Annotated in this window: 49 protein-coding genes, 1 pseudogene and 1 riboswitch (1 of these 51 running past the window's edge); of the genes and pseudogenes, 4 read left to right on the top strand and 46 right to left on the bottom strand. The window is 41.7% G+C overall.

Annotation, left to right across the window (positions count from 1 at the left end; all coding sequences use genetic code 11):
* From argS to BUB77_RS18310, 44 genes and pseudogenes are all read right to left on the bottom strand, one after another.
* A protein-coding gene (gene argS, locus BUB77_RS18515; protein ID WP_073278334.1) for an arginine--tRNA ligase crosses the window boundary here: on the bottom strand, positions 1-1,426 show its 5' portion. The gene continues 335 nt to the left of window position 1, outside the view; the window shows 1,426 of its 1,761 coding nt (coding positions 1-1,426); it begins with the start codon at positions 1,424-1,426; the stop codon falls past the left edge of the window.
* 134 nt (positions 1,427-1,560) lie between these two features.
* On the bottom strand, positions 1,561-1,755 hold the full coding sequence (locus BUB77_RS18510; protein ID WP_073278333.1) for a PspC domain-containing protein: 195 nt from the start codon (positions 1,753-1,755) through the stop codon (positions 1,561-1,563).
* A 145-nt stretch (positions 1,756-1,900) separates the two neighbouring features.
* Positions 1,901-2,932, bottom strand: coding sequence for a DUF4097 family beta strand repeat-containing protein (locus tag BUB77_RS18505; protein ID WP_073278332.1), 1,032 nt, complete (start codon positions 2,930-2,932; stop codon positions 1,901-1,903).
* Positions 2,929-3,744, bottom strand: coding sequence for a DUF1700 domain-containing protein (locus BUB77_RS18500; RefSeq protein WP_073278331.1), 816 nt, complete (start codon positions 3,742-3,744; stop codon positions 2,929-2,931). The genes BUB77_RS18505 and BUB77_RS18500 overlap by 4 nt, the downstream gene beginning before the upstream one ends.
* Positions 3,741-4,064 carry a PadR family transcriptional regulator gene (locus BUB77_RS18495; RefSeq protein ID WP_073278330.1) on the bottom strand — a complete coding sequence of 108 codons (324 nt, stop codon included), beginning with the start codon at positions 4,062-4,064 and terminating at the stop codon, positions 3,741-3,743. Before BUB77_RS18495 ends, BUB77_RS18500 begins: the two co-directional genes overlap by 4 nt.
* A 413-nt stretch (positions 4,065-4,477) precedes the next feature.
* Positions 4,478-5,350 (bottom strand): L-serine ammonia-lyase, iron-sulfur-dependent, subunit alpha, encoded by an 873-nt coding sequence (sdaAA, locus tag BUB77_RS18490; protein ID WP_073278329.1) that lies wholly within the window; start codon positions 5,348-5,350, stop codon positions 4,478-4,480.
* Positions 5,351-5,403: 53 nt separating this feature from the next.
* A complete protein-coding gene (gene sdaAB / locus BUB77_RS18485) occupies positions 5,404-6,084 on the bottom strand; it encodes an L-serine ammonia-lyase, iron-sulfur-dependent subunit beta (protein WP_073278328.1) in 681 nt (226 codons plus the stop codon).
* A gap of 199 nt (positions 6,085-6,283) precedes the next feature.
* Positions 6,284-8,311: an ABC transporter permease gene (locus BUB77_RS18480; protein ID WP_139241237.1), complete on the bottom strand. Its 2,028-nt coding sequence runs from the start codon at positions 8,309-8,311 to the stop codon at positions 6,284-6,286.
* Positions 8,304-9,071 carry an ABC transporter ATP-binding protein gene (locus BUB77_RS18475; RefSeq protein WP_073278326.1) on the bottom strand — a complete coding sequence of 256 codons (768 nt, stop codon included), beginning with the start codon at positions 9,069-9,071 and terminating at the stop codon, positions 8,304-8,306. The genes BUB77_RS18480 and BUB77_RS18475 overlap by 8 nt, the downstream gene beginning before the upstream one ends.
* A 315-nt stretch (positions 9,072-9,386) precedes the next feature.
* Positions 9,387-10,370 carry a sensor histidine kinase gene (locus BUB77_RS18470; RefSeq protein WP_084124446.1) on the bottom strand — a complete coding sequence of 328 codons (984 nt, stop codon included), beginning with the start codon at positions 10,368-10,370 and terminating at the stop codon, positions 9,387-9,389.
* Complete coding sequence (locus BUB77_RS18465) at positions 10,351-11,037, bottom strand: response regulator transcription factor (RefSeq protein WP_073278325.1); 687 nt, start codon at positions 11,035-11,037, stop codon at positions 10,351-10,353. Before BUB77_RS18465 ends, BUB77_RS18470 begins: the two co-directional genes overlap by 20 nt.
* A gap of 11 nt (positions 11,038-11,048) precedes the next feature.
* Positions 11,049-11,909 carry a hypothetical protein gene (locus tag BUB77_RS18460; protein WP_073278324.1) on the bottom strand — a complete coding sequence of 287 codons (861 nt, stop codon included), beginning with the start codon at positions 11,907-11,909 and terminating at the stop codon, positions 11,049-11,051.
* 70 nt (positions 11,910-11,979) lie between these two features.
* The gene (locus tag BUB77_RS18455; RefSeq protein ID WP_073278401.1) at positions 11,980-12,960 is read right to left on the bottom strand and encodes a Gfo/Idh/MocA family protein; all 981 of its coding nucleotides are present in this window, start codon (positions 12,958-12,960) and stop codon (positions 11,980-11,982) included.
* A gap of 154 nt (positions 12,961-13,114) precedes the next feature.
* Positions 13,115-14,170 carry a radical SAM protein gene (locus tag BUB77_RS18450; RefSeq protein WP_330392626.1) on the bottom strand — a complete coding sequence of 352 codons (1,056 nt, stop codon included), beginning with the start codon at positions 14,168-14,170 and terminating at the stop codon, positions 13,115-13,117.
* Between the two features lie 678 nt (positions 14,171-14,848).
* Entirely contained in the window at positions 14,849-16,579 is a 1,731-nt protein-coding gene (locus tag BUB77_RS18445) for a UDP-glucose--hexose-1-phosphate uridylyltransferase (protein WP_073278322.1), read from the bottom strand.
* A gap of 49 nt (positions 16,580-16,628) precedes the next feature.
* Positions 16,629-17,624 carry a UDP-glucose 4-epimerase GalE gene (galE, locus tag BUB77_RS18440; RefSeq protein ID WP_073278321.1) on the bottom strand — a complete coding sequence of 332 codons (996 nt, stop codon included), beginning with the start codon at positions 17,622-17,624 and terminating at the stop codon, positions 16,629-16,631.
* Between the two features lie 144 nt (positions 17,625-17,768).
* Complete coding sequence (locus BUB77_RS18435) at positions 17,769-18,929, bottom strand: galactokinase (RefSeq protein WP_073278320.1); 1,161 nt, start codon at positions 18,927-18,929, stop codon at positions 17,769-17,771.
* A gap of 197 nt (positions 18,930-19,126) precedes the next feature.
* Positions 19,127-20,104, bottom strand: a complete 978-nt coding sequence (locus BUB77_RS18430; RefSeq protein WP_242962541.1) for an ArsR/SmtB family transcription factor — start codon at positions 20,102-20,104, stop codon at positions 19,127-19,129.
* A gap of 310 nt (positions 20,105-20,414) precedes the next feature.
* Positions 20,415-21,833, bottom strand: a complete 1,419-nt coding sequence (lpdA, locus tag BUB77_RS18425; protein ID WP_073278319.1) for a dihydrolipoyl dehydrogenase — start codon at positions 21,831-21,833, stop codon at positions 20,415-20,417.
* A gap of 18 nt (positions 21,834-21,851) precedes the next feature.
* The gene (locus tag BUB77_RS18420; RefSeq protein WP_073278318.1) at positions 21,852-22,850 is read right to left on the bottom strand and encodes a lipoate--protein ligase; all 999 of its coding nucleotides are present in this window, start codon (positions 22,848-22,850) and stop codon (positions 21,852-21,854) included.
* Between the two features lie 91 nt (positions 22,851-22,941).
* Positions 22,942-24,384 (bottom strand): aminomethyl-transferring glycine dehydrogenase subunit GcvPB, encoded by a 1,443-nt coding sequence (gene gcvPB, locus BUB77_RS18415; RefSeq protein ID WP_073278317.1) that lies wholly within the window; start codon positions 24,382-24,384, stop codon positions 22,942-22,944.
* The gene (gene gcvPA / locus BUB77_RS18410) at positions 24,368-25,711 is read right to left on the bottom strand and encodes an aminomethyl-transferring glycine dehydrogenase subunit GcvPA (protein WP_073278316.1); all 1,344 of its coding nucleotides are present in this window, start codon (positions 25,709-25,711) and stop codon (positions 24,368-24,370) included. The genes gcvPB and gcvPA overlap by 17 nt, the downstream gene beginning before the upstream one ends.
* Before the next feature lies 1 nt (position 25,712).
* Positions 25,713-26,084 (bottom strand): glycine cleavage system protein GcvH, encoded by a 372-nt coding sequence (gcvH, locus tag BUB77_RS18405; protein ID WP_073278315.1) that lies wholly within the window; start codon positions 26,082-26,084, stop codon positions 25,713-25,715.
* A 65-nt stretch (positions 26,085-26,149) separates the two neighbouring features.
* Entirely contained in the window at positions 26,150-27,238 is a 1,089-nt protein-coding gene (gcvT, locus tag BUB77_RS18400) for a glycine cleavage system aminomethyltransferase GcvT (RefSeq protein ID WP_073278314.1), read from the bottom strand.
* A gap of 221 nt (positions 27,239-27,459) precedes the next feature.
* Positions 27,460-27,544, bottom strand: a riboswitch (glycine riboswitch).
* Between the two features lie 107 nt (positions 27,545-27,651).
* Entirely contained in the window at positions 27,652-29,313 is a 1,662-nt protein-coding gene (locus tag BUB77_RS18395; protein WP_073278313.1) for a S8 family peptidase, read from the bottom strand.
* A gap of 190 nt (positions 29,314-29,503) precedes the next feature.
* Positions 29,504-30,421 (bottom strand): N-acetylmuramoyl-L-alanine amidase, encoded by a 918-nt coding sequence (locus BUB77_RS18390; protein ID WP_073278312.1) that lies wholly within the window; start codon positions 30,419-30,421, stop codon positions 29,504-29,506.
* A gap of 66 nt (positions 30,422-30,487) precedes the next feature.
* Positions 30,488-31,360 (bottom strand): GNAT family N-acetyltransferase, encoded by an 873-nt coding sequence (locus BUB77_RS18385; protein ID WP_073278311.1) that lies wholly within the window; start codon positions 31,358-31,360, stop codon positions 30,488-30,490.
* A gap of 37 nt (positions 31,361-31,397) precedes the next feature.
* Positions 31,398-32,813 (bottom strand): annotated as a pseudogene (pyk, locus tag BUB77_RS18380) (pyruvate kinase); the annotation flags it as partial.
* Between the two features lie 585 nt (positions 32,814-33,398).
* Positions 33,399-34,652, bottom strand: a complete 1,254-nt coding sequence (locus tag BUB77_RS18375) for a [Fe-Fe] hydrogenase large subunit C-terminal domain-containing protein (protein ID WP_073278309.1) — start codon at positions 34,650-34,652, stop codon at positions 33,399-33,401.
* A 145-nt stretch (positions 34,653-34,797) separates the two neighbouring features.
* A complete protein-coding gene (gene sufU / locus BUB77_RS18370) occupies positions 34,798-35,232 on the bottom strand; it encodes a Fe-S cluster assembly sulfur transfer protein SufU (RefSeq protein ID WP_073278308.1) in 435 nt (144 codons plus the stop codon).
* On the bottom strand, positions 35,222-36,451 hold the full coding sequence (locus BUB77_RS18365; RefSeq protein ID WP_073278307.1) for a cysteine desulfurase: 1,230 nt from the start codon (positions 36,449-36,451) through the stop codon (positions 35,222-35,224). Before BUB77_RS18365 ends, sufU begins: the two co-directional genes overlap by 11 nt.
* Positions 36,435-37,532 carry a SufD family Fe-S cluster assembly protein gene (locus tag BUB77_RS18360; protein WP_073278399.1) on the bottom strand — a complete coding sequence of 366 codons (1,098 nt, stop codon included), beginning with the start codon at positions 37,530-37,532 and terminating at the stop codon, positions 36,435-36,437. Before BUB77_RS18360 ends, BUB77_RS18365 begins: the two co-directional genes overlap by 17 nt.
* Before the next feature lie 40 nt (positions 37,533-37,572).
* Positions 37,573-38,985 (bottom strand): Fe-S cluster assembly protein SufB, encoded by a 1,413-nt coding sequence (gene sufB / locus BUB77_RS18355; RefSeq protein WP_073278306.1) that lies wholly within the window; start codon positions 38,983-38,985, stop codon positions 37,573-37,575.
* 15 nt (positions 38,986-39,000) lie between these two features.
* Positions 39,001-39,744 (bottom strand): Fe-S cluster assembly ATPase SufC, encoded by a 744-nt coding sequence (sufC, locus tag BUB77_RS18350; protein WP_073278305.1) that lies wholly within the window; start codon positions 39,742-39,744, stop codon positions 39,001-39,003.
* Positions 39,745-39,964: 220 nt separating this feature from the next.
* Positions 39,965-40,135, bottom strand: coding sequence for a hypothetical protein (locus tag BUB77_RS30000; protein WP_170866690.1), 171 nt, complete (start codon positions 40,133-40,135; stop codon positions 39,965-39,967).
* A 20-nt stretch (positions 40,136-40,155) separates the two neighbouring features.
* On the bottom strand, positions 40,156-40,290 hold the full coding sequence (locus tag BUB77_RS30710; RefSeq protein WP_278277737.1) for a hypothetical protein: 135 nt from the start codon (positions 40,288-40,290) through the stop codon (positions 40,156-40,158).
* 70 nt (positions 40,291-40,360) lie between these two features.
* A complete protein-coding gene (locus tag BUB77_RS29525) occupies positions 40,361-40,558 on the bottom strand; it encodes a hypothetical protein (protein WP_139241235.1) in 198 nt (65 codons plus the stop codon).
* A gap of 160 nt (positions 40,559-40,718) precedes the next feature.
* Complete coding sequence (locus BUB77_RS18340) at positions 40,719-42,596, bottom strand: DUF4914 family protein (protein ID WP_207650850.1); 1,878 nt, start codon at positions 42,594-42,596, stop codon at positions 40,719-40,721.
* Positions 42,597-43,158: 562 nt separating this feature from the next.
* The gene (locus tag BUB77_RS18335) at positions 43,159-45,006 is read right to left on the bottom strand and encodes an ABC transporter ATP-binding protein (RefSeq protein ID WP_084124442.1); all 1,848 of its coding nucleotides are present in this window, start codon (positions 45,004-45,006) and stop codon (positions 43,159-43,161) included.
* Entirely contained in the window at positions 45,003-46,730 is a 1,728-nt protein-coding gene (locus tag BUB77_RS18330; RefSeq protein ID WP_242962544.1) for an ABC transporter ATP-binding protein, read from the bottom strand. The genes BUB77_RS18335 and BUB77_RS18330 overlap by 4 nt, the downstream gene beginning before the upstream one ends.
* A gap of 305 nt (positions 46,731-47,035) precedes the next feature.
* On the bottom strand, positions 47,036-48,295 hold the full coding sequence (locus BUB77_RS18325; protein WP_242962540.1) for a sensor histidine kinase: 1,260 nt from the start codon (positions 48,293-48,295) through the stop codon (positions 47,036-47,038).
* On the bottom strand, positions 48,292-49,026 hold the full coding sequence (locus tag BUB77_RS18320) for a LytR/AlgR family response regulator transcription factor (RefSeq protein ID WP_073278302.1): 735 nt from the start codon (positions 49,024-49,026) through the stop codon (positions 48,292-48,294). Before BUB77_RS18320 ends, BUB77_RS18325 begins: the two co-directional genes overlap by 4 nt.
* Complete coding sequence (locus tag BUB77_RS18315) at positions 49,027-49,431, bottom strand: GntR family transcriptional regulator (protein ID WP_073278301.1); 405 nt, start codon at positions 49,429-49,431, stop codon at positions 49,027-49,029. It abuts the gene before it with no gap.
* The gene (locus BUB77_RS18310; protein WP_073278300.1) at positions 49,415-50,827 is read right to left on the bottom strand and encodes a PH domain-containing protein; all 1,413 of its coding nucleotides are present in this window, start codon (positions 50,825-50,827) and stop codon (positions 49,415-49,417) included. The genes BUB77_RS18315 and BUB77_RS18310 overlap by 17 nt, the downstream gene beginning before the upstream one ends.
* 243 nt (positions 50,828-51,070) lie before the next feature.
* Between BUB77_RS18310 and BUB77_RS18305 the strand changes: the two genes are divergently transcribed.
* On the top strand, positions 51,071-52,390 hold the full coding sequence (locus BUB77_RS18305; RefSeq protein WP_073278299.1) for a hemolysin family protein: 1,320 nt from the start codon (positions 51,071-51,073) through the stop codon (positions 52,388-52,390).
* 80 nt (positions 52,391-52,470) lie between these two features.
* On the opposite strand, the gene BUB77_RS18300 is transcribed toward BUB77_RS18305, so the two are convergent.
* Positions 52,471-53,322 carry a MurR/RpiR family transcriptional regulator gene (locus BUB77_RS18300; RefSeq protein WP_073278298.1) on the bottom strand — a complete coding sequence of 284 codons (852 nt, stop codon included), beginning with the start codon at positions 53,320-53,322 and terminating at the stop codon, positions 52,471-52,473.
* Positions 53,323-53,766: 444 nt separating this feature from the next.
* Between BUB77_RS18300 and nagB the strand changes: the two genes are divergently transcribed.
* The 3 genes from nagB (at position 53,767) to BUB77_RS18285 (ending at position 55,924) form a co-directional block, all read left to right on the top strand.
* Positions 53,767-54,477 carry a glucosamine-6-phosphate deaminase gene (nagB, locus tag BUB77_RS18295; protein ID WP_073278297.1) on the top strand — a complete coding sequence of 237 codons (711 nt, stop codon included), beginning with the start codon at positions 53,767-53,769 and terminating at the stop codon, positions 54,475-54,477.
* 11 nt (positions 54,478-54,488) lie between these two features.
* Positions 54,489-55,640 carry an N-acetylglucosamine-6-phosphate deacetylase gene (gene nagA, locus BUB77_RS18290; RefSeq protein WP_073278296.1) on the top strand — a complete coding sequence of 384 codons (1,152 nt, stop codon included), beginning with the start codon at positions 54,489-54,491 and terminating at the stop codon, positions 55,638-55,640.
* A 110-nt stretch (positions 55,641-55,750) separates the two neighbouring features.
* On the top strand, positions 55,751-55,924 hold the full coding sequence (locus BUB77_RS18285) for a DUF1540 domain-containing protein (RefSeq protein WP_073278295.1): 174 nt from the start codon (positions 55,751-55,753) through the stop codon (positions 55,922-55,924).
* A gap of 109 nt (positions 55,925-56,033) precedes the next feature.
* On the opposite strand, the gene BUB77_RS18280 is transcribed toward BUB77_RS18285, so the two are convergent.
* Positions 56,034-57,671 (bottom strand): glycoside hydrolase family 2 protein (locus BUB77_RS18280; protein ID WP_073278294.1); only part of this gene is annotated, 1,638 nt, incomplete at its 5' end.

The following is a 57,671-nucleotide window of genomic DNA, read 5'->3' as shown; positions in this document are numbered from 1 at the left end:
GGACAATGGTATAAAGCAGATAAGGTCCTGTATTTCCTTCAAAGGAAATAAAACGCTCCAAATCAAAGACATAATCCTTGGAGGCCTGGTTTGACAAATCACCGTATTTTAATGCGGCAAGTCCTACCTTCCTTGCTATCTCTTCTGCTTCTTTTCTTTCCATTTCCCGGTTTTCAAGCATCTTATCAAGAACAGCACTGCTGATATTCTGAATCAGGTTTTCAAGACGCATGACCCCGCCGTCTCTTGTTTTAAAGGGCTTGCCGTCCTTTCCGTTCATCGTGCCAAAGCCGAGAAAGGTAAGCTTGGTCTTTTCCGGAACTAATACGGTTTTCTTGGCGCAGCGGAATACTGTCTCAAAATAGAGTTCCTGTCTCTTATCTACCACATAGAGAATTTCGTCGGGGTTAAACAGCTCCATTCTTTCTACCATAGTAGCGAGGTCCGTGGTATTATAAAGGGTGCCGCCGTCAGACTTTAAAATCATGCAGGGAGGCATTTCCTTTGTATCGGTTTCTTCCTTCACATCCACAACGAGAGCACCTTCACTGATTCTCGCATAATTATGCTCTTTCAGGTATTCCACCATGCCGGGTATATAGCCCTGGGCATCGCTTTCCTTCTTCCAAAGGTCAAAATCCACCAACAGATTGTCGTAATTCTTCTTTAAATCTTCAATGGAAACGTTTAATATATGCTGCCATAAGGCACGGTAGCCGGGGTTTCCGTTCTGAAGCTCTACGGTCGCTGCCTTGGCTGCTTCCCTGAACTCCTCGTTCTCCTTGGAATATGCACTGGCAGCAGGATATATCTGCTCTAATTCGCTTATTGTAAAAGGAGCTTCACTGGGATACTCTCCTTTATAATCTTCCTTAAAATATACCAGGTCAGGCTGGTCCATTTTAAGCTTCATGAGAATTAAGCCAATCTGTAATCCCCAGTCACCCAAATGAACATCTCCGATAACATTATGACCTAGGAAACGGTCAATCCTTTTAATGCTTTCGCCGATAATTGCCGGCCTTAAGTGACCGACATGGAGGGGCTTTGCTACATTGGCACCGCCGTAATCTATTACAACGGTCTTAGGTTCTTTCGTTTTCTCACAACCAAATTGATTCTCTCTGGAAAGTTGTTTCACATAACCGGTTATAAATTCACTCTTTAATACGATATTAAGAAAGCCTGGTGCAACGGCTTCAATTTTCTCAAAGCTTTCGCTGCTGCTTAAAATCTGTGCAACCTCTCCCGCAATGACAAGGGGAGCTTTTTTATAAGCCTTTGCTGCTGCTAGGGCACCGTTACATTGATATTGACATAAATCAGGCCGGTTGGAGAGTGTGACAATGCCATATTTTTTCTCATAGCCCTTTGCCTCAAATGCCTCCATTACTTCCTTCCCAAGGATATCAATTATTTTTTGCATTTTTTGTCCTCCGTTAAAGCTTTACATATTTCTAGGCAAGCCTATAGCTTGCCTAGGGGTTTTAAACTACTTTATCATAATTGACCCTTTCTGTAAATAACCAAAACCAAAATGATATTCACAGATATATGACTTTAATACTCTTCATTCGGTATAATGATTGCAGCTATCAGATATATCCAGAAGCCTGCTGATGCACCAAAAAATGCAAGAAGTACAGTCACAAGTCTTACTATGGTCGGATCGATGTCAAAGTATTCCGCAACACCACCGCATACACCAGCTATCATTCTGTTTCTTCTTGAACGGTATAATTTTTTATTTTCCATATTATCTCCCTTTCCTGGATATCAAATCTTTGATTTGATTATTTTCTGCTGCTCTGTCATTATTCTGAAATATTACCGGACAGCAGCTCTCTTTTTATTTTAATTTTTATAAAGCTTTACTATGATGATATCATTTCTTAACCCTTTAATCAATATTCATTGAAATGCTTCCAATATCACAATTTAAGACCATATTATTCGGTGCGGAATTTTTCTGTACAATATGCTTGTTGATTCCGCTGTATTTTGTTCCGTTAAGTGTCAGGGAGCCAAGATTACAGTCAATTGTATAATTGTAATCCTTCTCTTTTCCATCAAGCCTCAGATTGATGGAACCAACAGAGGTCCTGATATCGCTGTCACCGGTGATGCTGCCCTTTATATCAATTGCTCCAGCCGTACAGCTTATTGTGCTATTGTGGATTGTTCCATCCTCTATGTCGATTTTTCCTGCTGCACAGGTCATGGTTCCATCATTTATAATAGCATTATTAATTTTTAACATTCCTGCATCTACCTGATAGGAAGAGCGGTCTTTTACATTAAGTTCCTCTATGCTGCAGGTTCCGGCTCCTACTGAAATACTGCCGGAATTAGCAGACAAGCTCTCTGCCGTGATTGTACCGGCACCAACTGAAAGTGATATCTTATCCGCTGTAAAATTCTTAGGTATCGTTATATATACTTCCGTTAAATCCTTTCTATGAGCTGTATTGTCCAAATTAATATCAACTCCAAATATAGTAATATTGTTTTCTCCGCCGGAATTTTTCTCCCTGATGGATTTCTCTTTTAACGTCCATACGCCATCCGTAACCTCACTGCTTATTCTTTTACCGCCTTCTTCGTTGACTTTGAGGGTGAATTCCTTTCCCTCTTCTATATGGAGCTTTCCTGCAAACATGCTGAAATCCAGACTTTTAATCTTCTCATAGGTGAGCACATAGGAGTCATCACTGACGGCACTGGCCTCGTCTGTATCCTCAGCATTTGCCGTATCTTCCCTGCCGCTTTCAACTCCATTCCACAGCCTCCAGCCATCTCCGATATCGTAGTCTACATTATGCCACTTTGTAAATACCCCGTTATCCATACTGAACGCAATCACAACTAATAGAATTCCTACTGCAATAGCACCGCCTGCTAAGCGGAGCAGATTTTTTAGAAATGCTCTCATGCATAAGCCCTCCTTCTTTGAAATATTTTCCCAAGGATTTGTTTTGACCAGCCAATAACTGCCGGCATTGCTTTACCTGCTATCCAAACAGCGGCTATTGTAAAGAGAATGCCCAATCCAAGTACTATAAAACCGCCGCCTATCACACTGAGTCCCAGGGCTGGTGTTACGGAAAGCTGAATAATTCCGATAACAGCAAGGGCTATGCCGGCAAACACCAGGGAAACTGCCACTGCCGCAAAGGAAATCCAAACCGCCGCTACTGTAACGACTGCTGCAAACAAAAGACTTAACACTGTAATGACTAAAGGCAGTACAACTGGCAGGGCAAATATGATTAACAGTATAAAGAGAAAGGTATTCATCGGTCTCTTTTTCGGTTTTCTCTCCTCCGGTGCATAACTGCTGTCCTTTCTCTCCTCCTCTTTATAGGTACTGTTATTTCTCTCAGCTTCCCTATTGTTATTATCATTTCTCTCCTGCCCGGAAAATGCATTCCTGCTGCTTCTATCCCGATTCTCTTCCCCTGTAAAATGCCTTTCAAAAGAAGGCAGGTTCGCCTTTTCCTTATAACCCTCATGGTATCCGTCTTCTGCAAAATACCCGGTGTCCGTACTGCCGTATTCCAGGGATTTTTTAATGCTTTCAGCGACCTCTTCCGGTGAGCCTAATTCCTTTATAACCTCATCTTCCTTGTCTTTTCCTGCTTCTTCAAAATAATTCTCATAAAATTCAATCGCCTCTTTTCTTTCTTCTTCCGATATGCTGAACAACAGGCGTTCAAGCTCCTGCATAAATTCCGTTCTTGTCATAAAACCTCCACCCCCACAAAAATGTTATTGATTTTCGCCGAATAACTCTTCCATTCTTTTAAATAAAGTCTCAGCTGGGCCTTTCCTTTATCCGTAATCTTATAATATCTTCTATTTCTGCCGTCAAAGGCCAGGTCATAGACCTCCAGGCAATCCTCCTTCTGGAGGCGCCTTAGCACCGGATACAGAGTTGATTCCGATATATCAATAACCTGCCGTATGTCCTGGGTTATTTTATAGCCATAAGTACCTTCCTTATCCTTGGATACAATACCAAGCACAATTGCATCCAGTAGTGCAGCTCCTGTATTAAATACCATGGTAACTTCTTCCTTTCCGCTCTATTTACACACTAACATTCATGCCTTCCCAGTACGCCGCAAGGCATTTGAAAAATACAATGCATTTTTCATGTTATCGCTTATAACTCCATCTTGGCTTTTATACTCTATATTGTAAAATATATTATATTATTAACCTATACAATATTATATGACGTATAATATTGTTTGATAAATAAAATATACGCATTTTCCTTTTGAAAGTCAAGTTAAAATTGTAATCCTAATCTTTTTTTAATCCGGTTCTTATTTTTCAATATTTTAAAATTCACTCAAAAAAAAGATACAAGTGAGCCTTCTCCTGGAAAAGTTATTTCTCTGCCAAGGGCCAAAAGCTTTCTTGTATCTTATAAATCTTATTTCAAATTATCTAAATATCATTGAGCTAAAACCTAATTACACAAACCGCACAAGGAGCAGGCACTGGGAGCGGCAGCCATTCCTCCGAGCGCCGTTTCTCTCAGCTCTCCCGGCAGTGCTTTGCCAACACGGTACATAACATCTACTGCTTCATCAAAGGGTACGACATTACGAATACCGCTTAAGGCTATCTCCGCACAAATCATTGCATTGGATACTCCAATTGCATTCCTTTGCTGACAGGGCGCCTCCACCAGTCCTCCAATGGGATCACACACCAGTCCCAGCAGATTGGAGATTGCACTGGTTGCCGCCTGAAGACAGGCTTCCTGGCTTCCGCCCAGCAATTCCGTCACCGCAGCGGCAGCCATGGCAGCGGCACTTCCTACTTCTGCCTGACAGCCGCCCTCTGCTCCCGCTATTGTTGCATTGAATGTTATAAGATAGCCAATAGCACCTGCCGTAAACAACGCCATTACCATCTGCTCATCTGTAAAGCCGTATTCCTCCTGAAGAGCTAAAAAAGTACCTGGTATAACCCCGGAAGAGCCTGCGGTGGGAGCTGCTACAATCAGACCCATGGAACTGTTGACCTCCAGGACCCCCATGGCATAGGAAATGGCCTTTGAAACTAATTGTCCGCAGGCAGAAGCTTCTCCCGACAGCCTTCTGCCGGTCAGCTTTACAGCTTCTCCTCCGATTAGGCCACCCATGGATTTTAAATTTCCCTTTAAGGCATCCCTTGCGGAATTCTTCATAATATTCCAGGAATGGCTCATTTTATTAAAGATCTCTTCCCGCCCCAGCTGGCTTATCTCCATTTCCCGGAGCAGCATGGCTTCCGATATGGGAAGGTCATTATCCTTACATAGCTGAAGCAGTGTCTTACCTGTTTTAAATTCCATCGTTTCTTCTGTCTCCTGTATTATGTTCACAGGCTGAAAGCCTGTTGGATTCTTTACATCTTCTCTATCAGAAAAGCCTGATAAACACTGGGAAGCTCCTCAATTTTTTCAATTACCGCGCCTTCTATGGTATCATCAGCTTCAATGATGGAATAGGCTACCGCACCCTTATTTTCACGGTATAATTTCATAAAAGCAATGTTGATGGAAAACTCACTTAAAATATGGGTTATGCCTGCCACCACGCCGGTTAAATCCCTGTGCTTTATCACAACCGTATGGTAATCCCCGGATAAATCAATGTCCACACCGTCAATTTTCTTAATCTCTGCTCTCCCGCCGCCTACGGAGATACCGGTGACTGTAGTCTCCTCACCGTCCTCATCGGTAATGAAGATATCTACCGTATTGGGATGGACACCTTTTTCTTCCCTGTTAATCCGGAACTCGTAGGAAAGCCCCTCTTCCCTTGCATACCGGAAGGATTCCTTAATTCTTTTGTCTTCCGTATCATATCCCATAATACCGGCAACCAATGCCCTGTCCGTGCCATGGCCCTGGTATGTCATGGCAAAGGAACCGTACAGAATAAAAGTCACATGCTTTATGGGCTTCTTTACCATGTTGGCAGCCAGTCTTGCAATACGCAAGGCCCCTGCTGTATGGGAGCTGGAGGGGCCTATCATATTCGGCCCTATAATATCAAAAACACTTATTTCCTTCGATGAATACATACTGAACCTTTCCTGCCTTTTGTAATCACTTATCTATGACTCCGGTAACAGAATGTGCCCCTGAATCATAGTTCTATCTTACAGATTTCAACTGCAAGATTACAGGATAAAGTATAACACAAAATACCAGAAAATAATACTGCCGTCCTATGTAAATAAGCCCTGAATTCTTAAAAAACGAAAGAATTCAGGGCTTTTTTTAATTAAATTTGATGATTTTATAATAAATCTTTGCAGTAAGCCGAAAAACAATTATATAAACTAATGTAAATACCAAACAGGAAATAAGAATACACCAGGTTGTAAGTGATACATTCGTTAATGAAAATGCTTCCAGCATTTTTAATATCATATGCTTAGCAGCCATGACATGGAGGATGGCCGCTGCAAGGGGTAAAAAGAATACCAGCAAAATCTGCCTGTTGATTGTCTTTTTAACCTCCGTATCCTCCATACCAACCTTTTGAAGAATAACATACCTGCCTCTGTCATCGTAGCCTTCCGATACCTGCTTAAAGTATATAATAAGTACGGTAGCTGCCGCAAACATGATGGTAAAGAATATGCCTAAAAACAGCAGGCCTCCATAAATGCTGTATCCATCCAGCCGGTTTATATAGATGGACTTGATGCTTGTTGAATAAGCATCTCCCTTGGAATTCCCGGCAGCAAACTGTGCTATTGCGGCTTTTGTAGTTTGGCAGAAATCCAAAAGCTTATCTTCATTCCCCTCCATGTTGACAATAAACCGGCTGGCATAGACATTATCCACTGGATTGGAAAACATTTGCCCGACCAGCTTTGTTCCGCTCTTTTCTTCTGCTGTTACAATGAATATATCATCGACCTTTGCATTTTTTCCCTGGAGAAATTTTGAATCAGTTATGATATCCTTGACAGTGAAATCATCACCAAGCTTATTTCCCTGAAGCTTTTTGGCCGTCTTATCATCCGCCAGTAAGATGACTTCATTTTCTTTCAGGGTCTTCTTATCGCCGGTAACTGCTGTATAATCTGATAAGGGCAGGATTTGAATATTCTGAGTAAAACCGTATATGTCAATACCTGAACCGCCTTTATCCAGTTCCTTGCTTCCATAGGTCAAAAGCTTTCCATTGATTAAAAATACCATGGAAGAAAAGGAATGATAGCTGTACATATCCTCAATTGCTACAGAATTCTTTTTAGCTTCTTCTTTTATTTGATCCGTTACTTTGTTGACCTGCTCCTGGCTCAGGAACTCCTGCAGTGCAATTTCTACATCATTTGGATTCATTGAACGGATAATGTCTTCCTGTCCGAGATAAAGAGCTCCGCAGGTGGATACCGTAACCAGCACCATGGTAGAGAGGATACAGATGGTTGCTAACCCTGCCGCATTCTGCTTCATACGTTGAAACATACCGGAAATCGCTATGAAATTATTTGCCTTATAGTAGAACTTTTTCCTTGCCTTGAGCCTTTTCAGTACAAACTGGCTTCCGGCTTGAAATAACAGATAGGTTGCCGCTATTACGAGCAGTACTGCCAGAAAAAATTTGGATATGGCAGCGACACCGCTTGTCACGGTATTGGCCATGTAATAGGCAGTAATAAGCAGTATAACACCTGCTATTGTCTTTATAAGGATAAAGCGGACTTTCTTCTCCCCCATATGCTCCCCCTTCAGAAGGTCTATGGGATTTGCAAGCCTTACCTGTATAAAGTTAAACGCAGTGTTGATTAGAAATACTACCGCAAACAGCACCGCTGTGAAGACAAATGCCTGCCAGGGTATGGAAAACCTGCTGTCCGGTGATACTCTTAAGGTGTGGAGCAATAAGAGGAAAATCAGATTTCCGAATACGCAGCCTGATAATAGACCAAAGACCAAAGACAGTATGCTCAAAATAAGGTTCTCATCAAAGATAATCCTGCCTACATGGCGTTTTTCCAGTCCCAGAATTCCATATAGTCCAAATTCCTTTTTTCTTCTTTTTATCAGAAAGCTGTTGATATAGACCAGAAAAATAACCGTCAAAAGGCTCATAACAATCATACCAAAGGTAAACAACGCCTGAAGGGTACCTCCTGACGGGACGTTTTTTAACCCGTCCGTAGTCATTAAGGTTATTACCATAAAGTAAATAGCTGCAAATATAATATAAGATATGGCATAGGGCACATACATCCGTATATCCCTTTTTAAATTGGTCGCTGCCATTCGTAAGTAAAAACTCTTAGCCAATGTCAGCACCTCCCTCGGATAATATGGAAAGTGTGGATACAATTTTATCAAAAAATTCTTTCTTGCTATCCTCTCCCTTGTACACCTGGCTGAATAAATCCCCGTCTTTTATAAAGAGTACCCTCTTCGCATAGCTGGCAGCCAGGGTACTGTGGGTAACCATGAGAATAGTCTGTCCGTTCTTATTAAGCTCTTCAAACATGGAAAGTACCAGGGAGGAAGCTTTGGAATCCAGGGCACCGGTAGGCTCATCTGCCAGTATCAGCTTCGGCTCTGTTATAACAGCCCTTGCCATGGCAGTCCTTTGCTTTTCACCGCCGGAAATCTCATAGGGAAACTTCTCCAGCAGTTTTTCAATCCCAAGACGTCTGGCAAGAGGCATGAGCTTCCCCTCCATGACATCAATGGATTCACCTGAAAGCACCAATGGAAGAAGGATATTGTCCTTTACAGAGAAATTATCAAGAAGGTTAAAATCCTGAAATACAAAGCCCAGGTTCGTTCTTCGGAAAGCCGACAGCTCCCTGTCCTTTATAACGGAAAGTCCTCTTCCCTCCAAAAAGACCTCTCCGGAGGACGCTTTATCCAAAGAAGCAATTATATTTAACAGTGTGGTCTTTCCGGAACCGGAGGCCCCCATAATCGCCACAAATTCGCCCTTTCCCACATCAAAGGAAACATTGTGGAGGGCTTGTACCTGCTGCCCGCCAAGTCTGGTATTATATACCTTTTTTAAATTCTGTACCTGTAATAATTCCATATTATACCTCCATGCATTTCGCAAGTCTACTTGCGAAACTGCCCAAATAGTAAGTGAATTGCTTTAAAATTTCACACTAGCTCCCATTGCATGCCGCATCTGCCTGCAGATGTGGCACTGCCACTAACAGGATGTGAAATGCCTTTTAATTCACACTATCGCATTTATGATTTTATTTCTTTTTGCTTTATCAAGCATACAGAAATTATAAATCAGGGCAATTTTCCGTGCCATCGATTCACATTACAAATTCAAACTCTTTTCTTACAGTTTTGTCACATTAATAACATGACATTCTGACACCAGAATCAAACATTATTCAATCATAATTCTGTCACAGTCCGGAAAGATCATGACGGCCTTTGTTCCCTCCCCGAGCTTTGATTCTATCTCAACCCTGATTGCCAGATTATCCGCCACCTTTTTTACCAGATAAAGACCGATTCCGCTGGCTTTCTTGTCAATCCTTCCATTATAGCCCGTATACCCTTTCTCGAATATCCTCTCCTTATCCTCTTCCTTGATGCCGATTCCTGTATCCTCGATAATAAGGATATTTTTTTTGTAACGGATTTTAATTCCGCCTTCGTTTGTATACTTTATAGCATTGGACAGCAGCTGCTCAACAAGAAAGGAAAGCCATTTACTATCCGTCTTCACATACATCGTTGCAGGCTCAATAGAGACCGAAAGCTTTTTATTGATAAAAAGAGAAGCATACTTCTTCACACTTGCCTTCACAATATCCGAGACTTCATATTCCCTGATGACAAGATCCGATGAAAGATTTTTTATCTTAATATAATGCAGAGCCATTTCCACATACTGCTCAATCTTAAACAGCTCGCCTTCAATCACCCGGCTCTCCTGGGTCTTTTGATTCTTGAGGGAAAGCTCCATGGCAGATATGGGAGTTTTAATCTGATGCATCCACATAGTGTAGTATTCCATTTGCTCCTGATGTTCCTTCTCCATATAAGCAAAGTTCTTCTTCATTTCAAGATAAAGTCCCAAAATCATTTTCTGGTAATCCTTCTCCAGAGAATTATCTGCTTCCGGGAGGTCCCTGGGTTCAGTGGAAAGCTCTTCCAGTAACAATGCCATCCTCTTTTTCTTCCTGGAAAAGGCTATAAAATCCACGGCCAGATAGAGGAAGCACAAAAAGGTCAGTATGATACAGGAATACAGGATGGATGCCATTGGCTGCCTGTACAGATAATGTATTAACGGGAAAAAAGCCCACACCAGAAACAAAATAAAAATAGCCGCCCGGCGGTAGCTAAAGTATTCCTTCATCATGAATCAGATACCCCATGCCTTTCTTCGTCTGTATAAATTCCTTCAGTCCCATATCCTCCAGCTTCTTGCGAAGGCGGTTGACATTAACGGTTAAGGTATTATCATCCACAAAGCATTCGCTGTCCCACAGGGCTTCCATGATTTCTTCCCTCAGTACAACTCTGTTTTTATTTTCCATCAGCAGCTTCAGTATCTTAAACTCATTTTTCGTAAGCTCTATTTCCTTTCCTGCTGCCTTTAAGCTGGTATCTAAAAGGTCTAAAGAGGCTCCCCGTACCTCGAGAGTTCTGCTTTCTACATAATAATCATAGGTTCTTCTAAGAAGTGCCTGTATCTTAACAATTAATACATCCATGGAAAAGGGTTTTGTAATATAATCATCCCCGCCCATGTTCATTGCCATTACCAAATCCAGATTCTCTGTATGGGAGGTCAGAAAGATAATAGGGACCTTTGAATTCTTCCTAATCTCACTGCACCAATAAAATCCATTATAAAAGGGCAGAGAAATATCCAAAAGCACCAAGTGGGGCTTCTTATCCAAGACCTCCTCTGCCACCCTGTTAAAATCCTTCACTCCCTCTGCTTGAAATCCCCATTTCATAAGATTTTCCTTTAGCAAAGAGGCTATTGTGTTATCGTCCTCTACAATCAGTATATTATACATACGCTTGTCCTTTATTCAAATTTATCAGTTACATCCATAACAATCCAGGTGTGAATCCGAGGGATGCTATTATAAGTATTGCTATTATTATCATCTCTAAAATTCAGATTCTTAAATTCATTTAATAATTTTGATTCAATAGCGTCTGTCCTTTCAACCAGGGCACTATGTAATACTGCATTTAAAGGCTCACCTATCTGCAGTGATACTAATGCATCTCCAAATTTTTCAATACTGGAAAGTCCTTCATAATATTTAATTCCATCTGCATTAACAAGCATGCTATCTTTTTTTCCATTAAATTCTATGTATACATCCCTGTTTTTAGCGCTTGCCGTCATTTTAGCGGGATACGATATTTTAGTGTTTTGCGAAGCATACAATGCCATATCATAAGATTTCTTTCCGTCCTGAAAAAACACTCCATAATTCGAGATTGAGGGACATTTTGCTTTCAAAAGAATATCATAATTATTACTATTGTATTCAAAGCTCCTTTTTTTAGCCAATAATTCCCATTGAAATATAGAAGCTTTAAATGCATCGTTTTTATGTATTCGCTTTATAATTTCAGCATTTTTATTTTGGAGGAAAAAAAACCTGCCTTCGGGCTTGGGATTTCTTTTATAAACTAAGAAGGCCATATCCGATAACTCACAGGATTTTTTAATAGGCAGTTTAGTAAACATTTTTGATTTAAAAGTCACCTGAAACCTTTGTCCATGTATTAATTCTATTTGGCAGCTGCACCCATTTCTATTTGGCATTAATAATAATGAATCCTGTAATTTAGTATACAGTTCGCATTCATATAAATCTTTTCCAGCAGCAAGATATTTAAACATATCACCAAGTTCTTTACCAAAAGCCATACAGTTCTTCTCCTTGTATATTGTCTTATATTCTATTTACTAATCACAATTAACTATAACTTTCTTCCAGTCAGTCCGCTGGAAACACAATGCCTGCTTTTTTTCTGGCAGCAGCTTGAACTTCACATACCAACAGACTATGATCAAGCAATTGATAGCATTTCTCATAATCCTTACCAGCTATCATTGCTTCAAAGTCTATAAATTCATTTACCATACGGTGAGGGTAGCGGTTCTCATTGACAGCCTGAACTTCACCGTTATTTGAGATGACCTCAAAGCTATCGCAGACATTAGCCGGCGTATTCTGGTAAATGCAGCCTTTATCCCCCTGAATATTGTTGGCAATAGGCGCCTTGCAGTCCTTGGCCCCGATACAGGTGCATTTAAAGGTATCATATTCCAGTATCAAAATACCGGAGGTGTCTATCCCTCTCTCTATATTGGGGTAATATTCAACATTCTTTGGCCTGCCGAACAGTCCTGTTACATAATGGATGTTATAAATATTCAAATCCATCAAAGCACCGCCTGAAAGCTCCCTGTCAAAGGCCGGCAGGATAACCCCCTCCTTAAAGCTGTCATATCTTCTGGAATACTGGGAATAATTACACTGTACAATCCTGATATCTCCTAGTATTGGTATCAATTCACGGATTTTTTGATAATTTGGCAGGTAAAGTGTGGTAATTGCTTCAAAAAGAAAAAGCTGCTTTTCTTTTGCCAGGCTGCACAGCTGCAGAGCTTCCTGATAGGCAGAGGTAAAAGGCTTCTCCAGAATTACATTCTTGCCGGCTTCCAGTGCTCTTTTCGCATAATCAAAGTGCAGGCTGTTTGGCACCGCAACATATACCGTATCAACAGGGCTGCTTAAAAATTCATCATAATCAATGAATATCTCCCTGATGCTATAATTCTCCGAAAGTTCCTGTAATTTAACTTCACTTGACTTTCTGCCGCAGATAGCAGTTACTTCTATTTTCTCCAAAAATGGTACTATTGTAAGGAATTCCTTTACAATCATACCGGAGCCTGCAATTCCTAATTTCATGTTTACACCATTGTATATCGCAGGCAAGCCTGCGATACTGCCACAAATAGAAATGAGTGAAAGAATCTGTAAGTGGCATCCTTTCAAAATAATATTTTCTTTCACTCTTGCATTTTTCCTGAATATTTTATCTTGGATTTTAGGAAATCTATATTTATAAAAGTGATTCGACCAATTCTCTTTTTTCAAAAAGAACACAGCCGCCTGGATGGTTCTCCATAAGTACGTTTTCCTCCCGCAGTCTTTGGAACAGCCTGGAATGTATTGCCTCCTTTAGAGAGGTATCACGCACATTGATGTCGGAATAAGGAGAAAAAGGGCAGGGCTCCGCACCTCCCTGGGAATTAATATGAAAAAATCCTCTTCCAGCAGCCAGGCAACCTCCCGACGATTTCTCATCTCCCGGAAATGATATGAATACCATGTCCTCATAATGCTCTCTGATGTCCCTTAAGGCAGCCGCCAGATATGCTCTCTCACCATCACCCGGCGCAAGCTCTTTTGCTTCCTCCGTAACCGGTACGAATTCTACAAAAATAACTGCCTTGCATCCTTGCAAATACAATTTATCCAGAAATTCATAAGAGACAGCTTCTTTTATATTTTCCGTCGTAATTGTTACAGAGGTACCAAATAAAATCCCTTCCCGCTTTAACAATTCCATGGATTGTTCCAATTTTCTGTATACCCCTGTTCCGCGTCTTGAATCGGTTTCCTCTTCCCTGCCTTCCAGGCTCAATATGGGAACCAGATTTCTGTGTTTATTAAAAAGTCCTATGTATTGTTCTTCAATAAGGGTTCCATTTGTAAATACCGGAAATAAAATATCGGAGATCTTTCCTGCTGCTTCTATTACATCCCTTCTGATCAGAGGCTCTCCTCCCGCCAGCAAAATAAAGCCAACACCGATTTTCTTTGCTTCTTCAAAAACAGACAGCCATTCTTCCTTCGTAAGCTGCCTGTTTTCTTCTCCGTCGTAACAGGCATGATTGGCTCTTGCATAACAGCCTGCACAATGAAGGTTACATTTACTTGTAATGCTGGCAATCAGAAATGCCGGAATATGTTCTCCCGCTTCTTCAGCCTTTTTCCTTATGGCAGAGGATTTTTTACTGGACAATGCATACTTTGCCATGAAAATACTTTCTTTCGGATTGGAAAGAGAGGCTTTTAATGCTCCTTTTACAATGCTTTCCACTCCATTTGTCATATACCTTTCTAAGTTGAACTCCTGACCCATGCTGTTATCCCATTACCCTTTCCAGTTAGCATTCCTGCCTATATTTTGACACTACATTATTATATTTTACTTTAACGTAAATAATAAAGCGGCTTTTTGTACTGAATTTAAAACAAGATACTAATTCTAAATATTAGAATATACTTCAAAATATGTCAACCTGTGCGGTTATATTTTTTACCAACTTATGGTTATTTTTTTGCTAACATATACTGTATTCTTTTTCTAACATATGCTATTCTTTTTCTAACATATGCTATACTCTTTTTCTAACATATTCTACATTCTTTTTCTAGCATATATAATTAAGTTTTTTGATAACATATGATTACACTCTTCTAACATAAGTTTATACTCTTTTACTTACATACGCTTATACTCTTTTTATAACATATGTTTATACCCTTTGGATAGCATATATTTATAAACTTTTTCTAACATATGTTTATGCTCTTATGCTAACGTATAATTATATCCTTTTTTCTAACTATAAAAGGCTGCCGCAAAATAGAGACATATACCAGATTTCATCGATACCCAAACTTATCATGAAATCACCCGGTATAAATCCTTTTACGGCAACCTCTTAATTTTTTCTTGATTGCTTTTATAAATTATGTGTTATAAAATTCTCTTATAAAACATGACCTATTCCTTATTTAACTGCGCTATAAATTTATCAAAGCCTTTTTGTCCAGCCTCATTCCTTTTATAGACACCGGCATGCTCTAATACCTTTTCAAAAACTAAGCCTATCTCTTCCTGTATGATACTATCAATATTTTCCTTGTTGATGTCTCTGTATTTCGGCAGGAAGCCTTCCATCCATTCCTTGTGCTTATAAATATCCTCTTCTTCTCCAATATCCCTGCCGGTAAGAATGGCAGTACGAAGTTCTTCCATCTCTTCCTTTAATCTGGCGGGAAGCACGGCAAGGCCCATTACTTCAATCAATCCGATATTTTCCTTTTTGATATGGTGAAGCTCACTATGGGGATGATAAACACCAAGGGGATGTTCTTTTGTTGTTACATTATTTCGAAGTACCAGGTCGAATTCATATACTCCCTCGTTTTTTCTGGCAATGGGAGTTATAGTATTATGAGGCTCCAGGTCTGCATTTCCTGCCTGAATTCTTTCCCTGGCTTCCTGCTTATTCAGAAGCTTACCGGAAGTATCGGAATAGGCATAGAGAAAAGATGCCTCATCGGTATAGTTCCGCCAGGTCTTTAAGATATAATCTCCAAGCTCAATCAGTTCTGCTGCATCATCACTTCGAAGGCGTATTACGGACATAGGCCATTTCACAATACCCGCACTGACCTTTTCATAGCCTTTTATCTTAAATTCTTTTTCAATGGGTGCCTTTGCCATCGCAAATTCGTAATTGCCGCCCTGAAAATGGTCATGAGTCAGGATGGAACCCCCTACAATAGGAAGGTCTGCATTGGAGCCGATAAAATAATGGGGGAACAGCTTTACAAAATCAAAGAGCTTCTGAAAGGCCTCTTTATCCACTTTCATTGGTGTATGCTCTCTGTTCAGCACAATGCAATGCTCATTATAATATACATAGGGAGAGTACTGAAAACCAAAGTCCTGCCCATTGATTGAGATAGGTATGATTCGGTGGTTTTGTCTGGCAGGATGGTCCACCCTGCCGGCATAGCCTTCATTTTCCACGCACAGAAGGCATTTGGGATAACCGCTTTGCTTCTTTAATTTAGCTTCTGCAATGGCTTTGGGGTCCTTTTCAGGCTTGGAAAGGTTTATAGTGATATCGATATCTCCATAATCCGTCCGGGTAACCCATTTCATATCCTTCCCAATACGGTATCTTCTGATATAATCAGAATCCTGGCTGAGCTTATAATAATACTCCGTTGCCTTTTTCGGATTCTCCTCATACCGGTTATAAAAATTTTTTATTACCTGTGAAGGCGGCGGAATCAAAAGCCCCATAATTTTTGTATCAAATAAATCCCGGTAAACAATGCTGTTGCTCTTTAACAGCCCTTTATCCGCCGCATAGTCCAGTATTCCCTTTAATATGTCTTCCAGTTTTCCTTCTGCAGGTCTTCCCCCTGCAGCAAGCTCTTCAGCTGAAGTTAATTCTTCAGTACTAGCTAGTGCTGAAGAACTAGCTAGTTCTCCAGCTATAGCTAGTTTTTCAGCTGTAGCTAGTTTCTCAGCTGTAGCTAGTTTCTCAGCTACTGCCCCTCCCGGGGACAGCTCTGCTTCCGCTCTTTGTGGTTCCTCATACTCTTCAAGTCCAAGGGCTTCCAAAAGCCTGTTGATGGTATAACATCTGTCTTCTTCTTGTACCAGCCCGGCATTTACTGCATATTCTGTTAATGCCCTGATGTATTCATAAATCATGATATTATCCTCTTGCTCTTTTATACTGCTGCCTGTTGCGGCAGCCTGGTTATTTGACCGTTTTATAGCCCTCCGGATGTGACTGGTGCCATTTCCAGGCCGTAGCTATAATTTCCTTTACGTCCAAAAATTCCGGTTTCCAGCCAAGCACCTTCTTAGCCTTTTCACTGGAGGCTATTAATTTTGCAGGATCTCCGGCTCTTCTTGGTGATATAACAGCCGGTATTTCCTTTCCGGTCACTTCTTTGGCGGCCTCGATAATTTCCTTTACCGTAAAGCCCACTCCGTTTCCAAGATTAAAGATATCACTGTCATTACCCTTCATCAGGTATTCCACCGCAAGAATATGAGCCTGTGCCAAATCTGTTACATGAATATAATCCCTTACACAGGTGCCATCCTTTGTGTCATAATCCTCACCAAAGATATTAATGGCTTCTCTTTTCTTATTGGGTACCTGAAGTACCAGGGGAATCAAATGGGTTTCAGGATTGTGAGCTTCCCCGATCTGACCGCTTTTGTGCGCACCGCAGGCATTAAAGTAGCGCAGGGAAACATACCGCAGGCCATGAGCTCTGTCCGTCCATTTAAACATCTTCTCCATAGAAAGCTTGGTTTCACCGTAGCAATTGGTTGGTTCCGTCTTATCTGTCTCCAGGATGGGCACCTTTTCCGGCTCGCCGTAAGTAGCTGCTGTGGAGGAGAATACAATTTTCTTCACATCATGAGCTACCATGGATTCCAGGAGTACCTTGGTTCCGCAAAGATTATTGTCATAATATTTCAGCGGGTTTGTCATGCTCTCTCCCACCAGAGAATTGGCAGCAAAATGTATTACGGCATCAATCTTCTCCTTGTCAAATACACTGTCAACAAATTCCCTGTTACGGATATCTCCCTGATAGAATCTGGCTTTCGGATGAACAGCTTCCTTATACCCGGTTTCCAGGTTGTCAACAATAACGACATCCTCACCTCTTTCAATTAATTCATATACGGTATGGGAACCGATATAACCTGCCCCGCCTAATACTAATATTGTCATACTTTTCTCCTGCCTTTCTATTTGATTTTAATAGTAGTTAATATTTTTGTTAAATTATTTGAATAAATATTGATAGTTATTTAGTACTTTTGGTTTATATTCAGTACTTTCCCGCAGGTTATTTATTGCCGTTCTTTCTGAATACTACAGCCTTACAGGGCCGTCACCCACTTCTACTACATAAAAATCAGCCTTATACCCTATTTTGTCTTCGTAAATCTTTCCAACCTTCTGAATAAAGGCTTCCACACAGTCGTTCTTTACAATACTTACCGTACAGCCGCCAAAGCCTGCTCCTGTCATACGGGAGCCGATAACACCCTCCTGCTCCCAGGCTGCCTCTGCTAAGGTATCAAGTTCTAATCCGGTAACCTCATAGTCATCCCGTAAGGATACATGAGAAGCATTCATAAGCTCACCAAATAAAACAATATTTCCTGCTTTCAAAGCATTTACAGCCTGAATGGTCCTCTGGTTCTCATATACGGCATGCTTTGCACGTTTTGTACGGATGGGGTCTCCAATTGCTGCCTTGTACTTTTCAAAATCCTCTTCTTTTAATTCTCCAAGAGACTTAATGTCCACTTGCTTTTGCAGGGCGGCGAGGGCTTCCTCACACTCCTGTCTTCTTTCGTTATATTTGGAATCTCCAAGACCTCTTCTTTTATTACTGCAGGCAATTACGATTTTGGAGTTTTCAAGCTTAATTGGTGCATACTCATAGGATAAATCACTGGTGTCCAGGAATATGGCATGATCCTTTTTCCCCATGGCAATGGAGAATTGGTCCATAATGCCGCAGTTCACCCCATTAAAATGATTTTCTGCATACTGGCTTACCAGTGCAATATCAACCAGGCTGATATCAAGGTGGAATAGTTCCTTTACAATAAATCCGGTAAGTACTTCTACGGAAGCGGAGGAGGATAAGCCGGAGGCATTTGGAATATTTCCACAATACAGCATATCCAGCCCTTCCTCTATCTGGTAGCCCTTGTCCTTTAAGGTCTTAATAACTCCCTTGGGATAATTGGCCCAGTCATCTTCTTTTCTGTAAACAAGGTTTTCAAGGCCTACCTCAATAACTCCCAGCTCTTTAAAGTTCAGGGAATAGAAACGTAATACCTTTTCACCGTTCCTTCTGGCAGCGCCATAGGTTCCAATGGTCAGAGCACAAGGAAATACATGCCCTCCGTTATAATCGGTATGCTCGCCAATCAAATTAACTCTTCCCGGTGCAAAGAAAAGCTCCGGCTCCTTCTCTCCAAATGTTTCTCTGAAGCTTTTTATTAATTCCTGTTTCATAATCTTCCTCCTTGTTGTTATCCTTGATTTTTGTTTACTATAAAATATCTTTCTACCGCATTTTGTCATTCCTGATCCTATAGCATACCGCATATCTGCGCCACATTTCAGGTCTTACCAGGAAACATCCTATTTCAGTACTGATACTCGGTACTGATACTCTTTCCTTAACCATTCTGACCGGACGGCTAATACAGCTAAAATACCAGCTTCATCCGGATGTCCTGCTGGTAATCGCCAAAGCTGCTGCCAAATAAATTAATTCCTCCTGCATGCCTGGCATCCGGTTTAATCCCAAGCTTAACCGAAATATAGCCATTGGATTCCAGCTGGTAAGCCTCTATGGGAAGAGAACTGACAGGCGCCTCATCCAGAAAGGTTCCTTCCTTTGTAAACCTCCAGGTCTTAAGAACACCAAACTGAGTATTCTTATCCGGCCACCAGGAAGGGTTCAGTCTGCCTCTTCTTCCTCCAAAGTCACTGGGGCAGGTCCAGGTCCCGGCTTCCAGGCCGTTAATCCAAAGAGTAATATCCGACGGGTAATCCAGATTGTACTCATGGTCCTCTGAGCAAAGCTCCATAGAAATCTCCATGCCCTTCAGCTGCCTGTTCGTCAGCAAATGGTTGGAGAAGCGGTATTCCACATAGCCCTTTCCAAACCAGAGCAGCTTCGCCCCCGTACGGGCGGGATTATAAAAGCAGCGGGGTTCATCCTCTTCATCAATATATCCCTTCTCGCTTACGATTCCGCAGGTAGGTTCTACATAGTAATCAACATAATTGCCAATTGGCATATGAATAATCTCGGCATCTTCCTCCAAATCCGTTTTCATTAAAAACTCGATGGAATCCGCTGCCCTCCTGCAGACCTTCATGGAACCCCTGACGGCAGGCACCAGTTCTGTTTCGATTAGCCCAGCTTCTTCCAGAACCTTAACATGTGTCGCCGCAGAAGACTGTGGCAGCTTTAATTGCTCTGCAATCTCATTAATGTTATAACTCTTCCCATACAAAAGCCTTATGATATCGATTCGTGTCTCTGCTGACAAGGCCTTTGCAATCCGGGACATTCTTTCTTTTTCATCCAAATCCAGCCTGATGGACTTATCCAAAGCCTTTTCTCCCTTTATATCAGAATTTTTGATATATTCTTTTGTTTTTGTTATATACATCATACCATAAATACCCGTAAATGAAAAGTGCTTTTACTCACCATTCAACATTTCGACAAACATTTTTCCGTATCACCGATAAAGTCTGATATTACAAGAATGCAATAAAAATAAGGCAGTAACAAAATAACAGATAAAATAAAATTGCTCCGACTGTTTTTTTACAAAACATTTAGCCGTCAATTTATTCTATGTGATATTTTGTTTCTGCCTTATAGGCTTTATAAGTTAATAATTTCTCAATACCAGCTGAAACTACATTGCCATGCCGCTTACTAGTGATTTTTTATTACAAATTTTCCATCAGCAAGGATTATTTCCTTGGCATCAAATGAATGGCTCCTGTAAGTGCATCTGCCAAAGCCTCCGTGATTCCCTCTTCATAAGTCGGATGGGGTCTTATGGCAGAGTGCATTTCTTCCACTGTCAATCCCTTTGCTATGGCAAGAGAAAATTCTCCTATCATATCCGTTGCTCTGGCACAAATTATCTGTGCTCCAAGAAGTTTGCCGGTATTTTTATCTGCCACCACCTTTATATAGCTTCTTTCGTCCATGGAAAGAACGGTCTTGCAATTACCGGACATAGGGTATTTTCCGCTCAGTACATCATATCCCATTCTTTTGGCTTCTTCCTCGGATAATCCCACTGCTGCAAGCTCCGGATTCATATAGACACAGGAGGGAATTGTATTGAGGTCAACTGTGCTTTTACCCTGGGCAATAAGCTCTGCCACGGTGATTCCCTGGGCAGAAGCATTATGGGCCAGCTGGATACCGGCTGTAACATCTCCCACAGCATAAATTCCCGGAATATCCGTCATAAACCTTTCATCGGTTTTTATCCTTCCCCTGTCCAATTCAGGCTGCAGGCCCTCTGCAAATAAATGATCCGTATTTGCCCTTCTGCCGATACATAAAAGAACAGCTTCCCCATCAAGCTCCTTCAAGGTATCCCCGGAAGAAACACTTACTTTCAGCTCCCTGCGTCCTTCCTTTATACGTTCTTCCAGCTTTTCAAGCCTTGCTTTTGTATGGATTCCCACACCCTTTTTCTTAAGGTTCATGGCAGCGCTCTGGGAAAGTTCCCTATCAAAGGACGGCAATATCCTGTCTGCCGCTTCCACGATTTCCACACTGATTCCAAATTGACTGAAAATGGTGGCAAATTCACATCCAATGACACCTCCGCCTACAATTACAAGCTTTTTAAACCTGAAATTTCCGTTAAGAATTTCATCACTGGACATAACTCCAGGCAGAGCAACTCCTTTCACATCCGGTAAATGGGGCTTGGAGCCTGTAGCCAGCAGCAGGTTTTTGCCTTCCAGGTATCTTTCTTCCCCTGTTTCCTTAAAATAAAGCCTTACCTTGCCCGGGCTTTCCACCACTGCCCTTGCATTAAAAACGTCTATTTTATTTGCTTTCAGAAGACCGGCGATGCCATCCCGTATTTTTTCCACTACCCGGTCTTTTCTCTCATATATTTTAGAAAAATCATAGGATATGCCCGGTATGGACAGGCCAATCTCATCAAAATTCTTTGTTTCATAATAAAGGTTGGAGCTGTGAAGCAGTGTCTTTGTCGGAATGCAGCCTCTGTTTAAGCAGGTTCCGCCAAGCTCTCTTTCTTCTACTAGGGCTGTTTTTAATCCAAGCTGTGCTGCCCTGATTGCAGCTTCATAGCCTCCCGGTCCGGCCCCTATTACTATGAGCTGGTATTTCTCTTCCATGGTTTTCTCCTTTTAGCCTTATATTTTTTCTTCTTTCACCATGGCAATGATGTCAGAGAGGATATGAGCCATCTCCGGTTCTCTTTCCTTTATTTCTTTCAATCCTTCTGCCATAGCCTTACTGCTGAAACGGCAGCCGGAAATGCCCTCTGCTATCTTTTGAAAGATTTCGACCTCCATGGCATCGGAATAAACTCTTATATCAGACAGGATTCCCTTATCCACCTTTAATTCCAATTCCACACTTCCCCAGGCAAAACGCCTTTCCATGCGGTAATCAAAGGAAAGCTTTCCCCCCAGGTTCCATTCCCAGGAGGAGAATTTTCCGGTAAGCCTTTGAAGCTCCCCTTCCTCTGCCCCCTGGAATTCACAGGAGCTGACAGGAAGCCCGTAAACCTTTGAAAAGGCTTTTATCAGCTCTTCCCTTACCAGCGCCACTGTGATGTCCTCTCTGAATTCCCTTAGGTTTACCACCCTGGCTTTTACAGAGTCCACCCCCTTTGAAACCAGCTTTTCCCTGGAAACGTTAAGGTATTTCGAGAGGTTTTCCTTATCTACATTTATAAGAAGGGTACCGTGATGGTAGGAATGGATTCCGTCGGTATAATAAGCATTGCCGGAGAACTTCTTCCCTTCTGCCGTAATGTCATTTCTTCCGTTTATCTCAGCCAATATTCCAAGGGCTTTCATTGCCTCTACTATTACCGTCATCTGCTTTTTAACATCATAATCCTCCTTACGGACAAGAAAGGTAAAATTAAGATTCCCAAGGTCATGGAAAACAGCACCTCCTCCGGACAGCCTCCTTACAAGTCTGCCGCCGTCAGTGTTTAATTCCTCAAGACGGCACTCCTTCCAGGGATTCTGATTCTTGCCGATAACCACCGTTCTCTCATTCTGCCAGAGATACAAAAGGCATTCCCCTGTCTTCACATGTTCCAGCAGGTATTCCTCCAAAGCCAGGTTCTCAAAAGGGTTAACACCTTTTGCGATACAATAGTTAAGTTCCTTTATCACGCAGCTTCCTCCCCTTGATATCAAATATAGTATATGGTAAATTTTTATCCGGAATGAAATTCATAACACATGTTCAGACTTCTGCGGGGGGCTATGCGGATGGAAACTCATAGCGGATAACCGGATTTCTTGCTGCCATAACTTCATCAGGACGTCCGATTACCGTCTTTTTAGGGCTATTCTTAATGTCCTCAGGGTTTTTCCTGGCCTCCTCATAAAGCTCCTTATAAATAGCAATTACTCTGTCAAGATTTTCTTTGCTCTCCGTCTCCGTAGGCTCCAGCATAAATGCTTCATGTACTATTAAAGGGAAATACATGGTCGGCGGATGTACGCCGTAATCAAGAAGTGCCTTTGCCATGTCAAGAGCAGAAACTCCGGTTTCTTTTTTCAGCTCTTCCAGGCTGATTACAAATTCATGCATACAGGGTCCTGCAAATGGTACCGGATAGGTATCTTTCAAGCCCTCCATCAGATAATTTGCATTCAATACCGCATTTTGGGAGGTCAGTTTAAGCCCATCCCCGCCCAAGGTCAGAATGTACGTCAATGCTCTGACTACCACCAGGAAATTGCCGTAAAAGCCTCTTACTCTTCCGATGGAATCCTCTCCCTCATCGGAAAGGATATAGTTACCGCCGTCCTTCTTAACTCTTGGAAGAGGAAGAAATGGTGCAAGGATTTCCTTACAGCCCACAGGACCGCTTCCGGGACCGCCGCCGCCATGAGGTGTCGAAAAGGTCTTATGCAGATTCAGGTGCATGACATCAAAGCCCATATCTCCCGGCCTGGCTATTCCCATAATAGCATTGAGATTGGCTCCGTCATAATAATTTAAGCCGCCTGCCTCATGTACAACCCTGGTAATTTCTAAAATATTCTCGTCAAAAAGTCCCAAGGTATTGGGATTTGTCAGCATAAACCCTGCCGTATCCTCCCCCACCGCCCTTTTAAGGGCAGCAACATCAACTAATCCTTTTTCATTGGAGGGTATATTAATAACTTCAAAGCCTGCCATGGCCGCACTGGCCGGGTTGGTACCATGGGCGGAATCGGGCACGATAATTTTATTTCTTTTAATGTCCCCTTGCTTTTCATGATAGGCTTTTATCAGCTTAAGCCCTGTGAACTCACCGTGGGCCCCTGCTGCCGGCTGGAAGGTAAAATGCTCCATACCGGTTATTTCCCCAAGATATTCCTCTGCCTCACTTAATACCTTCAGAGCCCCCTGGACGGTGTAATCCGGCTGCAGAGGATGAATATCCGTAAAACCAGAAAATCCTGCCACCTCGTCGTTAACCTTGGGATTATACTTCATTGTACAGGAGCCAAGAGGATAAAAGCCGTTATTGACACCGTATACACGGTCTGCAAGCTCCGTATAATGCCTGCTGATATCCGTTTCCGGCAATGCCTCCAGATGAAGCTCCTTCTCTCTTTTAAAGCAGGCTTTTAACTCTGTCTCCGGTACATCAAGAGGTGGTAAGAGAACACTTCCTCGTCCCTCCCTGGTTTTTTCAAATACCAGCTTCATGGGTCTGCACCTCCTTTATCCTGTCAATCAGTTCATCTATCTCTTCCTTCGAATTCAATTCGGTAGCGCACCATATTATCTTGCCTCTGTCTTCCCCCTTAAGAGGAAGGCCTCCTAATATTCCGTAATCCTCCAGCCCACGCAGCAGTTTTTCTGTATTTCCCTTATATACCGTGGTAAATTCATTCACATAATCCCCTTCATAGGCCATGGAAAAGCCCTCCAGACCGCACAGTTTTTCTGCCAGATAATGAGCCTTTGACATACTAAGGGTAGCTGCCTGCCGAAGACCTTCCTTTCCCATGACACTCATATAGACACTGGCTGTCAGTGCGCAAAGAGCCTCATTGGAGCAAATACTGCTTGCCGCCTTTTCCCTTCTGATATGCTGTTCTCTTGCCTGAAGAGTCAATACATAGGCTTTTTCTCCTCTTGTATCCAGGGTCTGCCCTGCAATTCTTCCCGGCAGCTTTCTCATAAGCTCAGAAACAGCTGCCATAAAGCCAAGATAGGGTCCGCCATAGGACAGGGACAGGCCCAGTGACTGGCCTTCTCCCACCGCAATATCGGCCCCATACTCCCCGGGAGTCTTTAAGATGCCCAAAAGGATCGGATTACAGCTCATTACATATTTTGCCCCTGCTTCCTTTGTCAGTTTTCCCAGCTCTTCATAATCCTCCAGCAATCCATAGTGATTCGGCTGCTGAATAAGAAAGCAGGCTGTCTTCTCATCCAATAACCGCTTAAGCTCGGTTTTATCTGTTACCCCGTCAGCAGCCGGTACCACAATAATTTCCGTTCCCGTTCCTGCCATATAAGTCTTTACGGTTTCTATTATCTGGGGATTCAAAGCCCCGCTTAGCAGTACTTTGTTTCTTTTCCTTTCACGGCACATAATAACCGCTTCCGCAGCGGCAGTACAACCGTCATAGACAGACGCATTGGCTGCATTTAAGCCTGTAAGGTCACATATCATTGTCTGAAATTCAAAAATGGCCTGGAGGGTCCCCTGACTGATTTCCGCCTGGTAAGGGGTATAGGCAGTCATAAATTCCTCCTTTGCGGCGACCTGCTTTACAATGGAGGGAATATAATGCCTGTATGCTCCGCAGCCTCTGAACAGGGATGGAAATACCCTGTTCTCTCCCGCTGTTCCGGCCATCTTTTTCCTGACCTGTAATTCACTGACCCCATCAGGTATTTTTAAAGGTCCGTTAAGACGTACTTCCTTCGGTATGGTTACAAAAAGCTCCTCCATACCGGCAACTCCCAGGGACTTCAGTAGCTCCTTCTGCTCTTCCCCTGTACCCGGCACATAAGTTCCCATATTATTCCTCCCCGTTCAGAAAGCGTTCATACTCCTCTTTTTCCATAAGTTCTTCCCTGTCTGTGATATTCTCAAAGATTACAAACCATGCTTCATAAGGTTCTGAGTTGATTAAATCGGGATGGTCAAGGAGTTCTTCATTTACTTTACGTACAGTTCCGGATATAGGACTGTAAACCTCCGATACTGCCTTTACGGATTCCACATCTCCAATGCTTTCTCCTGCTTTTATTTCATCACCCTCTTCCGGCAGATTAACAAAAACCAAATCTCCCAGTTCCTTTTGTGCATAATCGGTAAGACCTATCTTTGCCGTTGTTTCATCCAGAAATTCCACCCATTCATGTGTCTTGGTAAATAATAAGCTGCTCATAATATTCCTCCATTTCGTTTTAAATATTAAGTATCATTGGCCTTGTCATTAGCTTAGCTTTTTGATTATTTCACAGTATTTTTGTAGAAAGGTAACGGCACCTCCTCGGCCTCTATCTTTTTTCCTCTGATTTCCACCGTAAGTCCAGCCTTTGTATCATACTCTTTTGTTACAATAGCCATAGCTCCCGGAAACCCAAGGCAGGGAAGATGGGTACCTGAGGTAGTATACCCAATCAGGGTATCTCCCGCATAGACCGGGCAGTTCTCTCTTGCAATCCCTCTTCCTGTAATGCGCAGTCCGATACGCTTTCGCTTAGGTTCCCCTCTGCTGAGAATTCCGTCTTTACCGATGAAATCCTCCTTATGAAGCTTTACGGCAAAGGACAGTCCCGTCTCAAGGGGGGTTATGGTTTCATCCATTTCATGACCGTACAGGGGCATGGCGGCTTCCAGTCTTAAGGTATCCCTTGCTCCAAGTCCGCAGGGAATCAGCCCTTCCTCCTTTCCTACATCCATTAACAGCTCCCACAGTTTTTCTCCGTCTTCCGTTTTGACATACAGTTCATAACCCAGTTCACCGGTATATCCTGTCCTTGAAATTAAAGCTGTTATTTCTCCTGCCTTTACCCTTTCTTTAAAGGTATAGTACTTTACCGGAATATCCGATTCCTTGCACAGCTTTGAAAGTATCTTTTCTGCTGCCGGTCCCTGGAGGGCAATCTGGGCAACAGAATCGGAGATATCTTCCATGGTTACTTCACCAAATAGATGCTCTTTTATAAATTCGGCATCCTTTAAGCGGTTGGAGGCATTCACCACCAGGAGATAGGATTCTTCCTCTCTTTTATAAACCAGAAGGTCATCCACCACTCCGCCGTCTTCATAGCACATAGGGCTGTACCTGACCTGCCCGGTATACATGTTCCCGCAATCATTTGTCACAAGCTTTTGGATGTTGGAAAGAGCATCCCTGCCCTTTAGAAGAAGTTCTCCCATATGGGAAACATCAAAAAGACCGGCTGCCTTTCTGACAGCCATATGCTCTGCAATTACACCAGTTTCATACTGTACCGGTAGAAGATATCCTGCAAAGGGCACTATCTTACCGCCGGACCTGACATGGCATTCATAAAGAGGGGTTTTTTTATCCATCGTCTTACCTTTCCTTTTTTATTTTTAACTGTCTGCTTAAGGATTACGCCAAACATATAAGAGGGTTTGCCCGTACCTGTTCCGTTATCCTCCCATACTTTTGTTTTAGCACGAAAAAAAGGCGTACTAAATAAACTTAGTACGCCTCTGTTTTTTTACCTGAAAGATTCCCCTTAAAATGATAAAGGTTGCTTCGTCGGTGCTTACGCTCTCCAGAGTATCGTCCGGAGCAGGTCCTTTTGCCTGAGAGTTATCGCGAATCCCCTTCGGCGCTGTGTTCACCACAGTCTCTCCCAACTCCATCAACCGATATGTTCAGTTGGTTATATTGCTTAAAACTAATCCTATAGTAATATGCAAAAGTCTATTAGTCAAGAAAAACATCTAAAAATTTCAGATTTTTATTGTCCGTTTTATTGAATATAGCCATAACCCCATTCAGGATTGGGATATATGGTATTTTTCTGCCTTGTTGCTTTAATCAGCAGTGCATTCTTAACGGTGGCGGTGTTCAGTATGCTTCTCTCTTTCCTTCTGATACTTTCTTCCAACAATCCTGCACAGATACCTGCCGTATAGGCTGTTGACAGGCTGCTGCCCGATATGGGGGCAACGGTATTAAACAGGGTAGGAGCAAGAAGATTGACACCGGGAGCAGTTATGGTAGGCTTCGGGAAATTGGCGGAGGTAAAACCTCTTCCGGTAAAGGGAGCCAGGTTTATGTTTACCGGCTCATAAGAATTTACAGTTATGGGAAATTGCGCATTGCCGGGCGCCGATATGGTTGTGAAAGGATCTGCATTAAAAAAATAGGTTTCCTCCGTGATAAAATTACGGATGGGCAGCCAGATGTGAAACTCCGATCTTAAATTTAGCGTACCGGATACAACGAACCGCCATATTCCCTCCTGCATATTGCGAAAACGGAACATGATCAATTGCTGCTCGGAATATTTTTCACTGTTGTAGCTGTCAATATAGATAACTGTTTCAAGATAAGTTACACTGATATTCCGTTGGGAGGAAAAGTCAGCCTGTATTTCATATATCTGTGTGCCATCCGGAGCAATTATCATAATGTTTAACAGGCTGGGAAGAAATCCCCACATTTCCGCGGTAAAATTCTTATCTTCCCTTCCGACATGCAAATATACGATGTCAGTTGTATTAGGAGGTATCAGACTTTTATAATAATGATGCATTTGATCCCCTTCGTTTCCGGAAGCAATGAGCATACATATGCCTGCCTGATTTGCATTTTCGTTAAAATAATTACTCATAATATCCTCTCCCTTATGGGAGCTTTGGGAAGAGCTGAGTCCCAGGCAAATCACGACCGGCTTGCCAAGCCTTTTGGCATTTCGGATTAAATATTCCACTCCCATCATGATATCATTTTGCTGATAGCAGACTGCGTGTTCCGGTATTCCATAAAATTCCACCAGGTATTTTTTAGCTGTTTTCAATTTTACGACTGCCAGGCTTGCACCTGGTACCACTCCAATGGTCTCAATGGTATTATTGGACAGACCGGTTGCAACACCTGCCATAGCCGTACCCTCTCCGATCATATCCAGGGAGGGTACCAATTCCAGTGGATTATCCGACTGCAGTGCCATATTGATTTCCCGTTCCGTATATTCTGTCCCATAGTAAAATCCAACAGGATATCTATTGCTGTCTATGGACTGGTCCCATAGTAATTCTATTTTGGTTGTATTGTCCTCTTTTATAAAAAAAGGATTCCTGTAATCAATACCGGAATCGACTATTCCAATCAGAATTCCTTTACCGGTATTTTCACCGGAATAAACACTGTGAGCCTTGACGCCTTCCACACTGCCGGTTATAAAGGCTGTCAGCCCAAAGCATTTCGGCATTGTATGATATCCGAACTCCTGAATTGCATTATTGTTAATATAGTTTACCGGTATGTGAAGTACGGCATACTTCTCGTTGATTAAATTATAGGTACTGTTCTGGTACCGTTCAAAAAAGTTCAAATCACTATCATACTCAACTACAAAATCGGCATACTCCTCACTGATTATCTTAAGCCTCTCCCTATCATTCATAACATACCGGCTCCCTTGGTATACTGCAGTTCATTACTGATACGATACTCACAATATTATATTTGATATTAATTTATGAAAAATTTATAAATATGTTCCCGTCCTTCTCCTATTCCCAATTTTTATTACAGCAAAAAGGATTGATGCATCACCATACAAAATCTGCACCAACCCTTATATCATTTTTATTTTATCTGCTTCCGCTTCTTACAACAAGGGTACTATATCCCTGCTGCCTTAGCCTATCTTCTACTTTTGCAGCCTCATCCAGACTGGTATAATCCCCCAGCACAACAGCGTAAAGGTCACCCTGCCGCATAATATCAGCTTTATAGCCTGCCTGGTTAATATTATTCACCAAATTTCTGGCATTGTCTATCTGATTGAATAAACCAAGCTGTATATGATAGACCGGCTGTTCCCCCTGATTCTCACCTTCCTGATATTCCGTGTCGACCTCTGAGCTCTCATGGGGACTTGTATTCCCATTCATGTTAAAATTATTATTTTCACTTGATGTTTGATTTTCATTGGAAGTTTCGTTTTCATTGGAAGTTTCTCCCTCATTTCCTTTCTGTTCCTCAAGAGTATCCAGTATTGCCGTTGCAATTGCATTGGCAATATCGTCAAATCTCTCATCAAATAAGGTATTATCTGTATCGGTATTGATAAATCCCACTTCTACCAGTACTGCGGGCATATCTGTTCTCCGAAGGACGGCCAGATCTGTTCGGACTGCCACACCAAGATCTGTAAAGCCTACTCCTTCCAGCTCACGATTAATATTTTCCGCAAGCATGGCGGAGGAATCGTTCATGCTATAAACCAAGCTCTGTACACCACTGTAGGTATTGGGTGTATTGCTCGAATTTCTGTGCAGGGTAACAAAATAATCCGCCGGCACCGTATTTGCCATATATGCTCTTTCAAGGGGCGAAACATAGATATCATCATCCCTTGTAAACAGCACATTTACTCCATTGCTGTCCAAAATCTCACCTACAGCAAGGGCCAGGTCAAGGTTATCGTACTTTTCCATTCTTCCGAAATATACCGCACCATTGTCATATCCTCCATGTCCGGGATCCAGAATGATAGTATAAGCCATATAAGCCTCGTAAAATCTTTTAAACTATCATATGCCAAACCAAAGACACTTGTTACTAACCCAGCCTTATATTATATTTTTGTAATAATAATCGTACTCCTCCATAATTGTAAAACCAGCTTTTTTATACAGCATAAATGCTTCACGGCTCTCACTTTCCACCTGGAGAATAACCTTCTCTTTTCCTTCTTTCTCAAGAACATCCAGAATGTAGGAGAAAAAATACTTTCCGTAGCCTTTTCCCCTGTATTTCCCGAGGATACCAAAGCCAAAAACAGAGGCTGATGTCTCACTGCTTTGAATACTGAGTATTCCTGCAATTCTGCCTTTTATATAAGCAAGATAGGTTCGGCAGTTTAAGGAGTCTAAAGATTCCTTCAGCATATCTTCTATCTGCTCTTTCTCCCAGCCGAATATTTGTTCAAAAGCATTTATTCCATCCTTTAGATTTTTGTTTGTTAAATCTGCAACAAGCAGCTTCTCCTGGTACTGCCGTTCCTCCCATTTCATTTGCCGCCCCAATTGGCAGGCTAAAAGGTAATCCGACCTGATCAGCCTTGCTCCCAGTGCCAGAGCACAGGCCTTCCCAGCCTCACTTTGATATTCTGCAACAAATGACGCCTGACGAATCCCATATTTTCCAAGTTCTTTTTGGGCTGTTTGGAAAAGAGCTTTAAAATAACCCTGCCTTCGATAAGAAGGCAGGGTATAAGCTGAGATTTCGGCTTCCTCTTTAAAGGGCTGATAAAGAATCAGAACACTTAGCAGTGTATTTTCTTTATAATAACAGAAATAACTGTTAAGCTCCCTGTCATAATTATCTTCTTCCTTCAGGCAAGGCTGCCGTTTTAGTCCGTCATATTCATTGCAGGCAGTTATCAGTTTAAGGATGTCTTCCCTTTGCTTTTCCTCTAAGGTATGAAAAATAGAAACCGCCATAAACTCCCCGCTCTTTATCTGAATTTTAATAATGACTTCCTGCGATATGAACTTTTATTATGTTTGTGGTGCCTGAGGTTCTAAGAGGCACTCCGGCTGTGATAACCGTAAGCTCTCCGTCATGGAGATAGCCTTTACTCTCTACGGTTTCAATTGCATGATCAAATAATACAAAGGTATCTTCCTCTTCTTTGATCAGCATAGGTGTAACACCCCAGGATAAGTTAAGCTGTCTGCATACATGCTTTTCTGTGGTACATCCGATAATCGGACAGGAAGGACGGTATTTGGATATCATTCTTGCTGTCTGGCCGGATTTGGTTACTGTTATAATAACAGCAGCGTTCAGATCGTGGGCAGTTGTACAGGTTGCATGGGATATCGCATCTGTTATGCTGGGATTCCTTTCCGCATCAAGGAGCTTGAAACGTTTCTTGAAATCAATATCCTGCTCTGTACGGATAGCAATACGCACCATGGTCTTTAAGGCATCTACCGGATAAAGGCCTGCTGCAGTCTCTCCTGATAACATGATAGCACTGGTTCCGTCATAAATAGCATTGGCAACATCTGTTGCTTCCGCTCTTGTAGGTCTTGGGTTCTTCATCATGGAATCCAGCATCTGGGTTGCAGTTATAACCTGTTTGCCGGCATTATATACCTTCTTGATAATCATCTTCTGGATAACCGGAACATCTTCCAATGGTATTTCAACACCCATATCACCTCTGGCAATCATAATACCGTCGGCAGCTTCGATTATCTCATCGATATTCTCAACGCCTTCCATATTCTCGATCTTAGCTATGATATTGGTAGTTGTACAGCTATATTCCTGCATAATCTTCCGGATTTCCATGATATCCGCTGCATTTCTTGTAAAGGACGCTGCGATAAAATCATATCCGTTTTCGATGGCAAAGATAATATCATCCCTGTCCTTAGAGCTGATAAAGGGCATGGTAAGCTTCGTTCCGGGAACATTCACTCCCTTGTTATCCGATATGACTCCGTCATTTTTTACGGTACAGATAATATCCGTATCCGTAAGCTTATTAACAGTAAGTTCAACCAAACCGTCATCAATCAGTATGGTAGAACCAACAATTACATCCTTTACCAGATGTTCATAATTTATATATACACAGTCCTGTGTTCCTTCAATATGTCTGGTAGTCAGGGTGAAAGTCTGCCCCTTAACCAAATTAATCTTCTTATCTGTAAATTTGCCAATACGTATCTCTGGTCCTTTGGTATCCAGCAGAGCCGCTATGGGGATGTCTAATTCCTCCCTGATTTGTCTCAAACGAACTAAACGGTTGTAATGCTCCTCATGGTCTGCATGTGAAAAATTAAACCTTGCACAATCCATTCCTGCCAAAGCCAACTCTTTCATTACATCATCCTTGTCCGTTGCCGGACCTAATGTACAGATTATTTTGGTCTTTCTCATGTCTAATCCTCCTTGTGAAATTTTTAATTATTTCAAATCACCCTGGATACAGATTACTATTTCTGCAAAATCACCTGAATTCTGCCTGTTGAAAAGCTCTAATCCTAAACCTAATCCTAAACCCAAATCTAATCCCAAATTTAACCAATCTTACTTCGTAGGATAGCAGGCTTACCTGAAGGTCTACCTGTAATTCTGCCGAAATAATAAGTATATCGCAAGCCTGCCTGCGATACTTCATAATTAAGGAATTGGAAAAATACACCGCTTTTCTCCAACGGGTTTTACCGGCAAATCCATACATCAATTAATTTGTCCGGATTTAAAACCACGGGATTAATGATACACCATTTTCCTTAATAAATCTACAGCAAATTTTTATATTGTCTCAATTTATAGAGTATTTTACATATACTCTTTTGTCTATACAAGAACTTTACAAATAATCATCTTAATTTTTACCTTTTTTTAGCATCCTATACAAATTTTATCCTATTACTGCCTTCAAGATTGTTAAATTATTAACCAACATGCTTAATGCAGTACTAAATACTGCATTTACAGGCTTTCTATTCTTAGTGCAGGTTATTGTTTGTCATCCCTAAAATTCCTCGTAAAAATATCGCTGTGCTCCAGAAGGCTTTCAACCGTATCAAATCCCAGGCGGTGTAGAAGCTCTATTACATAGGGGTTGTCAATGGGTGTCGGATAAGCTGCCTTATCACCGTAATCATTTACGTGCTGCCGTCCCTCTTCTCTGTTTATCATTACCTTAGGACCGCCGACACAGCCTCCCACACATCCCATGCCCTCAAAAAAGTTGGCATCTGTCTTTCCTTCTATCAGCTCATTTATCATCTGCTTACAGGCAGGTACTCCATCTGCCTGCTTCGTACGGATGTGAATCTTTCTGTCGGGATTTAACCGCTCCAACGTATTTTTTACCGCTTCGCTTACTCCGCCGGTCCTGGCATAAATACGCCCTGCCCTGGAGGAATGATCCTTCTCGCTTTCCTCCATTTTTGACGGGTCTATGCCGGCAAATTCGAAGACATCCTGAACTTCCTGGAAGGTAAGAACATAGTCTACAGCGTCCTTTATATCCTTCTCTCTTGCTTCGGCTTTCTTTGCCACACAGGGACCAATAAAGATGGTAACCGCATCGGGATGGAGTACTTTTATGGTACGTCCGCATGCAACCATCGGCGATACCGCGCCCGGCACATGGGGCATCAAGTCATGATAAACCCTGCGGATCATACCGATCCACATAGGACAGCAGCAGCTGGTAAGCTGGTAATCCCTCTCGGTCACAATATTCCGGTCAAATTCCAGGGATTCCTTTAAGGTCAGGATATCTGCAAAAAGCGCCACTTCAATCATGCCGGCAAAGCCCAGATATTTAAAGGCACTCCGAAGCTTTCCCGGTGTCACATCCTCCGTAAATTGTCCTAAAAAGGCCGGTGCTATCAAAGCATATACAGGGCCTTTCGCCTGATGCAGAGCAGACAATGCCGGAAGTACATCCCTGCTGGCCACAAGCTTGTCCGCCTTACAGGCATCCACACAGGCGCTGCAGCCTGCACATAAATCCTTATCTATTATAAGCTTCCCATTTTCATCCTTTGTGATTGCCTCAAAAATACAGCTGTCTATACAGGCTGAAGGGCCGTCCGGGGGACATTGACATTCTCCGATCTGCAAAATCGGAGGATACTTTTCAGGATTCAGCAGGCAGTCAAGATGATGGGGATCATAATCACTGTAGCTGTTTTCCCCCTCCTTTCCTTCCACATAATCCTTTGTTAGTTTTCGGTAGAGTTCATCAAATCTTGTCATTGGATACCTCGCTTTTTATAATTTTAAACATTAGCAGCTGTCATAAAAGGCTGTTAAAAATAAGTCAAAATGCCATAAAAAAGCTGCTCTATGCACTTTCATATGGCATTATAAATACCTTTAATATGTTGATTTTAAGGAGAGCTTATTCATGATTGTCCTTTATACTTTCCTCTAAGGTATGCCAGCCAAGCACTGCACATTTTACCCTGGCAGGCATATGGGATATATCCTTCAAGGCTATGGCGTCCTCAAGGCTTTCAAGCTCTTCTTCCTCTGTTATCTCATTTTTTATCATGCCGGTAAAGGTATTTGCCAGCTTCTTCGCTTCCTCTATACTTTTTCCCTTTATCAGGTCAATCATAATGGAAGCAGATGCCTGGGATATGGCACATCCGCTGCCGACAAAGGAAGCATCCTTAATAATCCCGTCTTCCAGCTGTAATTCCAACTCTATTTCATCTCCGCAGCTGGGGTTAATTCCCCTCTGGGTCTGGGTAGGATGCCCAAGATGATGCTTATTGTGATTGGAATTGGCATGTTCCCTTAGAATGTCCGAATAAATATTTTCAATCCCCAAGTCCAAGCCACCTCCTTACCTTCTTAAGACTTTCAATAAAAGCATCCACATCTTCTTTTGTATTATATAAATAAAAAGATACGCGGCAGGTCGCAGCTACCTCCATATAACGCATAAGAGGCTGGGCACAGTGATGACCTGCGCGGATACAGACACCGTCCGCATCCAATAGAGAGGAAACATCGTGGGGATGCACATTTTCCACATTAAAGGATATGACACCGCTTCTGTTTTCACTGGGATATTTCTCCCCATATATAGTAACATATGGCAATTCTCTTAATCTGTCAAGAGCATATGCCGTTAATTCTTCCTCAATTGCCCGAATTTTTTCATAACCTGCATTTTTTATATAGGATATTGCCTCCATCAGCCCGATTGCGCCTCCTACATTAGGAGTGCCGGCTTCAAATTTCTGAGGAAGGGGAGCAAAGGTAGCCTCCTGCTCCGAAACAAAATCAATCATCTCACCCCCGGTCAAAAAGGGAGGCATTTTCTCTAAGAGAGCTTTCTTTCCATACAGCACTCCGATTCCCATGGGGCCCAGCATCTTATGTCCGGAAAATACTGCGAAATCCGTATCCAGTGCCGTTACATCCAGAGGGTAGTGAGGAATGCTCTGGGCACAGTCCAAAACAGTTACCGCCCCTACACTATGAGCCTTTTCAATAATTTTCTTCACAGGAAATATAGTACCAAGGACATTGGAAACACAGGCTAAAGCTACTATACGGGTCTTTGAAGTAATTTTAGCTTTAAGCTCCTCTTCTTTTAAATGTCCCTTCTCATCCAGATACAGATAGCGAAGCTCTGCCTTTTTTTCCTTTGCAAGCTGCTGCCAGGGGAGGAGGTTGCTATGGTGCTCTGATATGGGAATCAGTATTTCATCCCCTTCTTCCAGAAAGCTTCTGCCATAGCTATAAGCAATCAAATTCAGGCTTTCCGTTGTATTTCTGGTAAATACAATTTCGGATGAATCTTCTGCATGTATGAATTCTGCAGTGACCTTTCTGGCTTCTTCATACCTCTCTGTAGCCTTTTCACTGATATCATATAAACCTCGATAGGGATTGGCATTGTATTCCCTGTAATAGTCCTCCATGGCCTTTAAGACCGCTTCCGGCTTCTGGGTAGTGGCTGCATTATCAAGATAGATCAGGGGCTTTACCCTGTCCTTCTGGTCCAGCAGGGGAAAATCTTTTCTATAGGGGTTTAACATGGTTCAACCTCCCTTTTACATATTCTGATACCTCTTCCCTTATATCTTCAGCAGGAATGTTTTGTACTGCGGGATGAAACCAGGCCTCTAACATCATTTTCTTGGCATCCTCTTCACTAAGTCCTCTGGACATCATATAAAAAAGCTTCTCTTCTTCGATTCTTCCGCTGTTTGCGGCATGCTTTCCTGACACATTTTCTTCACCGCATAGAATAAGGGGTACGGATACATTTTTAATGTTTTTATCAAAGAGCAGTGTATATTCTCCTTCTGCTCCTTCCGAGCCGGATGCTCCCTTCTTAAAATCAATGGTTCCTCTGAATATCTTCTTACTGGTGCCGGCCAGTGCGCCGTTTACCGTCATATCGCTTTTGGAATTCTTGCCGTAATGGTTTGCCACATAGTTAAAATCAAGAACTCTGTCCCTGTCACCAAAATAAATGGTATCCACATGAAGCTCGCTGTCATCCCCCTCTAATTCTCCCAGGATGCCGCTGATTGCATGGCCCCCTCCCAGCTCGCACTGGGTAATATGGACCTGCCCGCCGATATCTGTCTGTGCTCCAATATTGCTGAAATGAAAGCCTGTATCAGGAAGCAGCTGTACCTGTATCAGATTTATCACCGCATTCTTTGCAGCTTTCAGATAGAATAATCCTCCGTGAAATGCCTTTGCCTCTTCTTCTCCTTCATAGGTAACTACCAGTGTAATCTCACTGCCCTCTTCCGCAAGAATAAGAGTCTCCTCTACCAGCACAGGATTTTCTGCTTCCAGCCTGTAGCGGATGAATACCGGTTCTTTCACCTTCTTACCCTTTGGAACTGTAATCGTCATTTCCTGATTCTTGTTTTGATGTATAAATTCTGCCGCTTCCTCTCCCATTCCCGTAAGGGGCATCTTATCATAAGGAAAGGTATTGCTTCTGGTTATTACCAATTCCTTAACACCTTCCCCTTGTGGTTCTATCCTTTGAAAGGGTTTGATATCCGGTATCTCCCTATTAAGTTTTAATTCATTTACGCCCAGCCAACGGAAGGTTTTCATGGGCAGTTTGTTCGCTTCCTTTAATTCCAGTATCATATTCGCACCCATCCTTTCTGAATTTCCTTTTACAGAACAATTATCCTATGCTTCCTTCCATTTCAAGCCGTATTAACTGGTTCATTTCAAGAGCATATTCCAGGGGCAGCTCTTTGGCAATGGGTTCCGCAAAACCGCTGACTATCATCGCTCTTGCATCCGCCTCACTTAAGCCCCTGCTCATAAGGTAAAATATAGTATCATCACTGATACGGCCGATTTTTGCTTCATGGCCGATATCTACATTATCATTGCGGATATCCATAACCGGAATGGTATCGGAACGGGATTCGGAGTCCAGCATCAGCGATTCACAGGATACCGCACACTTGGCACCGTCCGCTTCTGTTCCCATAACAACGGCACTTCGAAAGGTAGAGCAGCCTCCGTCCTTGGAAATGGACTTGGAACTCATATGGGAGGAGGTGTTTGGTGCACCATGAACCACCTTAACACCAGTATCCAGGTTCTGTCCCTTTCCGGCAAAGGTAATGCCGGTATATTCCATCCTGGCATTCTCCCCCTTTAAGATGCTCATCGGATACAGGTAGGATACTCTGGAGCCGAAGGAGCCTGATACCCACTCCATAATGCCATCCTTTTCAACCGACGCACGCTTGGTATTTAAGTTGAACATATTCTTGGACCAGTTTTCTATCGTGGAATAGCGAAGCCTTCCGCCTTCCCGTACGAACAGCTCCACACAGCCGGCATGAAGATTGGCCACATTGTATTTCGGTGCTGAACATCCCTCGATAAAGTGAAGGTTGGCTCCCTTATCTACAATAATCAATGTATGTTCAAATTGTCCTGCTCCAGGTGCATTTAACCGGAAATAGGACTGCAAGGGAATCTCCACCGAAACGCCCGGCGGAACATATACAAAGGAGCCTCCGCTCCATACAGCACCATGCAGGGCGGCAAATTTATGGTCCCTGGGGGTTACCAGCTTCATAAAATGTTCTTTTACTATATCTTCATGCTCCCTTAAAGCACTTTCCATATCGGTGTATATGACACCCTGGCTTTTTACTTCTTCCCTTACATTGTGGTATACCACTTCAGAATCATACTGGGCACCTACACCGGCCAGAGAGGTTCTTTCAGCCTGTGGGATTCCAAGACGCTCAAAGGTATTTTTAATATCCTCCGGCACCTCATCCCATTTCAGCTGCATCTTGGTATTGGGCCTTACATAGGTAACAATATCCTCCATATTAAGCCCTTCAAGGCTTGGTCCCCATACCGGAGCTTCAAGCTCATTATATATTTTTAAGGATTTTTGCCTGAATTCACGCATCCAGGCAGGGTCATTCTTCTCTAATGATATGGCATTTACAATTCCTGAGGTCAACCCTCTGGAAGTCTTATAGGAGGCATTTACCTTATCCTTAATATCATAGATACTTCTATTGACATCCTCTACAAAAGTCTTATTCTTAACCGTTTCCATGATGTCCTCCTTTCTTTAGCTGAGTGCTAATTCCTTAAAGCCTTTCCTGTTTACTTCATCAATAAGAGAGGCATTACCTGTCTTGACCAGCTTTCCGTCAACCAGAATATGCACATAATCAACCTCTAGATATTCCAGTATTTTTGTGTTATGAGTAATAATTAAAAGGGAATTGTTCTTATTTTTAAAGGCCTTTACACCCTTTGAAACTATCTTAACGGCATCTACATCAAGGCCCGAATCCGTTTCATCCAATATAGCAAGCTTGGGGTCTAACATCAGCATCTGAAGGATTTCCGATTTCTTTTTTTCACCGCCGGAAAAGCCTACATTCAGATATCTCTCTGCATATTCCCTGTCCATGCCGAGGCTTTCCATGGTTTTATTCATTTCCTTTCTGTATGCCAAAACCTTTAAAGGCTTGCCTTCTACGGCTATCTTGGAAGTCCTCATAAAACTTTCCAGGTTTACTCCTGCTAATTCCTCGGGATTCTGGAAGGATAAAAAGATACCTTTTTTGGCTCTTACATCCGTCTTTTCGTATGTAATATCCTCTCCTTCGAAACGGATGCTTCCTTCCTCTACTTCATATTTCGGATGTCCCATAATCGAATATCCTAAAGTTGATTTACCTGCTCCATTGGGACCCATGATAACATGAACCTCACCTTTTCTTATATTCAGGTCTAATCCATTTAAAATGTCTTTCCCATCGGCACTGACCTTAAGTCCTTTGATTTCGAGTAATTGCTCTGACATAGTACTCACCACTTACCTTTCTTTTATTCTGTACAGGGATGCCACTTAGTAAAAACTTGTTTTTTAATCCTACTGTTTTAATCCCCACTAATTTAATCCCTATTATAATACTCGGATATAACCTTTGCAAGCCCCAATTGCTTTTATTCTCAATTTCAGTGTACAATTCCGCTTTCAATAAGAAGGAGCAGCTGCTTATTTTTGCAGCTGCCCTCCTGTATTACCATTTCCCGTCATATTTTATGGGATTTGCTTTTTCATGACCGCTTTTGGCCTTTCCCTGTATTTCCGGAACCGGTTTTTCCTCGTTCTTTTTCCTGGTAATACCTATATTCCCCATAGTTCCATGAGGTTCCTCCTCATCCGGGCGTCTCATTCCTGCTTTTGCCATAGCAACCTCTTTCTCATCCTTTAAACATCATTATGCTTTGCAGACTGTTTCTTTGCATTTCTGGTCTGGTTCTGATTTTCTCTGGTTATGGGTGTCTGATTATCCGCCTTTTCCATTCGGGCCTTTTTATTATCCGGCTGACTGTCTTTTGGCATAATTTCCTCCTTTTCTGTTTGTTTTGCAAGATAAGTATGCTTCTGTTAAGAAAAGCTTATTCATTTTTATTTAACGCTGAATAGCCTCACCCCGCAGACTGTCAAAGGTTCTGTAAATATCAATCATGCCAAATCCCCATTCCTTATTGGGGTAGGTCCCTCCCGGATTCCGTTTTACTCCTCTGATCAGGAACTGCTTGACTTCCGTGGCATCCATTATACTACCTTTCCCTTTACCAGCCCCATTCGACGGAATTTTAATTTTCACACTATTCTCTTAATGTGTCCTTGTATAAAATATATGCGCCGTTCGCTCAATTAATATCCTGCAAGCACGATAAAAAAGCCCGGGAAAGGCAAGCTTTCCGGGCTTTTTATATTTAAATCAGTTCAGACTCTTTATTCTTTATGCTATTTATGCTGCTTTCTTAATATCTCATGGGCAGGATTTCACAATAGTCATCCAGTGTGCCATTGTTATAAAAGCATTCGATAATCTTCTTTCCTAAGGGATCCAATTCCGGTGTATTGAACTTTTCAAGCTCAGCCTTAAAGAAATCAACTAACATCTGAGCACCTTTATCATAGCCTTCAATACCGACCTCAGCCTGAAGCTCAGGGCGAAGGAAATCTTTTCTGATATAGCGTCCGTCAATACGGATGGATTCCTGACAGTAACCAAGAATATTGCAGCGTGCTTCCGTTAAATGCTCCGGCTTGAATTTTGCTCCGCCTCGTCTTGCAATATACTCTCTTGCAACCCACTGAGGCATGAAGCCTACTTCATATACACCAATATGCTGATTTGGTATCAGGACATATCTGGTATGGGTGGAATTTTTAATCTGATCCAACAGAAGATTAGCCTGGGTTACCATCTTACCGGTTGCAAAGGGCCAGTAGGAGCCTACACCTTCACTTGTCATCTTGTTGGAGGAATTGATGCTGGGATTGTTATAGCCTCTGGGTGCTACCAGCCTCCATAACCATGCAAGAGCCGGAGGAAGTATATGGAATAAGCCAATAACGCCATAGCTTGGCCTTTCCTTGGTACAGGGCGGTGTCCTTACACCAAAGCTTCTGATATCCACCTCTACAAGGTCACTTACTACGTTTTGTACAAACTCCCTTGGAAGAATTACTCTTGGATTCGGGCAGGGCTTGCCGTCAGAATCTAAAATATGTTCCCAGGGAAGGCAGGTCGCTCCTTCAATAGCCTGCATGTTTATATATACTAAAGGTCTCGGCGGCTGAATTAAGGTACTTTCCAACTGAGGAGAATCCCCATATTTCTTAATATTATCCAAACGTAAGAACCAACCGTCTTCCGCATCCTTTACTACTAATTTATGGCTTTCATTCTGCATATCCGTATGGCACAATGCCATATCATCGGTAACGGGACGAAGCTCGCAGGCGTCAACCAGTTCGATATATGTTTTTTCATTGGTAATGGTGTTCACACCAAGAACAACCTTACCGTCCAATTCTCTATGGATATTTTCGGTCATTTCACTCTTTCCGCCGCCGGATGCACCTTCATGCATTATGACGATTTCATTGTCATAAGGAGTGATTACCTTTACAGTGGAAGCATGGCATGTTGTCCAGCCTTCATTTTCACCTATATTTAACAATACACCATAGATACCTTTTTTAGCACTGGGACCGGGATAGAGATTATAAGAGAATACCTCATGAACATCATCAAGCCTGTTGTGTACAACGATCTGCTTACCGTCAAAATGGGTGTGACGGAAAGGAGGGGCCAGATAAACAACGGCTCTTGGAGTAAAGCCTTCTTCCATATCATTTATGCTGACAAATTCCTGCAAATCTGCCATAGCTGCGCCAAAAAAAGCCGCATTGACAGGCGCAAGTAAAATAGAGGGATATCCGTACTCTCTGCCGCCTGACATAAAGGGAACAATAAGCAAATCCTGCTCCTTAAGCCAGCTAAAGGTTTCTTCCCTTAATTCCTTAAAGTCTCTGTGATAAAGCTCCTGGTATCTTGGCTTATCCGTACCTTTTTCATCTGATACAATACTGCAGTCAGGATCCCTTCTTCTCATATAATCTTCCGGATAGTTGCCGATTACACCATTTCGGCACCTTGTTACGGTAGCTTCCAGAACGGAACCTTTTCCTTCTACCTCATATCTGACTTCGTATTCATTTCCTCCTTGGGGACCAAAGGAAAGAGCAAGTAATTCCTCCTTCGTAGCAGGTACTACTACGCTCTTACAGCTGCTCAGTATTGCTTTTACATCTTCTGAGAAATTAAATTTTTGTAACAATTCTTTCACCTAATCATCCTTTCTAGCTATGTGTCCTTCCTGACTATATATCAGGACCGGCACTTATAAAAACCGATACCCTGCATCGGTTGAGGACATCGGTCTTCAACAGCTTTTTTGATTAAAAGCTGTCTTTGCTGTCTGCTGTACTCGTCAATCTGTAAATCCTATTGCCTGCCGTCATTTTCACCAGTTTTCATTCCTTAAAAAGTATGCATTTTTTCATTTTAAACACATAACCTTAAAAATGCTGCTTTTCCACCGATTATACCCCATTTTCCTACTACTGTCAACCTGACTTTTTCGGACAAAAATCAGGCTTAATGGTTTAAACACCAGAAAATTCAGGGCTTTAAGCTTTTGGTGTAATTGTATACAATAAAACAATTTTAATCAGTTTAGGCTTTTCTAGTACTATTGAATTAGAACAAACGGATAAATTTATTAACTCAGCTTTGATAAATGCATGTATTTTTATAATAGAAATTGTATATTAACACATTGTTTTAATCGTAATCAATTTATAGGATTTTCATCGGTCCAGAAGGAATATAATTCAATCCGTTTATCCTTATATATAGTACTTTGCCTGTGCATTCCAAAGATTTGCATAAATTCCTGCTTTCTCCAGCAGTTTCTCATGACTTCCTCTTTCAGCTATCTTCCCATTTCTTAATACCATAATGTCATCACAAAAACGGCAGCTGCTCATACGATGTGATATATAAATACTTGTCTTATTCCGGACAAGTTCATCAAAACGGGTATAAATTTCATACTCACTGAAAGGGTCCAATGCTGCTGTCGGCTCATCCAGTATTACAAAGGGGGCATCCTTATAAAGAGCTCTGGCTAGTGCAAGCTTCTGTGCTTCTCCGCCGCTTATATCCTCTCCCCCGCTGTTTACGGTATAAAGGCTGGTATGTAAACCTTCTTTTTTCTTTTGCACCCAGTTCTCTATCCCTGCCTGCTTAAGGCACTTTAAAAGCTTCTCCTCCTCCCACTTTTTTCCTGCCGCTATATTGTCACTTATTGGAAACGCAAATAGCTTAAAATCCTGAAAAACCACACTAAAAAGGCTTAAATATTCCCGGTGATTATATTTCCGGATATCTACTCCGTTTAATGTAATGTATCCTTCCGTAGGATCATAAAGGCGGCATAAAAGCTTTATAAAGGTACTCTTCCCTGCACCGTTTTCTCCCACCAGCGCCATTTTATCTTTTAACCGTATTTTGCAGGAAACCTTACTAAGGATCTGTTCACTGCTGCCCGGATACGAAAAGCTTACTTCATGAAATTCAATTTCATATATATTATCCAGACGCTTCTCAATTGGTATACTGCCCGTTTCCCTTTTATTCTCCAGTTCCAGAAATTCAAGGAAACAGGACATATATCCACACATTCTCTCAATATAAGAGTTATTTTCACTAATCTCAGTAAGAGCCGTACTGAACTGTGCCATTGCACCTGCATATTTGGTAAAGGAGCCAATACTTACTGCGCCTGCCAGAATCTTAAAAAATACCATAAGATAAGAAAAGGTAATAAATATACCATTGGCGCAGCTGTTTAAGGTAATGGACTTTTTATACATCGCAGTCATTTCTTCGTAGACTCTGCGGGTAATTTTTCTCCAAATACCATACCTTTTCATAATCATTCCCTTCATATCAAAGATACGGATAACCTTACCCTTCGTATAGTCCAAAAACACCTGATTCAGCATGTATCCAAGCTGATGTTCAGCTTCTACATGGCTTTTTCTGTTGGCATCCTGTTTCTGGGTAAGTTCCTTTCTGATTCCTCTTTGCCAGAACATAACGATACTAAGCACCAGAGTAAAAGCAGCCAATGACACAGCAGGTGAAGCTGTCCAGTTCAGTACCCCGCTGCTTACCGGCTTTATAAAACAGAGCGTTAGTATCATAATAATGGATAAGGCAATCGACAGAACCGCCGTAAATATTTTTTGGTAACATTTTGCGATATAATCTATCCCGCCGTACATCCTCATAGTAAATTCCGTTGTATTGATTTTTTCCTGAACGCCTGCATTTTCCATAGTTTCAAGATCAAGAGCCAGGGCCTTTTCTCTAATCAGATACTTTATGCCAAGAGCAGAAGCCTTTCCTTTATATTCAACTGCCTGATTAAGTAAATCTACCAACAGCCCAAGCACCAGGTTTATTCCTGTCAGCAGAATGGCTGTCTGAAGAGCTTCATCATAGTTTCCGGCTGTCAGATAATCAATGAGCCTGGCAAAGAGGAAAAATCCCGAATAGGGAATCGCAGTCTGAAGAAGAGAAAGCAGCATGGAAAGAGGTATAATATCCGGATCGGTTTTATGCAGCAGCTTCATTAGCATGAAACCTGTTTTGTGATAACTGAATTTTTTCCCTATTCCACCAATCATAACCGTTCCTCCTTCCGTAAGTTATCCTGTTCCCTGTAATAATGGGCCTGAACCTGAAACATACTGCTGTATTCCCCCTGCTTTTCCATCAATTCCTCATGGCTTCCTTCTTCTATGATTTCACCATTTTTCATTAGAAGTATCCGGTCGCAGAACCTGGTAGAACTCAGCCGGTGGGATATAAACACACTGGTCTTTCCCTTCACATAGCTGTTGTATCTTTCATACATTCTGCTTTCTGCAAGCGGGTCAAGAGCTGCCGTCGGCTCATCCAGTATGACTACCGGTGCATTCTTATATAATGCTCTTGCTAACATAAGCTTTTGCATTTCTCCTCCTGAAAACAGGATTCCCTCCCTGTCCAATTCCTTTCCCATGGAAGTTTCAAGCTTCCTGGGCAGCCGTTCAATACGTTCTAAAATATCAGCCCTTTTCAAACTGTCAATAAACTGCTCCCTATTAACTTTCTCATTCGGCTCACAGGTTACATTATCCTGAATGGAAAAGGCAAAACTGAAGACCTCCTGAAAAATAACTGCAAATTCCTTGAAATAAATTTTTTTTGGTATTGTTCTTATATCCACTCCATCCATAAAAACAGCTCCCTCTGTGGGAGTATAAAGTCCGCAAAGAAGCTTTACCAGTGTGGATTTGCCCGCTCCGTTCATCCCTACCAGTGCACTTTTCTCATCCGGCTTCAATATCAGATTAATGTTCTTTAGAGCTGGGGTATCTCTTTCCGGATAATAAAAGCTTACATCCCTGAATTCGATGGTATGGCTCTGTAAGAGAGGTGTATCCAAGCTGTCTTCCTCTTTTGGAATCTCCTCATGGAAAGCACGGAAATCATTTACCACATCGCTGTTAACACCCAATTCATGAAGACTGCCAAATATATCCTTCATCCAGGTACTAAAGCCTGCCGCTACTCCCAGATACACAAGAAAAGAATCCAGAGGCATCCCCTTTGTCATCCGATAAATTAAATACAGATATAAAACTCCTTCTCTTACAAAATAAGTAAGCCGCTCCAGTATATTCTGCAGATAATACCTTATGTACTCCTTCTTAAACCATCCAAGCCGCTCTTCCTTTAATTCCCTGTAAGCCTCCCGAAACCACTCTTCCATACCATAAATCCGCATGTCTTTGCCGTTTTCGGCATTAATAATCTGTCCATTTAAATAATTTATTTTTTTATCAACAGGCACCCATTCATCTTTATGACTGTCAAGCCATTTACGGTTATACCGGTTCATGATACCATTTAATACTGCTGCCAGGATAAGCAGTGCCAGAATCCATGGATTTAAATTGGCGGAAATAATGGAATATACTGCAATTCCAAATAGATTGGTGAGAAGAATCATATTCTGATCAAGCATCGCTTCCACGCCAACATCGTTTCCTTCATAAAAGGCTCTTTCTGCTCTTCCCAGCCTGTCCCTCCCTTTGGAGCTTTCAAATTCGGTATATTCCATATCCAATATATCTTCCAATAGTTCATCACCCATATCTATGCGGAAAAGAAAGAGTATTCCCTTTATCTTCTGATTTAAGAAGGTTAACAGTACCCTAAGCAGAAGAACGGCCAAAATATAACATGCCATAATGAATATGGACTGCCAGAGCTTTCGCCCTGATAAGTAAAGCCTTGCCACCACCCCTGGAAGGGCAACCGTTAACAAGGGCAGGCAGACCGACACCACAATTCGCAAAAACACTAACAAATAATATATTTTTCCTTCATAAAATTGAAGCTTTCGAAGTAAATACAAAATATTTTGAGATATACTGTACTTCCTCATATCATGTCCTAAAAACCCTTTTCATTGGGTACCCTTTCTCATCTGATTTCACAACCGGCTGCTTTTTATGACAACTTTAGCACAATCAGATTATGCCGTGGTTCAATCTGCACGAAATGCATATGTGATGCACGAGATGCACATATCCCGTATGACAACATATATGCCTCAAGACTTGCGAACCTTTTGCACGAAACGCATACTTGCGGAAATGACAGCCCTTATGACTCAGGTCCGCCAATTTGAATATTTGCTTCTTTCGTACTTCCCATTACTTTTATAGGGAGCGTTACCTCTGCCGCAAATATACCCGGCTCATTCTGGAGATTTAAGAAACCCTCGTATTTATCTACTAATGCTTTCACACGCCTGACACCAAGCCCATGGTTACCTCTTTTATTTGTTATGTAATTCTTTTCGTTAAAATTAGGTTCCTCTTTTGCGGAATTCTGTACAGATATGTAGAATTGCTTCTTAATAACAGCAATATAGACTCTGACAAAGCGTTCCTTTTGCGGTAGCTGTTCACATGCTTCCATGGCATTATCTAGCAGGTTTCCAAGGATTACGCATAAATCCACCTCCAGCAAGGGTATATCAGCGGCTAATTCTGCCTTACAGGTTATTGCAATTCCGCACTTTTCCATGAGGGAAAGTTTACTGTTAAGAATGGCATCCAGCATCAGGTTTCCGGATTTTACATAGGCATCCACTCTGTCAAGTTCCTGCTCCAATTCATTGAGATATTGCTCCAGCTTCTCCTTCTGGTTAAAAGCAAGATGAGCTTTCATTACCTGTAAATGATTATGATAATCGTGGCGCCATCCCCTCATATTCAAATATATATTTTTGATTTCTTCATACTGGTGCTTTAACACTTCTTCCCGAAAGCTTGTACTATCTTTTTCAAAGCCTTTCTGAAATTCTGTAAAAGTCCTCTCTAACACAATAAAAATTAAAAAAGCGAGAGCAGTGACTGCTATATACAGTAAATGCAGGCGGCTGACCTGTGTCAGCTCTGAATTTTCTTTCTCCAGAATAATACTCATATTGCCAAGAACAGCTGCTATCCCACCAAATACTAAAAATGTCAGAATAAGATATTCCATTGCCCTTATACTTCGTTTAACCGTTAAAAGAAAAAGGCAAAGCCCAAGAAGAATAGCTGTCATCATCTCCTTTGATAAAAAAACTGCTCTGCCTGTAAGCAGATTTGCTGTGGTCATAAAAACGCCTGGAGCCAGAAGATAATACCAGTGGATAACCAAGGGTTCCTCATCATAAAGATAGTCATATATAATTAAAAGCAGTGTTATTGCCGCCCATACCCCTATAAGGCCTGTAAAGGAAAACAGTATTAAAAATGAGCAGCCGGTCAGAAACAGCACCGCTGCCCTCATTCTGCCTTTTTTAAGATTGCCGCACTGGTAGAGGTAATAGATATAGAGAACCAGCCAGAAACTTTCAAGTATTAAATTCATTGGCTGTCCCCTTCCAATCTTTTGATTCTGTGATAAGCCAGATATGCTTTATTGAGATTTTCCCACTGCCCCCTGGCGATGGGAATCTGTTTGCCTTCCACTGAAACTTCTTTTTTTGTTATGCATTCCACTTTTGCCAGATTAATGATATAAGACCTGTGAAGCCTGTAAAAGCCCTCCTCTTTTAACTCTTCTTCAAAGCTGCTTATACCTTTACTGCTCCGGTATTCTTTGCCTGCTCCATAGAAGTAGGTATTATGTCCTGCACTTTCCAGATAGGATATGTCATACAGGGAAATTCTTTGAAGGGTAGCACCATCCTCCAAAATGATACAGGGATTTTTACAAAGCCTTGTATAGCCAAGCAAAAGACATCGAAGGAGTTCCTCCTGCCTGACCGGCTTCATCAGATAAGACACCGCTTCCACCGAATACCCTTCGAATACGTACTGTTTCATTCCTGTTACAAAGATATACTGAATCTTCCTGCCTTCACTGTACAGTTTTTTCGCCAGTTCCATCCCGCTCATCTCTTTCATCTGTATATCAAGTATCAAAATATCTAACCTCTGATTCACTTCATAATCAAACAGAAATGCTTCTGCACTTTCATACTCTTTAATATTGACGGCAACCCTTTTACTCTTCCCCCAGGAGGCAACATATTCCGCCAGCAGTTTCAATTCTGCCTCCGCATCCTCACAAATTGCAATATATACCTGACTTTCCATTTACGATATCCCCGCTTCCGGTACAAGTTTTTTTATCTTCAGTTTTTGGTACAGATTTTCGCACAGAGTTAAGAACTCCTTTTCTCCCATTCCCTTAATGGCTGCTTCTGAAGCCAGGATTTCCATCTGCTTTGTCAGTTTTTCCTTATAAGCCGCATCGGTATTTGTTCCGCTTATAACAACCGCTCCCCGCCGGCCATCCGTCAGGATAAAGCCCTCGTCTCTCAATAAGGCATAGGTTTTATTCACCGTCATTGGATTGACTCCGATGTCCTGAGCCAGATTTCGTACTGTGGGAAGTTTCTCCCCCATGGACAGCATGCCGCTTCCTATTCCTCTTATAATCTCATTGCGAAGCTGCAGATAAATTGGCACTTCACTTTTAAAATCAAGGCTGACTATCATAACCTATCTCCTCCCCCAGCAAGCTGTTTAGTTCTTTATAGATTTTTTCCGTTTTTTCTGTTTCATCATCATTGATGATAATAACACCATTCTCCGTATAGCATACGATAAAGGGCTTATGCCTGGCTGCAATATACATCCTGCAATTCCCTATACCGTCAAGGCGGTAGTTTCCGGTGGCATAGATTCCATTAGCAGTGCCAAAGGTTCTGATTCCATCGGGTATTTTCTCCAGCAGCTCCACCTTTTGAATATGATCAATTTCTACCTCTTCTTTATAAAAAGGGCTTGTAATGGTGATTCTCTGCTTATCTATGGTAAGCTCCGTCAGTTCATGGCGCACGTCAAGCACCCAGGGATACAGAAAGAAATAAGACAATAGCAGGAAAAGGGCACTAAAGAAGACGACAACCATCAGCCTGGCTTTGGGATTTCCCATGTTAATGCCGCAGGAGGTTCCTTTACTGTTATTTGCCTTAAATATTGCCGGGTCATAGGGATTATTGTAGGAGGCTCCCAGCAGACCGATTTTCCAGAATTCATCCTCGTTGTAGCTGTATTTCTTCTTCCCTTTTAATACGTGCTCCTTCATTTCCTTTAACCCCACCAGGCTCTGTATGGCCAGGGTAAGGATTATTACAGCAATGAAAGCAAAGACGGCAGTTGTGAAATATACGCTTTTGCCTTTCAGATTTCCCGCAAACAGCAGAAACACTCCTACAAGGGCATCATTTAATGCCAGCAGGAAAATAAATTTACCGATATAATAGAGTCTGCTCTCATTTAAAAGCTGATTAATTTTCGTATCCTCACAATAAGTTGCGGCAGGGCTTTTTGTCCAAAAAATATATAATATAATCAGCAGGATCATAAAGAAACCATTGGAAGCTATGGAGGCCGAATTATTACTCCGAAAGCTTGCAATTATACAGCCAGCCTGTACTGCTGCAGGAATCAGCAGCAAAAGGGCAGGGAGCTTTTTCCTGGAGCCGGAACTAAGGCTTAAGTCAAACTGATAACCTTTTTCCTCCGCTTCAATAGTCCACTGCTCTTCTTTTTTTATCGCAAGGAGGGAGTTCCTGCTCTTTTTGTTTATTCTGGAATAAATGAAAAACATCAAAAAAACGGAAATTGCGCAGATTACTCCTTTATAAGGGAGGGGCAGATAAAAATAAAGAGAAAAGGCTGCAAACATACAGGTCAAAATTCGGCTTCTACGGGTTAACCCAGCCAGCAGCTCTTTCACTTTCCCTTCCTCCAGAGCCCACTCAGGTATGGAGACATATAGCGGCTTTCCCCCTGCTGTCCTTCTTTCCTGATAATAGGTAAATGAAACAGAAAAAAGAGTTAAGTAATATAGAAACAGCAATATTCCGTTTAATGTTAACCTTTCCATCAATTCAACCTCTTTCCATGCCGATTCTTCATTATAAATAAGCTTATTCAGCGGCATTTTGTATTTTTGTATTATACATTATAATACAAAAATGCGAGCTTTACAAGTAAATTTATCCAATTTTTATTTCCGAATAAAAATTAAATTTAGACAGTTTGTTTCTGAAAGCTATACATTGACCTTGCTATTTTTCCCTTTTTATGCTATACTGGATACAAAATTTTTTTAGGAGGAATATTTACAATGGATCCTGACCCTGACGGGGATAATATTTTAGTACAGATAGTAATACTAGTCATTATTACAATTATCAATGCATTTTTTTCCTGTGCCGAAATGGCTATGGTATCATCAAACAAGAACAAAATTAGGCGGCTGGCTGAAAACGGTAATAAAAGAGCCGGTCTGGTTCAGAAAATTATGGAGGAGCCTACCAAGTTCCTCTCAACCATACAGATTGCAATTACCTTAGCCGGTTTCTTCTCCAGTGCATCTGCCGCTACCGGATTATCCGGCCCTTTGGGGAATTGGTTTTTAAAACTTCATATACCCCACGGAGATGAAATTTCCTTTTTTGCAGTAACCTTGATTTTATCTTATTTTAACCTGGTTTTCGGTGAATTGGTGCCGAAAAGGATTGCTTTGACAAAGACAGAAGAAATCAGTATGTTTGTCGTTAAGCCGATTAATACGATTTCCAAAATCACCTCTCCTTTTATTCGTTTTCTTACCTTTTCCACGAACCTGGTAATGAGAATATTTGGTTCAAAGGCTGCTGTACAGGAAGATATATTATCCAGAGAAGAAATCAAGTCAATGATTGATGAAGGACAAGTTCATGGTGTTCTTAATGAAAACGAAAGGGAAATGATTAATTCCATTATCGAATTCGATGATAAGCTGGCAAAAGAAATCATGACTCCAAAGGTTAATGTCTTTGCAATTAATATCCTGGAACCCACTGAAAATTATATTGATAAATTGCTTGATACCAAGTATTCCCGTATTCCGGTGTATGAGGATGATATAGACAATGTAATCGGTATCCTGTATTTCAAGGATTTTATGAAGGAAGCCATTAAGGTGGGCTGCAATAATGTTGACATCCATACTATTTTAACAAAGCCATATCTGGTTCCCGACAGCAAGAATATATATGAGCTGTTTAAAGAGCTTCAAGTCTCTAAAAACCATATTGCCGTTCTTATAGATGAATACGGCGGCTTCTCCGGTATTGTTACTATGGAAGACCTGGTTGAAGAAGTTATGGGTGATATCGAGGATGAATATGATATTTATGTTCCCAAGATCAAAAAGCTGGACAATTCCACTTACTTATTGGACGGACTCCTTACTATCGATGAGTTGAATGATGAATTGGATTTAGACATATCTTCTGAAAATTATGATACCATTTCCGGTTTTCTTATTGATACCATGGGTGCAATTCCCAGTGATGATGAAGACCGCACAATAGAGATTGATAATTTGGTATTTAAAATCCTCTCCGTTAAACAAAAGAGAATTGATAAGATTAAATTATATATAGGTACTTCTGCCTGATAAGGGCAGCAGATAAAAAAAGAAAGGCTGTGACTCCCTGTTGTAAAAGGGGCTGCAGCCTTTTTTTCTATAGCAGTTCTTTATAACAGTTTCATGGTTATTGCTTCTGTGGTTATTGCCTTACTCTCCGCACATTGGTTATAATGCTTCACAAAATATTGCAGATACAGCACTTCCAGTATATATAGCTGAACAATAGAAGTGGTGGAGGCTCCCCCATCCAAAGGGCCTTCATTGGAGCCGCATAAAAGAACTGCATCTGCTCCGGCTGTCAGGGCTGTTTTTGTAAAATGGGTTATAATAACAGAGGGACAGCCATTTTGCTTTACCAGCTTATGGACTTCTATCATATCCTTGGTAGAGCCGGAGTAGGAAAATATAATGGCCAAATCCCTGGAATCCAAAAGGGAAGCAGCAATATGCTGCATATGGGAATCTGAAACAAACTCTACATTTGGAATAATTCTCATAAACTTTTGTTTCGCTTCCAGAGCAATGGCACCGGAGGAACCCACCCCAAAGAAATGAATCCGTCTGGCGGCAGACATAAAATCCACTGCCCTTTCCAGCTGGTTAAAATCCAGCAGCTGAAAGGTCTCCTTTAAGCCATCCATATGGGCAGAGAGTGTTTTTTCGCAAATGGTCCTTGTATCATCACCGCCTTCAATAATCCCAGCCACTGTCTCCTTCTCTCCCCCGTTTTTTGTGATGTCCTGGGCAAGAAGCATTTTAAATTCCTGATAACCGTTGAGATTTAATTCTTTGCAGAAACGAAAAACCGTCGTATCTCCGACTTTACAGTTAACAGCCAGGTCCGTTATGGAGGTATACAATACCTTTCTGGGATTTTCAAAAATATAATCCGCTACCTTCTTTTCCGATTTTGTAAATTTCGAATAATTCTTTTCTATACTTTCTAATATTCCACCCATGGCATTCCTCCCTAAAGCTGCAACGGCTCTTGTGAAAATAATTTTCATATTAATTTTATCTTTCCTGTATCATCCTGTCAATAAGGAGCTATAATAATCAGAATCGGAGCTATAAATAACAGAATTTCTATTCATAAACAGATTTTTATGAAAATAATTTCTGTTTTTTATTGAAAATATTTTTTATTTTCCTTGATTTTTTTCATTACGTAAGCTACTATGATTTATATAAGAACCTAAATAATTATCTCTTAACATTACATGAATTTTCCAAATAAGTAAATCAAAAAATGCTTTGCATTTTTAAACTTATTATTAAACAGTGTTGCAGGTAAGCTTACGATACTACATGGGAATTCGGTTGAATGGAAATACTAACACTGAAAGGATGCCACAATACAAATTCCTTCAACCTCTTTTATTTGTGGCGTAACGGGTATAAAAATGAACTTAATAAAAGCCAACGGTTATAAGGATTTAAGCAGAAAAGCGGCAAATGTAATCTCCGCCCAGGTTATCTTAAAGCCAAACAGTATTCTCGGTCTTGCTACAGGCTCCACTCCGGTAGGAACCTATGAGCAGCTCATTGAATGGTATCAGAAGGGTGACATTGATTTTTCCAGAGTGACATCCGTTAATCTGGATGAATACTACGGCCTGTCTCCTGAAAATTCCCAGAGCTACCGTTTCTTTATGAACCAGCATTTTTTTGAGCATATTAATATCAAGCCGGAAAATACAAATGTTCCTAACGGACTGGCTGGTAACCCGGAGGAAGAATGTGAGCGTTACGAGAAGGTAATTGCTGACCTTGGCGGTATTGACCTTCAATTGCTGGGTATCGGACACAATGGACATATCGGCTTTAATGAACCGAATATTTCATTCGAGAAAACTACTCATGTGGTTGAATTGGATGATACTACAAGAAAAGCAAATGCCCGCTTCTTTGAATCTCTCGATGAGGTTCCGAAAAAAGCTATAACCATGGGGATTAAATCCATCATGCAGTCAAAAAAAATACTATTAGTTGCTAACGGCCCTGACAAACAGGATATTATCCAGAAAGCAATATTTGGACCGGTAACTCCGGAGATTCCTGCTTCTATCCTCCAGTTCCATCCTGATTTGACAGTGGTCTATTCATTTGAATAGGAGGTTTTATTATGATATTAAAAAATGCATCCGTATTTGTAGACGGTAAATTCCTACCCGCAGACATCACAGTTTCCGACGGCCGCTTTGAAACCATTGACAGCAAAGCTGCAGGGAAAGCAGCTTCCGGGAAACAAACTGACGATGAAATTATTGATTTAAGTGACAAGCTGGTCATCCCTGGGTTTATTGAGCTCCATTCCCACGGCTGTATCGGTTACGACTTCACCACTTCTGCTCCTGAAGAGCTTGAAAAGATGTGTGAATTTTACAGTGAGAACGGAATTACTTCCATTCTTGCCACTACCATGACCATTGGCTATGATACATACAAAAGAGCGATGCTAAACATCAAGGAAGCCTGCGAAAACAATACCAAAGGCAGCCGTATTATCGGTATCAATATGGAAGGTCCTTTCCTTGGCGCTGCTAAAAAAGGAGCTCACGACACCAGATATCTTCTCTCCATAAACGAGCAGAAATATGAAGAGCTCAACGATCTCTCCGGAGACAGGGTACGTTTAATTGATCTTGACCCCGACTTGCCGGGTGCTATTCCCTTTATAGAAAAATACAGCAAAAAGAAAGTAATCTCACTGGCACATACAGCCTGCGATTATGAAACCGCTGTCACAGCAATCAAGGCTGGCGCCAGCCATGTTACCCACCTCTTTAATGCCATGAACGGACTTCATCACAGAGCTCCCGGCATCATTGGTGCCGTATCCGATTACCCTGTCAATGCCGAAATCATATGTGACGGTATCCATATCCATCCTTCCGTAATGCGCCTGGTATTTAAAGCCTTTCCGGAAAAATTGATCCTTATCTCCGATTCCATGAGTGCTGCCGGTCTGGAAGACGGCTCTTACGAATTAGGCGGCCAAAAGGTATTCGTAAAGGACGGAAAAGCGACCTTAAAGGATGGCACCATTGCCGGTTCCACCACAACGATTTATAAAGCCTTCAAAAAATGTATTGAAATCGGTATTCCTGTGGAACAGGCCGTGCTTAGTGCGACCCTTTACCCTGCAAAGGCAATTCACGCAGAGGAGGAAATCGGCTCCATCGCTGCCGGCAAGCGTGCTGATTTTATTATTATGGATAAGGCTTATAACATTGAAAAAGTATATTCCGGCGGAAAATTACTCGTTTCCCACTGACAATATATAACTGAATAAAAAAAGGTAAAAAGTACATTCTAACTACTGCAAAGAACTTTTCAAATCTTTCGCTAAAAAGTCATCGTACCCATTAGAAAGGAGATTTAAAAATGGATGTTAATTCAAGCATCGGTTGCAGAGTAACGGAATGTCAATATCATGCAGGTGATTCACAGCATTGTACACTGGATAAAATTATGGTTGGCAAAATTGAATCCTACTCTTCCAAGTCTGAAGATACGGATTGTGAATCCTTTAAACCCAAAGAAGAAACAGCCTTTTAAATCACAAAAGCAGGAATGGATAGATGATCTCCATTCCTGCTTTTGTAACAGTGCCAGAAAATCAGCCCTGAAATAGTGAAATCATAATTTGAAAAACAAGTGTATAGTATTAACTCCGATAATTACCCTTATTAATTTTCCTGATTTCTTCCAAAGGTACTTTAGGACTTCTGTCATAGTTCAGCAGTCCATTGGTCTCCTGTTCCACATCGGTAAGCTGGGTGTAGCAAAAGCCCTGTACCAGCTCAGAACTCATTAACGCAGCAACAATATCCTCATAGCGCTTCAAAAATTCTTCCCCAGTGACCGCACTTGAATAGCCCCATCCCTTGACCTCATCCTGGCGGAAATCAATACCGCCGCACTCACTGACTATGATTGGCTGATTCCGATAGCTCCAGCCAGATACATACAAGGCTCTGCCGCTTGGGGTAAATTCCAGGATAGTATCAATACAGCTGTAGCGCTTCTTCAGAACCTCTTTTGAGGCTTCATAATCGTGAATGGTCAGAAGGTCTCCTTCCGTATGCTCCCATCCGTCATCATCTATAACAATGCGGGTTTCATCCAGTGATTTTGTAATATGCAGCATTGCATTGCTATGGCCCTGCTGCAGTTTATTGGTTTTTATATCATGAATGCCCCAGGATTCATTCAGCGGAGTCCATGCCACGATGGAAGGGTGGTTATAATCCCGAAGTACAGCCTCACTCCATTCCGTATACATTCCTGCGGCATAATCTCTTGAATACAGATAGGCGCTGCCAATCTCTCCCCATACCAGCAGTCCCATCACATCCGCATGATATAAGAACCTGGGATCTTCTACCTTTTGATGTTTTCTGACTCCATTAAAGCCCATTTCCTTGATAAGCTTAATATCCCTGACGAAGGCTTCATCCTCCGGAGCCGTTAATAATGAATCCGGCCAGTATCCCTGGTCCAGTAATAGCTTTTGATAATAAGGCCGGTTATTCAGCAGGATGGTGCCATTGTCAATTGATATTTTTCTCATGCCAAAATAAGAGCGGACCGTATCTTCCATGACCTCATCCTTAGAAAGCGTAAATATCACATCAAAAAGCCTTGGACTCTCCGGCGACCATGTCAGATTTTCTACGAAATTCCAGGATTTTAAGGCCGGCTGATTAAGTTCTAAAGTAAAACTGCCGTTCATAGCCCTGGGCTCTATCCTGCAGCCCGTAACATAGGTTCCGTTAAAGCTTATTCTGGTATCTAAGGATAATTCCGTACTTCCGGCAAGATAATATTCAAATCGAACTGCCTGTTCATCCAAAAGCGGAGTAATAAAGACTTTTTTCAAATGATTTTGGGATACTGCCTCAATCCAGACGCTTTGCCATATACCTGTTGTCCTGGTATAAAAAATACTTTTGGGCTCTTCCTCCCAGTATTGCTTCCCTCTTGGTATCTCCAAATCAGTATAATCGTCCCATACCTGCACCCGTATCACATTTTCCTCCTGATACCGGACACAGGCTGTAATATCTGTAAAAAAGCCGGTCTGTCCGCCGGTATGCTCTGTAACCGGAATGTCATTGACCCATATCCTGCAGAAATAATCCACCGCACCAAAATGAAGTACTATCTGTTTATTGAGCATTGCTTCCGGTAACGTAAAGCTTCGCCGGTACCAGACTTCCTTGTGCATTTCTGTTTCATTAATTCCTGATAGCTTTGTCTCATAGGCAAAGGGGACTGTAATTTTACGGTCATAGGCTTCCCG

The sequence above is a fragment of the Anaerocolumna jejuensis DSM 15929 genome (assembly GCF_900142215.1).
Classification (GTDB): domain Bacteria; phylum Bacillota; class Clostridia; order Lachnospirales; family Lachnospiraceae; genus Anaerocolumna; species Anaerocolumna jejuensis.
Note: the sequence above shows the minus strand (reverse complement) of the source record. Positions and strands in the feature narration are given on the sequence as shown.

What these genes read in the sequence shown, in the direction of transcription:
- BUB77_RS18325 (WP_242962540.1), bottom strand. Translation starts at nt 48,295, where the DNA reads ATGAATTTAATACTTGAAAGTTTCTGGCTGGTTCTCTATATCTATTAC.
- BUB77_RS18500 (WP_073278331.1), bottom strand. Translation starts at nt 3,744, where the DNA reads ATGACAAGAACGGAATTTATGCAGGAGCTTGAACGCCTGTTGTTCAGC.
- gcvH (WP_073278315.1), bottom strand. Translation starts at nt 26,084, where the DNA reads ATGAGCAGCTTATTATTTACCAAGACACATGAATGGGTGGAATTTCTG.
- galE (WP_073278321.1), bottom strand. Translation starts at nt 17,624, where the DNA reads ATGACAATATTAGTATTAGGCGGGGCAGGTTATATCGGTTCCCATACC.
- BUB77_RS18445 (WP_073278322.1), bottom strand. Translation starts at nt 16,579, where the DNA reads ATGATTTATGAATACATCAGGGCATTAACAGAATATGCAGTAAATGCC.
- BUB77_RS18430 (WP_242962541.1), bottom strand. Translation starts at nt 20,104, where the DNA reads ATGATGTATATAACAAAAACAAAAGAATATATCAAAAATTCTGATATA.
- BUB77_RS18390 (WP_073278312.1), bottom strand. Translation starts at nt 30,421, where the DNA reads ATGGCTTATACTATCATTCTGGATCCCGGACATGGAGGATATGACAAT.
- BUB77_RS18305 (WP_073278299.1), top strand. Translation starts at nt 51,071, where the DNA reads ATGGATCCTGACCCTGACGGGGATAATATTTTAGTACAGATAGTAATA.
- sdaAB (WP_073278328.1), bottom strand. Translation starts at nt 6,084, where the DNA reads ATGTATTCATCGAAGGAAATAAGTGTTTTTGATATTATAGGGCCGAAT.
- nagB (WP_073278297.1), top strand. Translation starts at nt 53,767, where the DNA reads ATGAACTTAATAAAAGCCAACGGTTATAAGGATTTAAGCAGAAAAGCG.
- BUB77_RS18510 (WP_073278333.1), bottom strand. Translation starts at nt 1,755, where the DNA reads ATGGAAAATAAAAAATTATACCGTTCAAGAAGAAACAGAATGATAGCT.
- BUB77_RS18495 (WP_073278330.1), bottom strand. Translation starts at nt 4,064, where the DNA reads ATGGTATTTAATACAGGAGCTGCACTACTGGATGCAATTGTGCTTGGT.
- BUB77_RS18460 (WP_073278324.1), bottom strand. Translation starts at nt 11,909, where the DNA reads ATGGCTTTTGGTAAAGAACTTGGTGATATGTTTAAATATCTTGCTGCT.
- BUB77_RS18435 (WP_073278320.1), bottom strand. Translation starts at nt 18,929, where the DNA reads ATGAAACAGGAATTAATAAAAAGCTTCAGAGAAACATTTGGAGAGAAG.
- BUB77_RS18285 (WP_073278295.1), top strand. Translation starts at nt 55,751, where the DNA reads ATGGATGTTAATTCAAGCATCGGTTGCAGAGTAACGGAATGTCAATAT.
- BUB77_RS18335 (WP_084124442.1), bottom strand. Translation starts at nt 45,006, where the DNA reads ATGATTGGTGGAATAGGGAAAAAATTCAGTTATCACAAAACAGGTTTC.
- gcvPA (WP_073278316.1), bottom strand. Translation starts at nt 25,711, where the DNA reads ATGGGAACTTATGTGCCGGGTACAGGGGAAGAGCAGAAGGAGCTACTG.
- BUB77_RS18505 (WP_073278332.1), bottom strand. Translation starts at nt 2,932, where the DNA reads ATGAGAGCATTTCTAAAAAATCTGCTCCGCTTAGCAGGCGGTGCTATT.
- BUB77_RS18395 (WP_073278313.1), bottom strand. Translation starts at nt 29,313, where the DNA reads ATGAATGATAGGGAGAGGCTTAAGATAATCAGTGAGGAGTATGCCGAT.
- BUB77_RS18360 (WP_073278399.1), bottom strand. Translation starts at nt 37,532, where the DNA reads ATGATACTGGAATTAAAGGAAGCGAACAAACTGCCCATGAAAACCTTC.
- BUB77_RS18385 (WP_073278311.1), bottom strand. Translation starts at nt 31,360, where the DNA reads ATGGCGGTTTCTATTTTTCATACCTTAGAGGAAAAGCAAAGGGAAGAC.
- BUB77_RS18320 (WP_073278302.1), bottom strand. Translation starts at nt 49,026, where the DNA reads ATGGAAAGTCAGGTATATATTGCAATTTGTGAGGATGCGGAGGCAGAA.
- gcvPB (WP_073278317.1), bottom strand. Translation starts at nt 24,384, where the DNA reads ATGAAGCTGGTATTTGAAAAAACCAGGGAGGGACGAGGAAGTGTTCTC.
- BUB77_RS18315 (WP_073278301.1), bottom strand. Translation starts at nt 49,431, where the DNA reads ATGATAGTCAGCCTTGATTTTAAAAGTGAAGTGCCAATTTATCTGCAG.
- BUB77_RS18310 (WP_073278300.1), bottom strand. Translation starts at nt 50,827, where the DNA reads ATGGAAAGGTTAACATTAAACGGAATATTGCTGTTTCTATATTACTTA.
- gcvT (WP_073278314.1), bottom strand. Translation starts at nt 27,238, where the DNA reads ATGGATAAAAAAACCCCTCTTTATGAATGCCATGTCAGGTCCGGCGGT.
- sufB (WP_073278306.1), bottom strand. Translation starts at nt 38,985, where the DNA reads ATGGAAACGGTTAAGAATAAGACTTTTGTAGAGGATGTCAATAGAAGT.
- BUB77_RS18300 (WP_073278298.1), bottom strand. Translation starts at nt 53,322, where the DNA reads ATGGGTGGAATATTAGAAAGTATAGAAAAGAATTATTCGAAATTTACA.
- BUB77_RS18365 (WP_073278307.1), bottom strand. Translation starts at nt 36,451, where the DNA reads ATGTTAAACCCCTATAGAAAAGATTTTCCCCTGCTGGACCAGAAGGAC.
- sufC (WP_073278305.1), bottom strand. Translation starts at nt 39,744, where the DNA reads ATGTCAGAGCAATTACTCGAAATCAAAGGACTTAAGGTCAGTGCCGAT.
- BUB77_RS18465 (WP_073278325.1), bottom strand. Translation starts at nt 11,037, where the DNA reads ATGTATAATATACTGATTGTAGAGGACGATAACACAATAGCCTCTTTG.
- BUB77_RS30710 (WP_278277737.1), bottom strand. Translation starts at nt 40,290, where the DNA reads ATGCCAAAAGACAGTCAGCCGGATAATAAAAAGGCCCGAATGGAAAAG.
- BUB77_RS30000 (WP_170866690.1), bottom strand. Translation starts at nt 40,135, where the DNA reads ATGGCAAAAGCAGGAATGAGACGCCCGGATGAGGAGGAACCTCATGGA.
- nagA (WP_073278296.1), top strand. Translation starts at nt 54,489, where the DNA reads ATGATATTAAAAAATGCATCCGTATTTGTAGACGGTAAATTCCTACCC.
- BUB77_RS18450 (WP_330392626.1), bottom strand. Translation starts at nt 14,170, where the DNA reads ATGACAAATGGAGTGGAAAGCATTGTAAAAGGAGCATTAAAAGCCTCT.
- BUB77_RS18470 (WP_084124446.1), bottom strand. Translation starts at nt 10,370, where the DNA reads ATGATGAAGGAATACTTTAGCTACCGCCGGGCGGCTATTTTTATTTTG.
- sdaAA (WP_073278329.1), bottom strand. Translation starts at nt 5,350, where the DNA reads ATGGAATTTAAAACAGGTAAGACACTGCTTCAGCTATGTAAGGATAAT.
- BUB77_RS18475 (WP_073278326.1), bottom strand. Translation starts at nt 9,071, where the DNA reads ATGGAATTATTACAGGTACAGAATTTAAAAAAGGTATATAATACCAGA.
- BUB77_RS18455 (WP_073278401.1), bottom strand. Translation starts at nt 12,960, where the DNA reads ATGAAATTAGGAATTGCAGGCTCCGGTATGATTGTAAAGGAATTCCTT.
- BUB77_RS18375 (WP_073278309.1), bottom strand. Translation starts at nt 34,652, where the DNA reads ATGACAAGATTTGATGAACTCTACCGAAAACTAACAAAGGATTATGTG.
- lpdA (WP_073278319.1), bottom strand. Translation starts at nt 21,833, where the DNA reads ATGGAAGAGAAATACCAGCTCATAGTAATAGGGGCCGGACCGGGAGGC.